The sequence below is a fragment of the Micromonospora sp. NPDC047753 genome (assembly GCF_040642735.1).
Lineage (GTDB): Bacteria > Actinomycetota > Actinomycetes > Mycobacteriales > Micromonosporaceae > Micromonospora.
In genome coordinates this window covers 1-44,774 of the sequence record NZ_JBEYSL010000004.1, presented here as the reverse complement: position 1 = coordinate 44,774, position 44,774 = coordinate 1, and the positions used below count along the sequence as shown (strand labels likewise).

36 protein-coding genes are annotated in these 44,774 nt (G+C 70.7%); 19 read left to right on the top strand and 17 right to left on the bottom strand.

Annotation, left to right across the window (positions count from 1 at the left end):
- Positions 1-2,056, bottom strand: a 2,056-nt coding sequence (locus tag ABZ749_RS00860; protein ID WP_357221305.1) for a discoidin domain-containing protein, incomplete at its 3' end; no start/stop codon positions are given.
- Positions 2,057-2,671: 615 nt separating this feature from the next.
- A complete protein-coding gene (gene nhaA, locus ABZ749_RS00855; protein ID WP_357221301.1) occupies positions 2,672-4,606 on the bottom strand; it encodes a Na+/H+ antiporter NhaA in 1,935 nt (644 codons plus the stop codon).
- A 216-nt stretch (positions 4,607-4,822) separates the two neighbouring features.
- Here nhaA and ABZ749_RS00850 point away from each other — a divergent pair, with 216 nt between their 5' ends.
- The 4 genes from ABZ749_RS00850 to ABZ749_RS00835 are packed head-to-tail and all read left to right on the top strand — an operon-like array spanning position 4,823 to position 6,992.
- Positions 4,823-5,323 carry a YbaB/EbfC family DNA-binding protein gene (locus ABZ749_RS00850; protein ID WP_357221298.1) on the top strand — a complete coding sequence of 167 codons (501 nt, stop codon included), beginning with the start codon at positions 4,823-4,825 and terminating at the stop codon, positions 5,321-5,323.
- Entirely contained in the window at positions 5,310-5,630 is a 321-nt protein-coding gene (locus ABZ749_RS00845) for a type VII secretion target (protein WP_357221296.1), read from the top strand. The genes ABZ749_RS00850 and ABZ749_RS00845 overlap by 14 nt, the downstream gene beginning before the upstream one ends.
- Complete coding sequence (locus tag ABZ749_RS00840) at positions 5,627-6,787, top strand: WXG100 family type VII secretion target (protein ID WP_357221293.1); 1,161 nt, start codon at positions 5,627-5,629, stop codon at positions 6,785-6,787. The genes ABZ749_RS00845 and ABZ749_RS00840 overlap by 4 nt, the downstream gene beginning before the upstream one ends.
- Position 6,788: 1 nt before the next feature.
- Positions 6,789-6,992 carry a DUF4926 domain-containing protein gene (locus tag ABZ749_RS00835; RefSeq protein ID WP_357221291.1) on the top strand — a complete coding sequence of 68 codons (204 nt, stop codon included), beginning with the start codon at positions 6,789-6,791 and terminating at the stop codon, positions 6,990-6,992.
- A 422-nt stretch (positions 6,993-7,414) separates the two neighbouring features.
- Here ABZ749_RS00835 and ABZ749_RS00830 read toward each other — a convergent pair whose 3' ends face one another.
- Positions 7,415-13,387, bottom strand: coding sequence for a DUF4011 domain-containing protein (locus ABZ749_RS00830; protein ID WP_357221288.1), 5,973 nt, complete (start codon positions 13,385-13,387; stop codon positions 7,415-7,417).
- A 114-nt stretch (positions 13,388-13,501) separates the two neighbouring features.
- On the opposite strand from ABZ749_RS00830, the gene ABZ749_RS00825 reads away from it, so the two are divergent.
- Entirely contained in the window at positions 13,502-14,272 is a 771-nt protein-coding gene (locus ABZ749_RS00825) for a class I SAM-dependent methyltransferase (RefSeq protein WP_357221285.1), read from the top strand.
- A gap of 39 nt (positions 14,273-14,311) precedes the next feature.
- Here the strand turns inward: ABZ749_RS00825 and ABZ749_RS00820 are convergent, their stop codons facing one another.
- Together ABZ749_RS00820 and ABZ749_RS00815 are read right to left on the bottom strand one after the other, a co-directional pair.
- Positions 14,312-14,569 carry a hypothetical protein gene (locus tag ABZ749_RS00820; RefSeq protein WP_357221282.1) on the bottom strand — a complete coding sequence of 86 codons (258 nt, stop codon included), beginning with the start codon at positions 14,567-14,569 and terminating at the stop codon, positions 14,312-14,314.
- Positions 14,566-14,868 (bottom strand): DivIVA domain-containing protein, encoded by a 303-nt coding sequence (locus ABZ749_RS00815; protein WP_357221279.1) that lies wholly within the window; start codon positions 14,866-14,868, stop codon positions 14,566-14,568. Before ABZ749_RS00815 ends, ABZ749_RS00820 begins: the two co-directional genes overlap by 4 nt.
- 181 nt (positions 14,869-15,049) lie before the next feature.
- Between ABZ749_RS00815 and ABZ749_RS00810 the strand changes: the two genes are divergently transcribed.
- The 7 genes from ABZ749_RS00810 (at position 15,050) to ABZ749_RS00780 (ending at position 22,014) form a co-directional block, all read left to right on the top strand.
- Entirely contained in the window at positions 15,050-15,988 is a 939-nt protein-coding gene (locus ABZ749_RS00810) for a helix-turn-helix transcriptional regulator (RefSeq protein WP_357221276.1), read from the top strand.
- The gene (locus ABZ749_RS00805; protein ID WP_357221273.1) at positions 15,981-16,187 is read left to right on the top strand and encodes a DUF397 domain-containing protein; all 207 of its coding nucleotides are present in this window, start codon (positions 15,981-15,983) and stop codon (positions 16,185-16,187) included. The genes ABZ749_RS00810 and ABZ749_RS00805 overlap by 8 nt, the downstream gene beginning before the upstream one ends.
- A 43-nt stretch (positions 16,188-16,230) precedes the next feature.
- Positions 16,231-16,566: a nucleotide pyrophosphohydrolase gene (locus tag ABZ749_RS00800; RefSeq protein WP_357221270.1), complete on the top strand. Its 336-nt coding sequence runs from the start codon at positions 16,231-16,233 to the stop codon at positions 16,564-16,566.
- A gap of 140 nt (positions 16,567-16,706) precedes the next feature.
- Entirely contained in the window at positions 16,707-18,614 is a 1,908-nt protein-coding gene (locus tag ABZ749_RS00795; protein WP_357221267.1) for a DUF2075 domain-containing protein, read from the top strand.
- Positions 18,615-18,831: 217 nt separating this feature from the next.
- A complete protein-coding gene (locus tag ABZ749_RS00790) occupies positions 18,832-19,308 on the top strand; it encodes a hypothetical protein (protein ID WP_357197147.1) in 477 nt (158 codons plus the stop codon).
- Positions 19,309-19,378: 70 nt separating this feature from the next.
- On the top strand, positions 19,379-21,181 hold the full coding sequence (locus tag ABZ749_RS00785; protein WP_357221264.1) for a glycoside hydrolase family 15 protein: 1,803 nt from the start codon (positions 19,379-19,381) through the stop codon (positions 21,179-21,181).
- Positions 21,178-22,014, top strand: coding sequence for an aldo/keto reductase (locus tag ABZ749_RS00780; protein WP_357221261.1), 837 nt, complete (start codon positions 21,178-21,180; stop codon positions 22,012-22,014). The genes ABZ749_RS00785 and ABZ749_RS00780 overlap by 4 nt, the downstream gene beginning before the upstream one ends.
- A 524-nt stretch (positions 22,015-22,538) precedes the next feature.
- Here the strand turns inward: ABZ749_RS00780 and ABZ749_RS00775 are convergent.
- Entirely contained in the window at positions 22,539-23,465 is a 927-nt protein-coding gene (locus ABZ749_RS00775) for an AraC family transcriptional regulator (RefSeq protein WP_357221258.1), read from the bottom strand.
- Positions 23,466-23,568: 103 nt separating this feature from the next.
- Between ABZ749_RS00775 and ABZ749_RS00770 the strand changes: the two genes are divergently transcribed.
- The 5 genes from ABZ749_RS00770 to ABZ749_RS00750 all read left to right on the top strand — a co-directional run bounded on the left by ABZ749_RS00770 (position 23,569) and on the right by ABZ749_RS00750 (position 27,602).
- Positions 23,569-24,399, top strand: coding sequence for an NAD(P)H-binding protein (locus ABZ749_RS00770; RefSeq protein WP_357221255.1), 831 nt, complete (start codon positions 23,569-23,571; stop codon positions 24,397-24,399).
- Positions 24,400-24,479: 80 nt separating this feature from the next.
- Entirely contained in the window at positions 24,480-25,523 is a 1,044-nt protein-coding gene (locus ABZ749_RS00765) for an SEC-C metal-binding domain-containing protein (RefSeq protein WP_357221253.1), read from the top strand.
- A gap of 88 nt (positions 25,524-25,611) precedes the next feature.
- On the top strand, positions 25,612-26,358 hold the full coding sequence (locus tag ABZ749_RS00760) for a metallophosphoesterase (RefSeq protein WP_357221250.1): 747 nt from the start codon (positions 25,612-25,614) through the stop codon (positions 26,356-26,358).
- A 2-nt stretch (positions 26,359-26,360) separates the two neighbouring features.
- Complete coding sequence (locus ABZ749_RS00755; RefSeq protein WP_357221247.1) at positions 26,361-26,996, top strand: LysE family translocator; 636 nt, start codon at positions 26,361-26,363, stop codon at positions 26,994-26,996.
- A 90-nt stretch (positions 26,997-27,086) separates the two neighbouring features.
- Positions 27,087-27,602 (top strand): DUF2231 domain-containing protein, encoded by a 516-nt coding sequence (locus tag ABZ749_RS00750; protein WP_357221244.1) that lies wholly within the window; start codon positions 27,087-27,089, stop codon positions 27,600-27,602.
- Between the two features lie 111 nt (positions 27,603-27,713).
- On the opposite strand, the gene ABZ749_RS00745 is transcribed toward ABZ749_RS00750, so the two are convergent.
- From ABZ749_RS00745 to ABZ749_RS00695, 11 genes are all read right to left on the bottom strand, one after another.
- Positions 27,714-31,049: a S8 family peptidase gene (locus ABZ749_RS00745; protein WP_357221241.1), complete on the bottom strand. Its 3,336-nt coding sequence runs from the start codon at positions 31,047-31,049 to the stop codon at positions 27,714-27,716.
- Between the two features lie 102 nt (positions 31,050-31,151).
- The gene (locus ABZ749_RS00740; RefSeq protein WP_357221238.1) at positions 31,152-32,144 is read right to left on the bottom strand and encodes an LLM class flavin-dependent oxidoreductase; all 993 of its coding nucleotides are present in this window, start codon (positions 32,142-32,144) and stop codon (positions 31,152-31,154) included.
- Entirely contained in the window at positions 32,141-32,467 is a 327-nt protein-coding gene (locus ABZ749_RS00735; RefSeq protein ID WP_357205994.1) for a TIGR04076 family protein, read from the bottom strand. Before ABZ749_RS00735 ends, ABZ749_RS00740 begins: the two co-directional genes overlap by 4 nt.
- The gene (locus tag ABZ749_RS00730) at positions 32,464-32,835 is read right to left on the bottom strand and encodes a nuclear transport factor 2 family protein (protein ID WP_357221235.1); all 372 of its coding nucleotides are present in this window, start codon (positions 32,833-32,835) and stop codon (positions 32,464-32,466) included. Before ABZ749_RS00730 ends, ABZ749_RS00735 begins: the two co-directional genes overlap by 4 nt.
- Positions 32,836-32,874: 39 nt before the next feature.
- Positions 32,875-34,518 carry a DUF885 domain-containing protein gene (locus ABZ749_RS00725; protein WP_357221232.1) on the bottom strand — a complete coding sequence of 548 codons (1,644 nt, stop codon included), beginning with the start codon at positions 34,516-34,518 and terminating at the stop codon, positions 32,875-32,877.
- On the bottom strand, positions 34,515-35,753 hold the full coding sequence (locus ABZ749_RS00720) for an amidohydrolase family protein (protein ID WP_357221229.1): 1,239 nt from the start codon (positions 35,751-35,753) through the stop codon (positions 34,515-34,517). The genes ABZ749_RS00725 and ABZ749_RS00720 overlap by 4 nt, the downstream gene beginning before the upstream one ends.
- Positions 35,754-35,762: 9 nt before the next feature.
- Positions 35,763-36,740: an ABC transporter ATP-binding protein gene (locus ABZ749_RS00715; protein ID WP_357221226.1), complete on the bottom strand. Its 978-nt coding sequence runs from the start codon at positions 36,738-36,740 to the stop codon at positions 35,763-35,765.
- Positions 36,737-37,714: an ABC transporter ATP-binding protein gene (locus ABZ749_RS00710; protein ID WP_357221223.1), complete on the bottom strand. Its 978-nt coding sequence runs from the start codon at positions 37,712-37,714 to the stop codon at positions 36,737-36,739. The genes ABZ749_RS00715 and ABZ749_RS00710 overlap by 4 nt, the downstream gene beginning before the upstream one ends.
- Position 37,715: 1 nt before the next feature.
- Positions 37,716-38,615: an ABC transporter permease gene (locus tag ABZ749_RS00705; protein ID WP_357221220.1), complete on the bottom strand. Its 900-nt coding sequence runs from the start codon at positions 38,613-38,615 to the stop codon at positions 37,716-37,718.
- Positions 38,612-39,697 (bottom strand): ABC transporter permease, encoded by a 1,086-nt coding sequence (locus ABZ749_RS00700; RefSeq protein ID WP_196926229.1) that lies wholly within the window; start codon positions 39,695-39,697, stop codon positions 38,612-38,614. The genes ABZ749_RS00705 and ABZ749_RS00700 overlap by 4 nt, the downstream gene beginning before the upstream one ends.
- A gap of 10 nt (positions 39,698-39,707) precedes the next feature.
- Entirely contained in the window at positions 39,708-41,312 is a 1,605-nt protein-coding gene (locus tag ABZ749_RS00695) for an ABC transporter substrate-binding protein (protein WP_357221217.1), read from the bottom strand.
- 290 nt (positions 41,313-41,602) lie between these two features.
- On the opposite strand from ABZ749_RS00695, the gene ABZ749_RS00690 reads away from it, so the two are divergent.
- Together ABZ749_RS00690 and ABZ749_RS00685 are read left to right on the top strand one after the other, a co-directional pair.
- Complete coding sequence (locus ABZ749_RS00690; protein WP_357208222.1) at positions 41,603-42,139, top strand: helix-turn-helix domain-containing protein; 537 nt, start codon at positions 41,603-41,605, stop codon at positions 42,137-42,139.
- A gap of 124 nt (positions 42,140-42,263) precedes the next feature.
- Positions 42,264-44,147, top strand: a complete 1,884-nt coding sequence (locus ABZ749_RS00685) for a Xaa-Pro dipeptidyl-peptidase (protein WP_357221214.1) — start codon at positions 42,264-42,266, stop codon at positions 44,145-44,147.
- Positions 44,148-44,774: the final 627 nt, after the last annotated feature.

Below are 44,774 nucleotides of genomic sequence, written 5' to 3'. Positions count from 1 at the left end.
CCTGCTCCCACACGATGGTGACCCGGTCGAAGTCGACCGCCGCGCCGAGGTCGACCTGGATCCACTGGTCGTCCTCGGCCTGCGAGGCCCAGCGGGTCGCCGCGTCGCCGTCGACGGCCTTGCCGGGACCGTTGCCGTCGTTCTCCGAGGACGACGCGGTGGCGTCGCGGCGCAGGGCGAGATCCGGGCCGGTGCCGTCGGCCACCGACAGCGAGAACATCGAGATGCCCCAGCCGGTGGCGCGCTGGCCGGCCTGGATACGCACGTGCCGAGCGTGCTGCCGGTCGAACGTGACCGTCTGGGTCGCCGCGCCGTCGACGAACTCCAGGGCGGGCTTGCCGGGCGGCGAGATGACGATCGGCTGGTGCCAGTCGTAGGCGAACTCGCGGACACCGAAGCGGAGCGCACGCCGGTCGCTGACCGAGCGCTTTACGGTGGCGGTGAGCGTGAGGTCGTACAGGTGGGGGTCGCCGTAGCCGTTGGGCCACCAGAGTCGGGGGTTGCGCAGCCGCAGCGCGCGGAAGCGCTCCGGCGCGAAGGTGACTGTGGTGCTCCCGCCGGCGGGGACGGTCACCGTGGACTCGACGCGTACCTTGTCGAACTCGGCGCGGACGGTGACGGTGGTGGCGCTGGTCGCCGCGTTGCGGACCGGCACCCGGATGGTGACCTCGGCGGTGTCGGTCTTCGGCAGGTCCGGCAGCGTGGTCTGCACGTGTGGGTCACCGATGAGCACCGCGCCGGTGCTGCGCAGGCGGACGTGGTCCCAGAGGCCGGTGACCCGGTCGCGCACGGCCGGCATCCAGTCCCACCCGGACACCGCCAGGTAGGTCGGCGCGTCAAGGTAGTGGTGGGCCGACTGGAGGAAGGTACGACCGTCGGGGCCCTTGTCGCCGGGGGTGCCCGGGTGCGGCATCGGGGTGACCCGGACGGCGAGGACGTGCTCGCCGCGGTGACCGGCCAACGCGTCGGTGATGTCGAAGGCGGCCCGCGCGAACGGGTGCTTGACGCTGCCGACCTGCACGCCGTTGACCCAGGCGGTCGCCTCGTGGTTGATCCCGTCGAACTCCAGCCAGATCCGTCGGCCGGCCGAGGTGTCGAGGTCGCGCGGCAGCCGCAGCGCGCGCCGGTACCACCACGTGTGCCGGGACAGCGCCTCCGGGATGCGCATGTTGTTGAAGCCGGACACCGGGTCGGGCAGGTGGCCCTGCTCGACCAGCGTGCCCAGCACGGTGCCGGGCACCGTCGCCGGCAGCCAGGACCGGACGTCGACGCCGACGCGGGAGAGCTCGGCGCCGTCGGCGGTGCCGGCGAAGTCGTCCATCGTCAACGACCAGCCCGACTCCAACGGCACCGTGCCGTCGGCGGCGACGGTCAGTTCGGGTGCCGGGCCGGTGTTGCCGCCCTCCCAACTGGTCCAGCCCTCGGCCTTCGGCCGGCCGGCCAGCGGGACGCCGTAGACCTGGAAGCCGTTGAGGCCGACCGGGTTGCTGTTCGAGCGCTTCGTGGCGGTCATCCGGATCCACCTGGCGGTGACCGGCTCGGGCAGCTTGATGGTCTGCGCGCCGCCCCGGCCCTCGCTAGTCTCGTACACCGACCGCCAGGCACGGCCGTCGGTGGAGACCTCGATCCGGTACGCGGTCGCCGCGCTGGAGAGGATCTCGTCACCGTCGGTGTCGGTGTAGTTGCCGTCGAACGGCCCGTCGTCGAGCGTGGCCTCGAAGACCAGGGCGACCGCCTCGATCCGGCACAGCGCCTGGAGGTCCACCGAGATCCACTGTGGATCGCCGTTGGCGGCGCGCCATCCACTCCCCCGGACGCCGACCTGCGGCAGGCCGTCCACCGCGAAGGTGGCCGGCGTCGGCGCGTAGTCGGTCGAGGAGACCGCCACCGGGCGGTACCGGGCCAGGTCGGTGGCAGCGGGGGTGGCGGTCGGCGGCGGCACGGCGGCGGCGGACGCGGGGGCGTTCGGGAGTGCCGCGGTCACCCCGACCGACGCCAGCAGCGTCGCGCCGGCGGAGAGGAAGGTACGCCGGGAAATCGGCGATGGCTCGGACATCTTGCCTCCAGACATGACAACGTTGTCAGGTAGCGGGGGGTCTGTGACAACGTTGTCAGATGGTGGCCCGATGTTTCCCCGGAGTCAAGGGTTCGAGTCGATCGTGATTCCCCGAACACGTTCCGCAGCCGTTCCACTTCGGACATCGACAGGTGGCCGCTGACCCTCCTGGTGATCAGAATCGGCCAGGCGGTCGCCATCATCCTGACGACCCGGAACGGCGTCGCGTCCGGTCTCGTCAACGTCGCCCCACAACTCGGTACGGGAGGTGCGGGCTATCGGTGCTGCCTTTGGAGCTGATGCCGTAAACGATTCAGATCCTGTGTCCCCACGGTGATGTCGCAAACGATCAGACCCCTGGGTGCCACGGTGATGCCACAAACGATTCAGCTCGAAAGGCGCCGACCAACCCCTCCCCACCCCGCGACGCTCCCCGCAGGGCGGGGGCGGATCGGAGTTCACGGCGGCAGATCCCATTGATGCGGCGACGCCGCGACTCCCGGAAGGTCAGCGAGGCGTCACCCGTACCCGGGATCGTTGCGGCACCGCCGACGGCCGGGAGGTGACCACGGCACCCGTCGACCACCTGGCCCGGGACGACCGCGCGCCCGACGGTCAGCTCGCCGGGCCGGTCTCCCGGCGGTCGGGGTCCCGAGGGTGGTACTCGGGGCGGAGCTTCGCGCTCGCGAACGCCGACTTCACCGCCGCCGAGAGCGCGGCCATGTCGTACGCGCCGTGGTGCCGCCGGCCGTTGATGAAGAAGGTCGGGGTGCCGGTGACACCGCTGAGATCGGCCGAGTCGACGTCCTCGGCGATCCGGTCCACGCCCATCCGCTTCACCATGTGCTCCCGGAACCCGTCCAGGTCCAGACCGAGCTGTTCGGCGTAACCGAGCACCTCCACAGGATCGAGAGCGTCCTGGTGGGCGAGCAGCAGATCGTGCATCTCCCAGAACGCGCCCTGCTCCCCCGCCGCCTCGGCGGCCTCGGCGGCGAGTTGGGCATGCGGGTGGACGTCGGTGAGCGGCAGGTGCCGCCAGACGTACCGGACGTTGGCGAAGTCCGCCAACAGTTCCCGGACCACCGGCTCGGCCTGCCCGCAGTAGGGGCACTCGAAGTCGCCGTACTCCACCACCGTCACCGGCGCGTCGAGCGCCCCCCGCATGTGGTCACGGTCCTCATCGACCGGCAGCATCAGGTCGATGATCCCCTCGGCGACGCCCAGCAGCGCGCGGGTCCGCCGCGCCGGCGAGAGTCGTCCGACGGACCGGAACACCAGCCAGGTGACGACTGACGCGCCGAGCGTCGCCACGAGGATGCCGAACTTCGCCTCGTCCAGGGCCGGGCCGCTCAGGGCGTGGGTGGCGATCAGGAGGGCGACGGTGAACCCGATGCCGGAGATCGTGCCGACCCCCGCGACCGCGACCCACCCGACGGGTGGCCGGAACCGGTTGCCGCTGAGCCGGGTCACCAACCACGCGGTGGTCACGATCCCGGCCGGCTTGCCGACGACGTACGCGACCACGACCCCCAGCGTGACAGGGGAGGTCACCGCCCTGGCCAGCAGGTCGCCGTCGATCACGATGCCGGCGTTGGCGAGCGCGAACAGTGGCACCACCAGGTAGCTCGCCAACGGGTGGTAGAGCGTCTGCAACCGCTCGTTTGGCGACAGCGCCGAGATGAGCCCGGCCCGGGCCACCCGGGCCAGTTGCGGGGTGGGCTGTTCCCGAAAGAGGCGGAACTGGTCGCTGGCCCGCTGCAGGTCGCCGCGGCCGGGATCGTAGGCGTAGGTCAGCAGCCCCATCACCAGGCCCACAGCGACCGGGTCGACACCGGACATCGAGACGGCGAGCCAGGCCGCCACCCCGAGCAGCGCGTAGACCGGCCCGAACCGCACCCCGCAGCCCCGGACGAGCAGCACCACGCCGAAGATCGCCGCCGCGACGATGAGCGCCGTCAGCGAGGGGTGATGCGGGTACGCGATGGCCAGCACCGCGATCGCCACCACATCGTCGACGACGGCGACGGTCAGCAGGAAACCCCGCAGCCGTTCCGAGAAGCGTGGCCCGAAGACGGCCAGGGCGCCGAGCGCGAGCGCCGTGTCGGTGGCCATCACCGCACCCCAGCCCGCCGCGGTGGTGTGCCCGGCGTTGATGGCGAGGTAGATGGCGATCGGCACGAGCATGCCGCCGACCCCGGCCAGAATCGGCAACGCCAGGCGACGCCGTTCCCGCAGCTCACCGATGTCGAACTCGCGGCGCAGCTCCAACCCCGCGACCAGGAAGAAGAACGTCATCAGGCCGCTGTTGATCCAGGTGCGCATGTCATGCGCCACCTGCCAGTCGCCGAGCCGGACCGAGAAGGGGGTGTTCCAGACCGACTCGTACGACGATGCGCTGAGATTCGCCCAGGCGAGAGCCGCCACTGCGGCGATCAACACCACCCGCGCGCCGCCGGTCTCGGTACGCAGGAACGAGCGCAGCGGCGCGTCGAACCGCCGGTCCCAGATCGTTCGGGCGGACCACCCCCGCTGCGTGTTGTCGCTCGTCACGGAAACAATCTTCGTCGCCCTGACCGTCACGTGGTCCGGATTGCCACTCCTCCTCCGCGAACACGACAGCCCGGCGGCACCCCCTGCTGCGTCGATCTTGCAGTTTCGGTCGTCGAGATGTGGACTTCTGCACCATTTGTCGCGACAGAAACTGCAAGATCGCGCCCCGGCTCGGTCGATCATGGAGTTGTGGTGCGCTCGCCTAGCGTGACGTCCTTGGCGTTCGATCCGGTGGGCATGCACGCAGCGCCACTGGTTGGTAGCGTGCCGGTGATGTCGCCGGTTGTCGCCGGCAGCGGTCCCCTGGGGAGGGTCGACGTGTGGGCGGATGACGCTGCGCTCGACGCGGCGGAGCGCCGGCTCGACGAGTGGGAGACGTCGCTCGCCGAGCGGGCGGCACGGGCCAAGACGATGTCGGCGACGATGCGGGATCTGACCGGCACCGCCCACAACACCGACCGGACTGTCGACGTCACAGTTGACTCAGTCGGCCTGCTGATCGACCTACGGCTCGACGAACGCGTCCGGCAACACCCCGCGGCGCACACCGCTCGGCAGATCCTGGACACCACCGCTGCCGCCCGCGCCGACCTGCTTCGACAGGTCAGCGACGCAGCCACGGAGTCATTTGGCGACGACGCGAGCGCCCAGGCCATCATCGACTCGTACCGTAGCCGGCTCCTCCCCGACCAGGGATCGAACGATGCCCGCCGGTGACGGCATCCAGGTCGACCCGGACGACCTGACCGCCCACGCGGCCCGCCTCGACCGCTGCGCCAGCAGCCTCGACACCGCCCAGCAGGCAGGCCAGCACGTCCGATTGGGCGCCGACGCCTACGGGCAGCTCTGCGCGATGATGCCGGTGCTGCTCGACGGCCTCCAACGCACCCTGCTCGACAGCATCGGCGCCGCCGCCGCATCGGTACGGGACACCGCCGGCAAGCTGCGCGTCGGAGCCGACCGCTACCGAAGCTCCGACGCCCACGCCAAGCAGCTACTCGACGGGGTGCGGCGACACAGGTGACGTCGAACCCGCTCGTCGCCGCCGCTGCGGACACCCCACCCAGCGCCTGGGCGGGCGTGTGGATCTGCGAGGACATCGAACTCATCGCCCAGGGCGTCCGCACCGGCAGTTGGATCGACGGCAGCCTCGGCGTCGTGAGCGCCGGCCTGGACGCCCTCGCCCTCGTCTCCGACCCGGTCGGCGCTCTGCTCCAGTACGGGGTCGCCTGGCTCATCGAACACGTCAAGCCACTCAGCGAGGCACTGGACTGGCTCGCCGGCGACCCGGCGCAGATCACCGCACACGCGCAGACCTGGCGCAACGTCGCCGGGTCACTCCGCGACGACGCCGCCGAACTGGCACGCGCCGTACGCACCGACGTCGCCGGCTGGGGCGGCAGCGCCGGCCCCGCCTACCGGGCCTGGACCGCCGAACAGCAACAGGCCATCACCGGCCTCGCCCAGGGCGCCGACACCATGGCCGCGATCACCGAAGGCGCCGCCGGCCTGGTGGCCGCCGTCCGACTCCTCGTCCGCGACGCCATCGCCGCCTGCGTGTCCCGCATCATCGTGTACGCGGGCGAACTCCTCATCACCGGCGGACTGGCCGCGCCACTGGTCGTGGAGCAGGTCACGACCTTGGTGGCGTCGTGGGGTGCGCGGATAGCGCGGTTGTTGCGCGGGTTGCTGGCCAGCCTGCGACGGCTGATTCCGGAGATGCGCCGGCTCGGCGACCTCATCGAAAAACTCAAGCAGTCACTGGGGCGACTCACGAAACAGCCGCCGGAACCGCAGAGACCCGACGGACCGGAGCCGACAAAGATTCCGGGTGATCCCACCGGACCAGACTTCACCATGGCCGAGATCGACTCGCGGAAGATCGCCGCCTACGCCATGAACCCGGACCACCCTGTCGGGGGGCACAAGTATCGCGTCATCAACTCCGCCACCGGCCTCGGCCCGGATGACGCCGACGCGGTCTTGCAGCAGATCCGCGAAGGCGTACTCGCCGGCAAACCTCTGCTCGGCAAGACCGACGAATTCGGCCAGCGGTGGAACGTGGACCTACCTCTCACCGGGCCGGATGGCACGATCATCGTGCGCACAGCCTGGATATTGAAGAATGAGGCATCTGCACCCCGGATGGTGACGATCTCGTTCCCGCCCAAGGGAGGATGACATGCTAGAGCTGTACGACGTGGTTGAGCTCCGAGAAGCCATACCCGGAGAAGACCTGCCCGCGGGGGCAGTGGGAGCTATCATCGATGTCTTCGACGGCCCCCCGCCTATGTACGAAGTCGAGTTCACCGACACCGATGGCCGCACCGTCGCCATGGTCACGCTCCGGGCCGACCAGGTGTCGCGGCGCGATGGCCACCTTTGACGAGTGGCAGACGGCGTACGAAGTCGTCTACCGTGCGCTGCCGGCGGCGTCAGGTCTTGCCTGCCCGAACTGCGGGCGGCGGACCCTACGGATCGTCTTCACAGCACGGCCCGCAGCCAATGCCGGGTACGTCTCGTTCTGGTGCGACACCTGCATGGAAGGGATCCACGTGTGTCGGGCGCCTATTCCGGACGGAGTCGACGTCCGACCAATGGACAAGCCGCCTGAGGAACGCAACCCTCGCGTTCCTAACTACCGCCTCGTGACGTGACGACGGATTGAGGGCGGGGAGCCAGCGATTCCCGGCCGGGGCTGACTAAGGACGCCGACACTCGAAGGAGATCGGCAGAAGGTCAACGGCATCCGCCACGACCAACCCGGTACTCACCGCGGTCCTGTTGCCGATCCGAGGCAGGATGTCGTCAGCCGCTGGTGAGGCGGCCCTCCTGGTCGTACCGGAGACGACCGCTGGTCAGGGCGACGTGCAGCCCGTACCGGAGCAGTTTGTCGATCTTTTCGGTTCGTCGGCGGTAGCCGAGCCGCTCCAGGCCGGCGCGCAACAGCCGCTCCTCGTCCATGCTCGCTACGCCCTGCAGCGCGTGCACGAGGGCGTTGGCCACCTCCTCGGGTGGCACCTCCTCGAACGCGCGGTCGTTGCTCGCCTGCGTGACCCGGAACCCGCGGTAGGTCTGCGGGTCGACGCCGTCGGGCCAGGCGTACCGGCTCACGGTCGGGTGCGTGTAGAGGCGGCGGGAGTCGACGAGGGAAAGTACGGCAGTGCGACGGTCTTCCCGGGTCCGGAGGAAGCCGAACCGAGCGAGAGCGAGGCGTGCCAGCCGGTGCTGCTCGATGGGCCCTTCCGCCTCGATGATGTCGCGGAGCGCGTTCCGCATCAGATCACGTATCCGCTGGTCAGTGGCCAGGAGGTCGAGGTCGGCCTGGTCTCCGAGTGAGGTTGGGGCGTACGGGATGAAGGGGCTCGCCGTGATGGTGTCGGCGGCCGACGCCACCGTGACCGGCACGGCGGCGAGTGCGGAGTCGGGTGGTGCCGACGCACTCCGAAGGGGCTCTTCGTCCAGCGCGAGACGCGGCTGCGGCAACTCGGCGGCCGGTGCCGGGCGTGGCTGCTCCACGTCCGTTGCGGGGCGCGGCTGCGGCAACTCGACGCTCTCTGCGACCGCCGACAACTCGGATTCGGGTTCGGCGGTCGTGGGGGTCTCGGCTCGGGTGACCGCTTCGTCGACCCGGTCGAGCAGCGCCGACCGGTCGTGGATCCACGCCGGCAGCCAGAACCGCACGACCTCCGGCCAGCCCATGATCGAGCGGAGAAGCGCGGGTGCGGAGTCCCGGTCGGCCACGGTCGGGCGGGCGCTCCAGTCCGGGCCGTCGAGCATGACGGCCACCTGCCACCGTGGTGAGCCTGGTCTGCGTACGGCGATGTCGACTGTGAAGTCGGAGAGGCCGTGTGAGGTACGGACCTCGTGACCGCGGTCGCGCAGCGCCGCGGCCACCTCTTCGCGGATCCGGCTGCGCCGCTCGGTGCGGTCGGTGGCAAGGTCGCCCAGGCGCTCCGCGCCGGCGGCGGCCATCTCGCAGTACGCCCGCAGGTGCTGTGTGCCCAGCGCTGACGTACGGGACAGGTCGATGTCGGACGGGTCGAAGGACGAGTAGAGGGCGACCTGGCGGCGGGCGCGGGTGATGGCGACGTTGAGCCGCCGCTCGCCGCCGGCTTGGCTGAGCGGGCCGAAGTTCAGCGGGAGCTGACCTGTTTCCAGGTTGGTGGAGAAGGCCAGGGAGAACAGGACGACGTCCCGCTCGTCGCCCTGCACGTTCTCCAGGTTCTTCACGAAGATCGGCTCCGCGACCGCGCCGGAGAGGTGCTCGCGGATGATCGGGTCGGTGCTCTCCTCCAGCAGGTTGAGGATGAGGTCCCGCTGCTGGATGTTGAAGGTGACCACGCCGACGGACTGGGTGGCGGTCGCCGGGTCGTGCAACCGCCTGGTGATGTCCGCGAGGATCGCCCGTGCCTCGACCTCGTTGGTGCGGGAGCCGCCCCGGTCGTACCGGCCCTCGACGCGCCGCCAGCTGACGCCCGCCGAGCTGGCGGCACCGGGCGACGGGAGGCTGGAGAGCTTGTTGTCGTAGTAGTAGCGGTTGGAGAAGGCGATGAGGGACTCGTCGTGGCTGCGGTAGTGCCAGGACAACCATCGTTGCGGCAGTCCCGACTCGACGGCCTCGCTGAGGATGCTCTCCAGGTCCTCCGGCACCGGGCCGTTGCCCTCGTCGACGTCGTCCACGCTGTGGCTGGCCTGCATGATGCTGCTCGGCGGCATCTGCCGGGAGTCGCCGACGACCACCACGGCGCTGCCCCGGCCCATCGCGCCGATCGCTTCCGCGACGCGGATCTGTGAGGCCTCGTCGAAGATGACCAGGTCGAATCGTTGGCTCCCCGGCGCCAGGAAGTTCGCCGCGGACGCGGGGCTGACCAGCACGCACGGGGTCAACGCCAGCACGGCGTCCGGGTACTGCTCGAACAGTTCCCGGAAGGACCGCCCGCCCCGCTTACGGCGCAGCTCCGCCGCGAAGTCGGCGAAGCGGCCACGCCGGTCGGCCGGGCTGAAGGGGCGGCGCCGGACCAGCACCGACGGCAGCTGCGTCGGCAGCGCGGACCGCAGCTCACCGGCGGCTGCCTCGAACTGGCTGATCTCGTCGTCGTGCAGTTCCGGGTCGAAGTACTGCAGGCCGCCGGCCCGTACCCGCTCGGCGAGGGACGCCGTCGCGACCCCCCTCCGGTAGACCTCCTCGGCGAGATGCGCGGGCACCTCGGCGCGCAGCAGTTGGTCACGGTAGTCGGTGAGGCCGGCCGAGGCGAGCACGTCGGCGTGGGCCAGGACGGTCGCCCATCGGCGCAGTGGGAACAACTCCTCGCTCTGCAGCTCGTGCAGCCAGGCCGCGCCGTCGCGCTGCCAGGCGTCGATCCAGTGCGAACCGCCCGCCCACAGGGTCAGCTCCGGCCCGCCCGAGCGCAACACCCCACGCCAGGCCCGCCATCGCGAGGCACATCGGTCGAGCATTGCCGCGTCGGCATCGGTGAACCCGCTCTGGAACAGCTCCCAGGCCTGCGGGTGCTGGCTCAGCAGCGTCCGGCCAACCCGGGTCGCCTCGACCGCTTCCGTCAGCCGCTCCTGCGCGTTCGGGTCCGTGGGCAACCACTGCGACAGCCGCAGCCCACCGAGCCCCAGCAGGTGTTGGTGGAGCGCGGCGGCCTGCGCCCGGGCGGCGACCAACCGACCGGTGAGCACCTCCACCTGTTCCACGTCGAGCGTGGCACCGGCCACCAGATGCACCGCCAACCGGTCCGCGATGGCCTGGCGGCGCTTGCCCTTGCCGAACAACCGCTTCGCCGCCTCCTGGGCCTCACCGTGCCAGTCGGTCAGCTCCGGTCGGGCGAACACGTCCGGCCGGAAGGTGGCCAGCTCACCGGCGAAGCCCTGCTGGAAGGCCGCCAGGTTCGCCTGGAACCGGGCCACCGCCTCGTCCCACCGCCGGTCGCTGGCGTGCACTGTGGTCGCCCGGTCCGGCAGCAGTCCGCGTACGGCGAGCCAGGCGCCCGCCTGCAACTCGCTGACGGTCTCCGGGGCGGGCAGGGTCCGCAGCAACTCGACCAGACCGGGGTACGCGGCGAGGTCGGCGCGGAGGCGTTCCAGCTCACCGGCGATCTCGGTGACCGCCGCGCCGTGCAGCCCGTCGAGGGTGCGGCAGCCGCTGAGCGCCCACGGATGCGCGGCCCGGAGTCGGGCCGATCGTGCGGCGGCCGGGAACTCCCGCAGTGTCGTCTCGACCTGCGTGCGCGCCGGGGCGGGTGCGTGCAGGTAGGCCACCGGGATCGGGGCGACCGGGCCGTCGGAGTACGCCAAGGTCTGCTCGTAGGCCGACCAGAGTGACATCCCGACGGGGTTGGTGGTGTGCACCTGGGCCGGGTACTCGGTCAGTGGGGCGAGCCGCGTCCGGTAGGCCGTCTCGACTGCCGTCCAGGTGCCGTCGCCGCCCTGGTCGTACTGGTCGAGGGCGTCCCGCAGCTGCTGGCGGATCGCGTTGAGGGACTGCTTGCGCCCGTGCAGGTCCAGCGCGAACGGCCCGAGGCCGATCTGCTTGAGGCGGCGCTTGACCACCTCCAGGGCGGCCTGCTTCTCGGCGACGAACAGCACCGACCGGCCCGAGCTGACCGCGCGGGCGATCATGTTGGTGATGGTCTGGGACTTGCCGGTGCCCGGCGGGCCTTCCAGGACGAAGGAGTGTCCGCGCTCGGCGCGCACGATGGCCTGCATCTGCGACCCGTCGGCGGGGATCGGCAGGTGCAGGTCCGCCTCGTCGACCATGACCTCGGCGTCGTCGGGGCGGGCGGGGTCGTCGAACGTGGCGCCGGACGACTCGACCAGGTGCCGGACGACGGGGTTCTCCATGAACCGGGGCCAGTGGTCGGTGAGGTCACGCCACATCTGGAAGGTGGAGAACTGCAGCAGTCGAAGACTGGCGGTCTCGTCGATGCGGTAGTTGAGCCGGTTGTCGAGCAGCCCCGTGTTGATCGCCGCGAGGGTCTTGGCGATGTCGATGCCGTGCTCGTCGAGGACCGGCCGCTCCAGCTCCGGGATCCGCACACTGTGCTTCACCCGCAACCACTCGATCAGGCAGTAGTTCGGGCTGGCGACCTCGGCGCCGTCGATGACCATCGCGTACGGGCGACGGCCGCTGCCACCCTCGATGCGCACCGGTAGGAGGAACAGCGGCGCGTACGCCTCTCCCCCGGTCACCTTCGTGTGGACCAGGGTGCCGATGGTCAGGTAGAGGTAGTTGCTGCCGGTCTCCTGCTCCATCGTGCGCGCCTCACGCTGCAAGGCGCGCATCGCCGTCTTGTAGCGGGCGTCGGTGACCGCGCCGTAGACCCGCCGGTCGGTACGCAGCTCCCGGGTCAGGATCTCGGCGTCAAGGTCCTGCGCCCGACGTGACCCGGCCAGCTCGTGGACCTGGCTGATGTCGTCCTGCGGAATGACCTGCACCTGACGACCGTCGTGAATGAGGTCGTCGAGCAGGGCCAGCGCACCCGCCGGCACGTGCAGATCCAGCCCACGGCCACGTTTGGGCAGGTTGAGCAGCGGGTTACGCAGGCTCAGATCGAGCAGCGACTTCTTCCACTGCTGAACGCGCGCCGGTGACCCGTCCGACTGCTGCGGCGCCTCCTCGCCCTCGTCGGCGAACTGGCGCAGCTTCGCGGCGGCGACGCCGGGCGGAAGGTCCAGGGACGCTGTTGTCTCCGGCGTCGCCTCGGCGTCGACCGCGGCGGGCGTGATCAGTTCGTCGGGCGACGGAAGCGGCTGAATGCCGGAGCGATGGGCCAGGTGGACATCGACGACGCCCTGCATCCGATCACCATCACCGCGGAAGTGGCCGAGCCCGACGCCTACCGCCTCGGTGAAGGTCGCCGACTGCGCCCCCGGCCCGATGCGGGTCAGCTCGACCGGCACGGCCCGGCCGGAGTCGACCATCGAGATCAGCAGGTTGGTCTCGGTCACCGCGGCCGAGCCCAGCCGTTCCTCCTCCAGCAGGAAGCCGCCGAAGGCGTGCCCCGCGCTGATGAAGACGAGCGGGTGCAGCCCCGCCGCCTCCAGACACGCGGCGTACGTGACGGACAGGTCGAGGCAGTTGCCCAGTCGCCCGTCGAGGACGGCCGCTGTCGTCCGTACCTTCTGGCCGGTGTTCTCGAACGACGCCGGCAGGGTCTGGTAGGTGATCTCGAGTTGGCGCAACGCCTCGTACACCGCGCCGGCGATCAGCGCCGCCCGCTCCGAACCCTCCTGATAGCCCTGCAGCGAGCCGGAACCCGTCCGCGCGAGCAGGAGCTGGGCGGCTGCCCGCAGAACCGCCTCCACCGCCCGGGTGTTCGGCTGCACGAAAGCCGCCAGGCTGTCGTACAGGGCAGGGCTGTTGAACCACTCGTTGTGCGCCAAAACTCGTGACGGCGCGACCAGCCGCAGTGTCTCGTCCCCTGCCTGCACCCGGAGGATGTAGTCGACAGGGAACGCCTCGTCGGTGCGGTACAGCAGCACGCGGTCGGGCGTGAGGTCGCGGAAGTCGTCCCAACTCGTGCTGGCCCCGGGCCGCAACGGCGTGGCGAGGGTACGCGTCCACGGCTCGGTCAGCGCCCCGTCCGGACCGCGCAGTTCCAGCGTCAACGTGACCTCGGTCAGCGGCACCGCTCCCCGGTTCACGAGGGTGAGGTGACGGACCAGCGGCACCCGGTTGTGCACCAGGGCGGCGTTGATCGCCGGCTGCACGATCAGCCCAACTTCGAGCTGCTCGTCGTCGGCGGTGAACTGCGCGAAGACGCTGTCGGACATGGCGTTTCTCCAGGTGGGAAGACCGTGGGGGGCCAGCCTAGCGGTCAACCGACCGGTGGAAAGGGCCCCGGCGTTGAGTGCCTGCCGTAGGAGCGGCACCCATACTCTCCCTGGATGAGCGACAGCAATGACTACGTGAGGCTGCGAGAAACCTTCAACGAGGACGCTGAACGGTATGACCGTGCGCGGCCTCGGTACCCGGCACAGATGTTCGATGATCTCGCTGCGGCCGGAGTAGCGCCCGGTGCAAGGGTGTTGGAAATCGGCTGTGGCACTGGGCAGGCGACCGTGCCGCTGGCCCAACGGGGCTACCAGATCGTGGCCGTCGAATTGGGCGCAGACATGGCTGCTGTAGCTCGGCGAAACCTTGCCGGCTCCGACTCGGTGGAAGTCGTGACGGCAGCGTTCGAGGAGTGGCCCCTGCCTGCGGAACTGTTCGACGTGGTCTTCTCCGCGACGGCGTTTCACTGGATCGATCCGGCCGTGCGGGTGTCGAAGTCTGCTGACGCCTTGCGTCTCGGTGGTCTGCTGGCCACCGTGGGAACCCACCACATCGCTGGTGGCACCTGGACCGACGCGTTCTTCGTCGAGATTCAGAAGCTCTACGAGCGCTTCGATCCGTCGACCCCACCGGGCCTGCGTCTTGAGGGTGCTCAAGATATTCCGGAGGACGATCGGGAGCTGACCGCGTCGGAGCGGTTCGGGCCTGCGAGCTTCTACCGATACGAGTGGGAATTGCCGTACTCGACAGCGGATTACCTGGATCTGCTGTTGACCTACTCCGGCCACCGTACCTTGCCGGACGCGCAGCAGAGCGGATTGCTGACCTCCATCGCGCGGCTCATTGACGTCGACCACGGGGCCAGGTCGTCAAGCGCTACCTGACTGAGCTGAGGCTCGCCGAACGTGTCCGATGAATCGCTTCTATCGGTAGCGGCGTAAGCGACGGGTGCAGTCGCCGTCGTGGCCGTCCCGCAGGAGGCAGCGCCGGCCGCCTGGCATCCTCAGGTCGCAGAAGACCCGGTGCCGGAGAAACTGCCGGTCCTCTTCGGAGACAGTGGTCTCCCCCGGGTCCGTCGTCGGCAGCACCAGCATCCACCGGCCGATGACCCGCGCCAGACGTTGCGCGGCGGGCAGGTCGTTGGCGACGACGGGCAGGTGGATGACGTACCGCTGGCTCATCGGGCGTCGCCGCGCTCATTGCGGGCGCGGGCCTGATCGGTCTGCCAGCGACGCAGCCCGGCCTTGATCCGGGCGGTCTCGCGGCGGCTCTCGGCGAGAGCGGCGTAGACGGCGGCCATGTCGACGGCGACCCGGTCGAGGAAGGCGTACACGTCGTCGGGGTTCAGACCGCGACGTCCGAACCCGACCGGCGGGAAGCGGCGCTCACGGACCTGCCACGGCAACAGACTGGTGTACGCGGCGGAGCGGTAGGTCGCACCACCGCTCGCCGGCCCTGGCCGCTGGTGTCTGGCGTTCATGTCTGCCTGCCTTCCTGATGCGGAGGGGCGAGGGGTGTTCGGGGAAGCACGGCGGCCGTTCGGGGGGACCGGACGGCCGCCGTGCTGTGATCAGCCTGCGACAGTCCGGAGTGGAAACGCAACGTTCTAAACCGCAATTTCGCTGTTGTGCATTGACTTTCTTTGCTGAAACCCGTAGGAGTTGCAGGAGCAGGTCACGCAGTGTTGCGTGTTGGAGCCAGGGAGTGTGCGGATGCCCGAAGACATCGGATCGACAGTGCCGCGCCGGCAACTCGGCCGGCTGCTGCGACAGTTCCGCAACGAGGCCGGGGTGACGCTCGACGCCGCCGCCGAGGCCCTGGAGTACAGCCGGCAGAAGATCTGGCGCCTCGAATGCGGCCAGGGCTCGGTCCGGGTGCTCGACGTCAAGGCGATGTGCGAGCTGTACGGGGTGTCGCCCGAGATGACCGAGGCGATGCGCGGGCTGGCCGTGGAGACGAAGTCGAAGGGCTGGTGGCACGCGTACGGCGACGCGGTGCCGAGCTGGTTCGAGCTGTACGTCGGCCTGGAATCCGCCGCCGCCCACTTGCGCGAGTACGGCGAGAACCTCATCCCCGGGCTGCTACAGACCCGCGCCTACGCATTGGGTTTGTTCCGACCCACAAGCCGGCTGAGCATCGAGGAGCGCGAGCGGGCTGTCGAGGTGCGGCTGAAGCGTCAGAGTCTGCTCACTCGTCGGCTTCCACAGCCGCCGCACCTGGACGCCATCCTCTCCGAAGCGGTGCTGCGCCGTGTTGTGGCCGGCCCTACGGTGATGACTGGGCAGCTTGCTCGTCTGCTCAAAGCATCGGAGCTGCCGAACGTCTCGGTTCGCATTGCGCCACTCGCGGCAGGGCCACATCCCGGTGCGGTCGCAGGCTCCTTTGTTCTTCTGGACTTCCCGGCCACGAAGGGCGGCCGGGCCGTCCCGGAACCGTCGGTCGTCTACAGCGAGTCGCTGACCGGGGCGCTCTACCTCGACAAGCCGGACGAGATTCGGGCCTATGAAGACGTCTGGAAGGGTCTGGATGCCCTCGCACTCGATCAGGCAGACTCAAGAGACATGATCAAGCGAATCGCCGGGGAGATGCGGCATGACTGACCTGACCGGCGCCGTCTGGCGCAAAAGCACCCGCAGCGGCGACAACGGCGGCAACTGCGTCGAGGTCGCCACCAACGTCCCCGGCGTTGTCGCCGTACGCGATTCCAAGCATATTGACGGGCCAACTCTTTGCTTCGAGCACCGTGCCTGGCTCACGTTCATAGCCGCCGTGAACTCGGTCGACCTCTCCGACAAGTAAGAGCAGCGCAGGTTGCTAACTGAGATCTGGGATGCTCCCACCCATGGATGACCTGACGGGCCGCGTACGGGCGTTTGCCGAGGAGCGGGACTGGCAGCAGTTCCACACGCCAAAAAACCTGGCCATGGCTCTCGCCGGTGAGGTCGGCGAGCTGATCGCCGAATTCCAGTGGCTCACACCTGAGCAGGCCACAGCCGTCATGTCCGACCGAGAGGCCGGCGACCGGGTCAAGGCCGAGATCGGCGACGTGATGATCTATCTCACCCGGCTCGCTGATGTCCTCGGCATCGATTTGGCCGAAGCAGCATCGACCAAACTCGAGGAGGTGGCTCGTCGCTACCCGGTCGACCAGGCTCGCGGGTCGGCGGCCAAGCGATAGCCGGTGGCAGCGTCAACATGGCGCTGAGTTGATCTCTTCGCTACAGTCCATCACGTAGGAGCGCGTCACGACGGGCTTCCGGCGGCTGCCGGACACGCCCCCCATGCGCACGATCACTTCGTGCTGCCCGGGGGCAAGTGTTGTCAGCGTTCCGTACGTCCGCCAACGGTCTGCTGCGTCTGGTTGCCAGCGGCACGCTCGCAGACCGGATCGTGGAGCAAATTGGCCGCAACGTGAGCCCGGCCGAACGCCGTGCCTGGTCGCGGAGCCTTGAGGTGCTGGGGCAGGATCTCGCCGACGCAGGGCTGGACCAAATCGAGATGCTTGTCGAGTACCAGCTACCGCTGACCAGCAAGCGGGTCGACGTGGTGCTAGCCGGTCTGCACCCGAGGACGTTTGACGACTCCTACGTGGTCGTAGAGCTGAAGCAGTGGTCCTACGCCGAGTCCTACGAGGGCTCTGACACGCTCGTGGCGATCGAGCACACGAGTGGCCCGCGGCTGCATCCCGGCGTCCAGGTCGAGCAGTACTGCGAGTACATGACAGACTTCCTCGGCGTCCTCGCCGGGCATCAGCACCCTGTGCGTGGGGTCGCGTACCTGCACAACGCGGTCGACCGCGACATCAGTGACCTGTTCGAGCGCCCGGCAACCGAGCAGAGCCGGATCTTCACGAAGCAGCGGCGTGGCCAGTTCCTCGACTACCTTCGCAGCCACCTAGCCCCGGCCTCAGGAGCAGGCGCCGCCGACCGTTTCCTGACCAGCTCTGTCCGGCCCAGCCGCCATCTACTCAGGTACGCCGCACAGGAACTGAAGGACCGTTCGCACTTCACGCTGCTGGACCAGCAGCGTGTGGCGTACGAGTTGGTGCTACACGCCGTCGAGCGGGCGCGATTGGCCGATCGTAAGTCTGTCGTGGTCGTTTCCGGTGGACCTGGCAGTGGCAAGAGCGTGATCGCGCTGTCGGTGCTCGGTGAGTTGGCGCGCCAGAACCGCTCCGTCATGCACGCGACGGGCTCGCGGTCGTTCACCCAGACGTTGCGTCGGTACGCCGGCAAGGGGTCGACCCGGCTGAAGAATCTCTTTGGTTACTTCAACAGCTTCATGTCCGCCGAACGCAACGGGCTAGACGTCCTGATCTGCGACGAGGCCCACCGCATCCGGGAGACCTCCGTCAACCGGTTCACGCCGAAAGCCAAGCGGGAGAAGTCTCGTCGCCAGATCGACGAACTTATCGCCGCGGCCCGGGTGCCGGTTTTCCTGCTCGACGAGCACCAGGTGGTCAAGCCGGGAGAGTTGGGCAATGTCGAGGTCATCTCGTCTCACGCGAGGCAGCTCAACCTGGAGATCGAGGTCGTCTCACTGCACAGCCAGTTCCGCTGCGGAGGCAGTGAGACGTACGAGCAATGGGTCGTGGAACTGCTCAATCTCGACGGGGGTGAGCCGTCGGTCTGGACCGGCGACGGCAGGGTCGACCTACGTCTCGCGGAGTCGCCAGAGGAGATGGAAGCGTTCCTCGCCAACAAGCAGGCGCCTGACGTGAACGCCAGAATGTCCGCCGGGTACTGCTGGCCGTGGAGCGATCCGCGTCCGGATGACAGTCTGGTGTCGGACGTGCAGGTCGGCGGGTGGTCGCGACCCTGGAACGTCAAGAGCGACCGCAGCGTCGGAGACGCACCAGGCAGCGCGTTCTGGGCCACTGACCCGAACGGTTTCGGCCAGGTGGGCTGCGTCTACACGGCACAGGGCTTCGAGTACGACTGGTCGGGCGTCATCGTCGGGCCAGACCTGGTCGCCCGGGACGGCCGGCTGGTGACGCGGCGCGAGGAGTCGAAGGATCCGGCGTTCCGCAGTCGCAAGTCGGTCAGCGACGCGGAAGCGGATCTGCTGATTCGTAACACCTACAAGGTCCTGCTGACCCGCGGGATGAAGGGCACGATCGCCTACTCGACTGATGCTGAGACGCGGGAGTACCTCGCCTCGATGGTCAAGGTGATCCGGCCGGTCGAGACGGTCTACGAGAGGGCCATCTCAGGCCACCTCGGCTGACGACGGGTTGAGCTCGGCGGCCGGCTACCGCTCGCCACCTGCTGCCAACTCGTCGCGGGACGTCTGGGCGAGCAGGTCAGCGCGACAGCTCCGGTGGCTTATGGTGAGAAACCGGACACCCGGTGGGCGGGCGTCCGGTCCGGGCCGTGGGATTCACGCTGTTCAGCCGGAGGGTGACCGATGACCGCGAACGCCCGCGACGTCGACGACTGCTGAGATGGACTGGGCCGGATGGGCGTTGTTCGGGTTGGTCGCCACCGCGGCGCTCACCGCGGCGATGATCACCGCTCAACTGGCCGGTCTCACCCGGCTCGACATCCCCCTGGTGCTCGGGGCCTTCGTCACCGAGGACCCCGACCGGGCCCGGGTCGTCGGGTTCTTCCTTCATCTCTGCACCGGTCAGGGTTTCGCCCTGGGTTATGCGGCCACGTTCGCGCTGTTGCACCGGGCGGACTGGTGGATCGGGGCGCTGCTGGGGATTGTGCACGTCGGGATCGCGCTGACGGTGATCCTGCCGCTGCTTCCTGGTGTCCATCCGCGCATGGCCTCGCAACGGGCGGGGCCGGCCAGCACGGCGGTGTTGGAGCCGCCCGGACTGTTCGCCCTCAACTACGGCATCCAGACCCCGCTGGTCACGGCTGTCGTCCACGTCGTCTACGGGGTTTGTCTCGGGCTGCTCCTGCAGGCCAGGTGACCGGCGCCCGACTGCCGTGCCAGCTTGACACGGGCTGCTCCCCGGCGTGGCGCATCGAGGAGCGATCTCCATGACCGGTGGGCCACCGATCAGCGACTACGGTCTGCTGGGCGACACGCGCGCCGCCGCCCTGGTCGCGAGTGACGGCGCGATGGACTGGTTCTGCGTTCCACGCTTCGACGGTGATCCCCTGTTCGGCCGACTGGTCGGGGGCCCGGACGCCGGAACGTTCCGGGTGGGCCCGGCCCGGCCGGCCACCGTCGTTGAACGCCGTTACCGGCAGCACACCGCCACCCTGGAGACAACCTGGGCGGCGGGCAGCGGGCGGCTCCGCCTCACGGAGGCGATGGTGGCCGAGGTCAGCGGTCGCCTGCTGCCCACGACACTGATCGTGCGACGGCTGTCGGCCGAGCAGGCGGCGGTCGAGGCGGTGGTGGAGTTCGACCCCCGCCTTGGCGCGCGGCACCACCGGCCCCGAGCACAGCACCGGCGCCAAGGGCTCGTCTGTGAGTGGGGGTCGTTGGCGGTCGCGCTGGACAGCACACCCACGTTCAGAATCGAACCGGGTCGGCCCACCTTGATCACGGTCACGCCGGGACATCCGGTCACAGTCGTGCTGGCCGTGGCCCACCGCGAACCGATGATCCACGTCGATCCGACGGCCGCCTGGGAGCTGCTTGTCGAGGACGAGGGCCGATGGCGGGCCTGGACCGCGGAGATCGATGAGCGGTTGCCGTTCCGGGAACACGTCGTACGCAGTCTGCTCACCTTGCGGCTGCTGACCTACTCGCCCTCGGGAGCGCCGGTGGCCGCACCCACCACGTCACTGCCCGAGGATCCCGGCGGTGTACGGAACTGGGACTACCGCTATGTCTGGCCCCGTGACGCGAGCATCGGTGTCGGCGCCTTCCTCAGCGTCGGCAAGACCGACGAGGCGCGCGGTTTCCTCGCCTGGCTGTTGCACGCCACCCGGTTGCAACGGCCACGCCTGCCGGCGCTGCTCACCCTGCACGGCCGGCGCGTTCCCGCGGAACGTGAACTGGCCGGTTGGCCCGGCTACCTCAACAGCGTTCCGGTACGGATGGGCAACGGCGCCGCAGGTCAACACCAGCTCGACGGCTACGGGTGGGTGATCGACGCCGCCTGGGTGTTCGCTCAGGCCGGGCACCGCCTCCCCGCCGAGACGTGGCGGGCGGTTCGCGGTTTCGCCGACGTGGTCGCCGGTCGCTGGCGGGAGCCCGATGCCGGTATCTGGGAGGTACGGGAGGCGGCCCACCATGTCCATTCCAAGCTCATGGGCTGGCTCGCGCTGGACCGTGCCCTGGCCATCGCCGGCACACATCCCCTGCCGGAGCGGCAACGTCGACGCTGGCAGGAGGCCCGGGACGCCATCGCCGCCGAAGTCCGCACGCGCGGCTTCGACCCGACAGCGGGCAGCTACGTCCGCAATTACGACTCCCGGGATCTCGACGCGGCCCTGCTCGTCCTGCCGCTGCTCGACATGGACCGGACCGGGTCACCTCGGGTCCAGGGCACCATCGACGCCATCCGGAACAGGCTCTCCGCCGGCGGTCCGCTGCTCTACCGCTACCCGCCCGGGCGGGACGGCCTGCCCGGCACCGAGGGCGCGTTCCTGCCCTGCTCGTTCTGGCTCGTTCAGGCCCTCGCCCGCACCGGGCGTCGCCGCGAGGCCGTCGAGCTGTTCGAGGCCATGCTCGCTCACGCCAGCCCACTCGGCCTCTACCCGGAAGAGGTGGACCCGGCGACGGATGCCCACCTCGGCAACTATCCCCAGACGCTGACCCACGCCGCGCTCATCCAGGCCGCACTCGCCATCCGGGACGCCCCCACGCGGGTAGGGTTCCGATCATGACGATTCCGCACCTGACGGCCGCTGACGGCACGACTCTGCCGGCGATCGGGCTGGGTACGTACAAGCTGAACGGCTCGGCGGGTGTCGACGCGATCGGTCAGGCGATCCGGACGGGCTACCGGTTGATCGACTCGGCGGTGAACTACGAGAACGAGGGCGCTGTCGGCCGGGCCGCCCGGTCGGCCGGTGACGTGCGGGACGAGCTGGTCGTCACCTCGAAGCTGCCGGGTCGGCACCACCGCTACGACGAGGCGCTGACCACCATCGAGGAGAGTGTGTTCCGCACCGGCCTCGACCGGGTCGACCTGTACCTGATCCACTGGCCGAACCCCAAGGAAAACCTGTACGTGCAGGCGTGGCGGGCGCTGATCGAGGCGCGTGAGCGTGGCCTGGTGCGGCACATCGGGCTCTCCAACTTCCTGCCCGAGCACATCGAGCGGCTGGTGGCCGAGACCGGGGTCGCCCCGGTCGTCAACCAGATCGAGGTGCACCCGTACTTTCCGCAGCAGGAGGCGCTCGACTACCACCGGGAGCACGGCATCCTGGTGCAGGGGTGGAGCCCGCTCGGCCACGGCAACGACCTTCAGCAGCACCCCGTCGTCGTGGAGATCGCGACCGCGCACGGCGTCAGCCCGGCGCAGACGATCCTCGCCTGGCACGTGGCCCGTCAGGTAATTCCGCTGCCCAAGGCCGCGTCCCCGCAGCGGCAGGCCGAGAACCTGGACGTCTTCGGTATCACGCTCACCGACGCGCAGGTCGAGGCCATCACCGCGCTGGGCCGCCCGGACGGGCGCCTCTCGGACCAGGACCCCGCGGTGTACGAGGAGTTCTGACCGAGCGGACGTGCGAGCGCTGTGACGAGCGTGATGACTGTGCGGCATCAATATGTCTGTGAGTCATCACGCTCATCCGCAAATCCGCCGCCGATCGCGGTGCCGAGCCGCGTCACCCGGGCCGGCGGCGGCCCGGGTGACGCGGTGTCGCTCAGACGAGCCCGCCGAGGGCCGGGTCGCTGATGCTGTCCTTGCCGTTCTCGACATGACCCGCGCAGCGGTACGCGACAGCGTGACCGGTCGGGCGTGGTACCCGTCGCGGACGGTCACCTCGACCCGCTTCGACCTGCGGTTGGTGAGCGTGAGGGCGAGTTTATAGCCGTGCTCGTCGTAGGCGGGGGTGACGTCGAGGTGGGACCGACCAGGTGTCGCTCAGGGTGTACGGGATCGGCCGCGCCGGGCGTGCGCCGTGCTCCTGCTTGGGCAGCCACTGGTCCGCCGGCGACGGGCTGACGGCAGATGACCGTAGTTCGTTGGGTTCTGCGAGCACTCGTCGACCGGCTCTGGGCCTCGGTGAGTGCTGCTCACGCCGCCGTGGCGTCGACCCGGGTGAGCCGTCGATGCCCGCTCGGGCTCAGGCCGTGCACGCGTTTGAAGGCCGCGCTGAAGCCGAACGCGTCCGCGTACCCGAGGCGACGCGCCACGGCGGCGACCGTCGCTGTCGATTCGGAGAGCAGGTCGGCGGCCACCGCCATGCGCCAGTCGGTCAGGTAGGTGAGCGGCGGTTCACCCACCAACGCGGTGAACCGTTTCGCCAGTGTGGACCGGGAGACCCCGGCATGGGCGGCCAGGCTGGCCAGGGTCCACGGCCGGCCCGGGGCGTCGTGCATGGCGCGCAGCACCGGACCGACAGTGTCGTCGCTCAGCGCGCGGTACCAGCCGGGCGCCTCGGCCTCCGGCTGGTCGAACCAGTCCCGAACCGTGCACACCAACAGCCAGTCCAGCAGGCGGTCCAGCACGACCTGCCGTCCGGGCCGACCCGCGTCGAGCTGGGCGTCCAGGTAGTCGCGCAGCGCGGCGCAGTCCTGGTCTTCCGGCACGACGAGGACCGGCGGCAGCGCGCCCAGCAACCGCTGAGGCACCCGACCCCGGACGTGGTACACCCCGACCAGCAGCACGAGTCGGTCGGTGTGATCCGCGCCCGCCGGGTCGAGGACCCCGGTCTGGCCGCGCCGGACGTCGCGCAGTTCCCCGGGCTCGAAGCTCGACCGGGGCTCGGCGGAGAAGACGAACGGCGCCGGTCCGCGCACGATGGCCGCCTCGCCGACCCGGACCAGACGAGGCTTGTCGCTGTCCGGATGCGAGATCCAGCCCTCGCCCCGCATCGGGACGCAGAGCGTCAGCGGGGCACCGTCGGTGAACCGCAGCGCCCACGGCGGGGTCAGCACCGACCGGCCGAAAGCCGCGCCGTCGGCGTGCAGACCGCGCAGCAGATTGTCGAACGGGTCCATGTCACCGACGATAGATCGCGGAGGATGAACCGCGGACGATCGGACATGCCCGGCGTACGACAGGACATGTCCCGCCCACGACCGGGCGCGTTGACTCGTGGTCATGACGACGAACGCACCTTCGACACTCGTGATGGCCGGCACCGGCAAGACCGGTCGCCGGCTGGTCCAGACGTTGCGGGCGGCGGGTCACCACGCCCGGGCCGCCTCTCGCTCCGGTGAGGTGCGCTTCGACTGGTCGCGGCGGGACACCTGGCGGCCGGCCGTGGCGGGTGCCTCTGCCGTCTATCTGCTCGCTCCGGAGGACCCGGCGTTGGCCAGCGACTTCGTGACGCAGGCAGTCGACTCCGGCGTCGGCCGGATCGTGGCGCTCTCCGGGCGTGGGATCGACCGGGTCAGTGACTTCTCCCCCGGCATGCTCGCCGCGGAAGAGGCGGTGCGGAAGTCCGGCATCGAGTGGACGATCATCCGGGCGAACAACTTCAGTCAGAACTTCAGCGAGGACCTGTTTCGCCAGCCACTGCTCGACGGTCGGCTGGCTCTGCCGATGGGCGCCATGCCCGAGCCGTTCGTCGACGCCCAGGACGTCGCCGACGTGGCGGCGACGCTGTTGACCTCGCCGGGTCACCACGAACAGGTGTACGACCTGTCCGGCCCCCGTGCGCTCACCTTCGCCGCAGCGGTGGCGACGATCGCGCGGGTGACCGGCCGCTCGATCCGCTACGTCGAGCTCACCCCGGAGCAGTACCACGCCGAACTGCTCGCCGAGGGCTTTCCGGCGGAGGCGGCCACGGCGCTGAACGCCCTGTTCGCCGGGATGCGGGCGGGCCATCTCGCCGAACCGACCGACGGGGTGCGTCGGGTTCTCGGACGGGACCCGCTCGACTTCGACACCTACGCCACGGGGGCCGCTGCGGCCGGCGCGTGGTCGTAGTCCGCCCGGCGGGCGGCATGAGAGCGGGGTAACAGGTGATCTGCCCGCATACCGCGAGCACCCCGACGTACCGTGAGATCGTGCCGACGAGAGAGACACTCACCAAGGCTGACCTCGCCGAACTTCGCCGCTCGGCGCTCGGGACGGCGAATCCGCTCGGTGTCGCCGCCGACCTCGCGGAGGCCGTCGAGCAGGGCCGGTTGGAGGACCCGGACGACGCCGGGGACGCGCTGACACTGGCCGCCGAGATCGCGGAGATCCGGGCCAGGCCCGAGGCCGCGCTGCGGTACGCGGAGCAGGCCCTGGCGGCGTACCCGTCCGGCGATGATCCTCGGGCCGGGTTCGCCCGCGCGCTGCGGGCCCGCGCGCTGTTCCGGGCCGGCGGTCACGACGACGAGGCGATGGCGGAGTTGACCGCGTTGCGCCCGTTGCTGCTCGTGCAGCCCGACGCCCCCGCCTACGTCAGTGCCGCGCTGGACGCCGGTGGGCGTTCGGCGACCGCCGAGACGTGGCTGAGCGAGGCGGTCGACACGCTCCTCAAGGAGCATGCGACAGCCGCGTCCGGGCCGGCCAGCACCGCCATCGACCCGGTGGTCGATCTCGGTCCGCCGGACGCGCCAGGTGTCGCCTTCTTCCTGTTGCAACAGCGCCATCGGGTACGACGCAACCTGAACCTGCCGCACGACCGGCAGGACGACCTGGCGGACCGGCTGGAGACCCAGCTCGTCCGTCGGGCCGGTGAGCGCAGGGACGCCGAGTCGGATCTGCTCTTCTGGCCGCGGGCCGAGTTCGATCGCCTGCTCGCCGAGCATCCCGCCCTCGCCGAGGTCTACGGGCCGGACTGGGACGCGCACCGGGGCCGGCTGGAAACGGAGCTGGTGCGGCTTAGGAGTGCCGGTCAGGCCGGTTTGGGCGTGTTCGGCGCGACAGTGGCCGGGTTGACCGCGTTCGCCGGTCGACGTGACGGCGATCCGGCCGACGCGGCGGTCCGCGCGGGCTACGCGGCCGAGGTGTCGGCGCGGCCCAGCGCGCGGATCGCCTGGCCGCCGGAGCGCAACGACGCCTGCTGGTGCGGGTCGGGCCTCAAGTACAAGAAGGACTGCCTGCCGCGCTCGCGGAGCTGACCGCGGCGGTCATCGCGCTGCCCTGGCCGACCTGGCCCGGAGTAGCGTCACTGACGGCTTTCACGTTGATAGCCGTTAGGAGAGCCTCGTGCTGGTCATCGCGCACCTCAGTGACACCCACCTCGACAACCATCCCCGGTCGGCCGAGCGGACCGACCGGGTCATGGACTACCTGCACGGCCTGCCACGACAGGTCGACGCGATCCTGATCACCGGGGACATCGCCGACCACGGCGAGGTGGCCGAGTACGAGACCGCCGCGAAGCTCTTCGAATCCCCGCTGCCGGTCATGGTCTGCCCCGGCAACCACGATGTACGCGACGCGTACCGCAAGGGTCTGCTCGGTGACGACGACGGCGGCACCGGCCCGATCAACGCCCGTCACGACGTGGCCGGGGCGGTCTTCCTCCTGGCCGACTCCTCCGTGCCCGGTGCCGACGACGGCCACCTGGACGAGGAGACGATGGCCTGGCTCGCCGACGAGTTGGGTTCGGTGCCGGCCGGGACACCCACGTTCATCGCCCTGCATCACCCGCCGGTCGTGTTGCACCACCCGGTCATCGACCCGATGCGGCTGCTGCCGGCCGACCCCCTGGCCGAGCTCGTCGCCGCCCACCCGCAGGTCGTCGCCGTACTGACCGGGCATTTCCACACCGCTGCCGCGAGCACCTTCGCGGGCCGTCCACTGCGGATCGCCCCGGGTGTGGTCTCCACGCTGCGGATGCCCTGGGAGGGCGACGGCCCGTTGACCACCCAGACCCAGCCGCCCGGCGTCGCGTTCCACGTCTACGACGACGCCGGCCTGCTCACCACCCACTACCGGGTGGTGGTCTGAGGATGCACGGGGTCGCGGTGCTCGGCTTCCTGGTCGCCGTCGCGCCGATCACCGCCACGCCGGGCGCGAGCCTGACCCTGGTCGTCTCGCGGGTCGCCACCGGCGGGCGGCGGCAGGGCTGGTGGGTGATCCTGGGTACGGTGACCGGGCTCTACGTGCACGCCACGCTGGCCGCTGTCGGCCTGGCCGCGCTGGTGCTCCGCTCGTCGCAGGCGTTCTGGGTGGTCAAGCTGGTCGGGGCCGGTTATCTGGTCGGGCTCGGGCTCTGGATGCTCTGGTCCGCGTCGCGCCGTCGCCCGGAGGCGGGACGGCGACCCACGGTTTCCGCCCGGAGGTTGCCCTGGCGCGTGGACCACCCGTACCTGCAAGGGTTGCTCGGCAACGTGCTGAACCCCAAGGCCGCCGCCATCTACCTCACCTTGGCGCCGCAGTTCCTCGAACCGGGCCGACCGGTGCTGCTGCCGATGGTGCTGCTCGCCACGGCGCACGCCGCGCTGCACACCTGTTGGCTCGCCGGGTGGACCGTCGTCTCCGGTGCCGCCGCCCGGTTGCTCCGCACGGCATCGGTGCGACGAATGCTCGATCGGCTGACCGGCGTGATCCTGGTCGGCCTCGGCGTCCGCGCGGCGACGACCTGAGTCACGTCGCGAGAGGTGATCGATCGGCGAGGATGACACGCCCGCTCGGTACCGATAGCGTCCCGGTGTGGACGATCACCGTCCAGGCCGATGCCACCGGAGGAGACGCCGATGTTCGAGGAGATCATGGGCATCCCGGCCCACCCTCTGCTGCTGCACGCCGCTGTCGTGTTCGTGCCGCTGCTGGCCCTGCTGACTGTCGGTTACGCGTTCGTCCCGCCGATCCGGCCGCACACCCGGTGGGTGCTGGGTCTGCTGGCGGTGGGTGCGCCGGTCGCCGCCCTGCTGACCAAGCTCTCCGGCGACGCCTTCCTCGAGCGGATGCGCGCCGCCAACCGGGTCACGCCTGAGTTCCTGCCGAAGCTGGAGGCGCACCAGGAGTTCGGTGACATCACGCTCTACGCCAGCATCGGGTTGGGGGTGGTGGCCCTGGCGCTGGTCCGGCTCGTCCCGCCGAGGGCCACCGACGCCAGCGCGGACGGACGACCCGCTCGGCCGCTGACCCTGGCGTTGCAGGTGCTGTCGCTGGTGGCCGCCGCCATCACCGTGTATTACGTGGTGCGCACCGGCGACTCCGGGGCGAAGGCGGTCTGGGAGGGCCAGTGACGGTCAGGCGACCTCGTCGCGTGTCATGGGTGTGCCTCTCGTTGTCGCACAGACCGGCGGGGTGCTGGTGCGGCCCGGTCGGGGGCCCGGGCCGCACCAGCGGGGTGACCATCAGCCGGCGTGGTACGCCCGGATGATGGTCTGGTCGATTCCGCTACCGCCGTTGGCGGCGGCCTTCACCCGCAGCGAGACCGCCTGCCCGGAGGTGGCCTTCGGCAGCTCGACCCGGTAACTGTCACCGCTGCCGGTGACCCGGGCCGACTTCCAGGTGGCCCCGTCGTCGGTCGACGTCCAGACCTGGAACGACGTCACCTTCTGCGTCTTCACACCGTGCGCCTGCCGGACGGCCAGCTCGGCCGTTCCGTCGACCGGGTGGTTGTTGTGGTCCATCGGCAGGGCGTAGTCGACCGCGAGCAGCGGCAACGGCACGCTCCCGGTGCCGTCCGGTCCGGCCGACCGGAACGTCCACGACGTGTTGACCTTGGTGGAGATCGGCAGGATCAGGCTCGTGTCGACGTCGAGAGTCACCCGGTAGTCGGCCATCGACTGCGGAACGCTGAAGTCGCCGTACGGGCCGGACCGCTCGTCGACCAGCTTGCCGTCGCGGTACAGCGACAGCTTGCGCTTCACACCGATCGCCTCGCCCTGGAGGCAGTCGGCCCGCTGGTGCTGGTCGGTCAGCGTCACCATGTCCAGGTGCAGGTTGCCCCGGGACCGCGACGGCGGGGTGGCACAACTCCAGTCGGCGCCGGCCGGGTCGTCGTACCAGTCGGAGTGCAGCGGCTGCCGCGCCCAGACCTTGGACTGCCGGCTGCCCGGCAGGTACCGGCGCGGCGCCTCCAGGGCCGCCAGCCCGCCGTAGACGCCCTCGTCGGCCCAGACGATCTCCGGCGAGAGGTACGACGTCCGGCTCGGCGGCATGATGCCCTCGTAGGTCTGGGTCACCGCCACCCCGTCAGGAGTGGAGCCCGTGCGGACAAACGTGGTGTACATCTCCGGTGAGTCGGTCTGGTGGAACCGCTCGTCGATGCGGGCCAGTCGGGCCTGTTCGGCCCTGGTCACCCGGAACGACGGGTCGGCCGGCACGCCGTTGGCGTACTCGTGCACGATGTTGTAGCGGTACGGCTGCGCGGTGCCGGCCGGCGAGTCCATGTTGACGGCCGCCCAGGTGCGCCGCGATCCGATGGTGGGCTTCGGGATCGCCACGCTGCGGACCGCCGTGGCCACGCCGAAACCGCTGATCTGGTGCCACCACGGCAGGCCGTTCACCGCGGTCTGGAAGGTGGTGACGTCGGTCCGGGTGGTCGTGGTGGCCGCCCCGTCGACGGTCGCCGTGACCGGCCGGGCCTGCGCCGGGTCGAGGGTCACGCTCCGAGCGGCGTGCACGTCCAGGTCACCCGCCGCGGTGAGGGTGCTCTCCTGCACGTCGCTGTCGACGTAGTAGGCGATCGACGCGCCGAGCACCGAGTACCGGCCTGCCGGCACCCGCAGGGTGAAGGTCTCCCCGGGCGTGCCGCCGCCCCCGCCGTAGAACAGCAGGGGGTCGGTGAGGTTGGCGACCATGAGGTTGATCCAGGTGTCCGCGCCGTCCCGCAGACCGGGCATCGGCTTGGTGTGGATCGTCAGGTCGTAGCTGGGCGGCTCGACGTAGAAACTCACCGGGGTCGTCGCGACCAGCTTGCGGCCGGTGCGGGCGGTGACGGTGGCCAGGTAGAAGCCCGGCCGGCTGCCCAGCGCCGCGCGGTTGATCCGCAGAGTCGCCGCGGCGGTGACGCCGCGCTTGAGGGTCACCCGGCTCGTCGACAGCGACGCCGCGCCGCGCGGCACCGGCTGACCGTCGTGGTTGATGATCGACACGTCGAGGTCGAGAACGGCAGTCGACTCGCCGGTCCAGCTCAGCTTCGTCTCGTTGGTCCCGGACTGCGGGTACGCGAACGTGCCGAGGTTGACCACCGGCTGGTCGCTGGTCGGGCCGCCGAGGGCCCGGGCCGCGTTGAGCCGGCCGGCGCCGACGGCGTACGGGTCGATGCCGGTGAGCGGGTCGGCGGCACCGACGAGGGCGGCCTTGAGCCGCTCTCCGGTCCAGTCCGGGTGGCGCTGGGCGAGCAGCGCGGCGGCGCCCGCCACGTGCGGGCTCGCCATCGAGGTGCCGCTGATCGCCTCGTAGTACCTGTCGATCGGGTCCTGGAGGTTGGTGCCGGCGGCCCGGGCGGCGACGATGTCGACACCGGGTGCGACGAGCTCCGGCTTGGCCACATTGCTGGTGACGAGCGGTCCCCGGCTGGAGAAGTCGGCGAGCTTGTCGTCGCGGTCGACGGCCCCGACGGTGAGCGCGGTGGCGGCCGACCCGGGCGAGGAGATCTGCGCGCCGCTGTTGCCCGCGGCGATGACGAACAGGGCGCCGGTGGACCTGCTCAGACCGTCGACGGCGAGCGAGAGCGGGTCGGTGCCGTCGTCCGCTGCGCTGCCACCGAGGCTCATGTTGATGACGTCGGCCCGGGTGGCGGCCCACTCCATGCCGGCGATGATGCCGGAGTCCTCGCCGGAGCCGTGGTCGTCGAGAACCTTGCCGATCACCAGCTTGGCGTCCGGTGCCACGCCGCGACGCTGACCGTGTGCGGCAGCGCCGGTGCCGGCGATTGTCGAGGCGACGTGCGTACCGTGCCCGTTGTGGTCGACGGCGTCACCACCCTCGGCGGTGAAGTCGGCCCGCTCGGCGACCCGGCCGACCAGGTCCGGGTGGGTGAAGTCGGCGCCGGTGTCGAGCACCGCGACCCGGACGCCCTTGCCGGTGTAGCCGGCCTTCCAGGCGTCCGGCGCGGCGATCTGGCCGAGGTTGCGGTCCAGGCCGGCGGGTCGCCCACCGCCGGTCAGGGCGGTGGCGTGCACCTTGCGGTCGAGCCAGACCTTCTTCGCGCCGGCGAGCAGCGAGTTGGTGGCGAGCTTCGCGGTGGCGGGGCTCTTCTTGGGTACGCGGCCGGCTACCGCGCCGATGCTGGGCAGCGGGAGCACGTCACCGAGCGCGGCCACCCGGGCGGACGCGGTGGCGGGCTGCACGATCAGCGGCAGCTCGGCGGAGTTGTCGTCGTCGTAGCCGTCGGTGATCAGGGTGGTGACGTCGAACAGGTCGGGGTCGAGGACCGGGCCGACCTGGGACGCGACGCGGGCGGGGATGACGTGCAGGTGACCGTCGGGGCCGCAGCTCTGGTGGATCACCGCGTTCTCGTCGACCGGCCGGATCGTGGCCTGCGGGCATCCCGGGCCGTTGCTGCGGACGGTCACCACGTCGCCGGTCAGCAGGGTGACGGTGTGGGTCCTGCCGTCGACCGAGGCGGCGGGTGCGCCGGGTCGGTCGATGCCGCCGGCTGTGGCTGCGCCGCCCGGTAGGGCGGTCAGCGTCGTGGCCGTGACGGCAACCGCCAACAGCCACCGCGTTTTCCTGAGCATGGTGCTCCTCGTCTAATGTGGACGAAAGTGCCTCTTCGGGCAACTTCCCGCAAGATCATATGCAGGTCAACGATCTTCGGGGAGCCCTCGACGAGGAGGTTTTCACGCTCTTAACAGTGGGAGCACCCGCCGGCCGAGCAGGTCGATGCCGCCGTGCGGCGTCAACCCGTGCGGGGTGCCGAACTCCACCCGACCCGCCCCGGCGTCGAACACCGCCGCCGCCTGCCCCGCGACGTGCTCGGGCGTGCCGGAGAAAGCGAACAGATCGAGCAGGTCGTCGCCGATCAGCGCGCCGGCGAGGTCGTCCTCCCGACGGCCGACGTGCTGCTGGATCCGGGCCAGCAGCTCCGGGTCCACCTCGATCGTCGGGTCGAGGGCGGCGACCACCGCCAGGTACATGGCCACCTCCCGGCGGGCAACCCGCCGTGCCAGCGCACCGTCCTCGTCGACGACGGTGACCGCGCCGAGCACGACACCCGTGCCGTCCCGGTCCGCGACCGCCGCGTCATCCAGCCAGGCGCGCATCATCCGGGCCATCGCCGGGTTGGCCGACCCGCCGACCTTGACCTCGCCGGCGAACCCGGCCGCCGCCCGCGCGGTCTGCCGCCCCCAGGTGCCGACGAGGACCGGTACGTCGGCACGGGCCGGCGTGTACCGCAGCGACGTGCCCGCCGCGACGGTGAACTCCCCACCCTGGAAACCGCTGTCGTCGCCGGCGAGCAGCAGCCGCACGACGGCGACCGTCTCGACGATGCGCCGGATCGGACGGACCTGCGGCACACCGATCTCGTTGAGCCAGGTGCCCCGGGCCAGGCCCAGGTAGGCCCGACCCCGCGAGGCCAGGTCCAGCGCGGCCACCTGACCGGCGACCTCGACCGGGTGCATGGTGAACGGGTTGAGGCACGCCGCGCCCAGGCGGATCCGCCGGGTGTGCCGGGCCGCCACCAGCAACGGGAAGATCGGCGGTTGGTACATCAGATCACCGAAGACCGACAGCACGTCGAAGCCGTGCCGCTCGGTCAACTCGGCAAGCTCCGCGTACTCGTCGGCGGACTTGTCGGACTGAAGGCCGATGCCGACCAGCCCAGCGCTCACGTCAGCTCCTCGGTGGGGATGCGCTGAAGGCCGGTCCGTTCGATGCGCATGATGAGCCGCTCGTCCGGGTCCGGACAGGCGACGTGGCTGTCCCGGGCCATCCAGTCGCCCTCGGCCAGCGCCCGCTGCTTCGCCGGCAGCAACGGCAGACACGCCGCCAGGGCGTAGAGGCAGAAGTGCCCCCCGGCCGGGATGGTCACCCGATTCGACTCCGTCACGTCGAAATGGTCGCCCGGCTTGAGGCCGCACACCGAGCGGCCCTCGATCCGCTCCACCACGACCCGCAGGTCGTACAGGTCGGTGGTGGGTTCCTCGGCGCTCATCGGACGGCCTCCGCGTGGTGGTGCACGATGCGCCAGCAGCCGTCCTCGCGGCGCAGGACGTCGGTGACCCGGAAACACTCGTCCGGCCGGCTGTCGGCGAAGCGGGCCCGCAGCACGTACCGGACCAGACCGGTGTCGCCCCAGGCGTCGGCACGCAGGTGTTCCGGCGCGACCGAGACCGGCGCCGACCCCGTCGCCCGGGTCGCCCGCCGGTCCCGCAGGTCGTCCAGCGCGGGCAGGCCGGACAGCAGGCCGTCGGCGTCGGACTCCCAGAACGTCAGGTCGGGATGCAGGTGCGCGTCGAAGGCCGGCCGGTCGCCGAGGGACCGGTACAGGTCGGTGATGGTGGTGGTGAGCTCATCGCTCATCGGCTGTCACTTCCGATCGGGTACGGCGCTGCGGGGGGGTCAGGGCAGGTCGGCCAGGCGGGCGCGGAGCGGGTCCAGTCCCATGGGTCCGAGCGCCAACGCGGTGTGGTGGAAGCGTTTCCGGTCGAAGGCCGTACCCTCGCGCCGCTCGGCGTCCCGGCGGGCCTGCTGCCACAGCCGCGCGCCGACCTTGAAGGCCAGGGCCTGCGCCGGCCAGCCGAGATACCTGTCGACCTCGAAGCGCGCGGTCTCGGCGTCCAGACCGACGACACGGGTGAGGACGTCCACCGCGAGAGAAGGCGTCCAACGGCGTTCCTCGGTGAACCCGTTGCCGGCCGGGATCGGCAGCCCGAGGTGCAGACCCAGGTCGATGACCACGCGGGCGGCCCGCCACAGCTGACCGTCGAGCATGCCGAGCCGCTCGGCCGGGTCGGCGTACAGGCCGATCTCGTCGGCGAGACGCTCGGCGTAGTGCGCCCACCCCTCGGCGTACCCGTGCACCTGGCAGAGGGTGCGCTGCCACGGGTGCAGGGCGCCGGTGGTGAGGGTGACGGCGTGCTGGAGGTGGTGGCCGGGCAGCCCCTCGTGGCAGAGCGTCCCGACGTGCCGCCACACCGGCACCGTCGACTCGCCGGTGGGCACCGACCACCAGATCGCGCCGGGACGCGTCAACGCCGGATCGGGGGGCGTGTAGTACATGACCCCGGAGGTGGCGGGGCTGATCCGGCACACCACCCGGCGGGTGGCGGACGGGATGTCGAAGTGGGTGCCGTCGAGCGCGTCGGTCAGCTGCTCGGTGCGCTGGCGCAACCACTCCTCCAGGGCAGGCCCGGCCGCCACCCGACCGGACGGGTCGGCGTCCAGGGCCGCCCGCGCGGCAGCCACCCGCGAATGGCCCAGCTCACCCGCGACGGTCCGCAGCTCGGCGGCGGTGCCTGCCAACTCCGCCCAGCCGTACTCGTACACCTCGTCGAGGTCGACAGTCGCGCCGAGGAAACTGCGGGCGGTGACCCGGTACAGGTCGCCGCCCACACCGTCCACCTCGGACGCGGCGGGTGCCAGCTCGGCACGGAGGAACGCGGCGAAACCGGCGGTGGCGGCGGTCGCCAGCCGCGCGCCCCGGTGCAGCCGAGCGGCGACCGGGCCGTCGGGGCAGCCGTCGACCAACCGCCCGTAGAAGTCGGCGGTGGCCCAGGAGGCGCACTGGTCGGCGACCACGAGCACCTGGCGGCGGGCGACCAGTTGCCCCTGCCGCGCCGACCGGCGCAGCGTCGCGGCGTACCGGTCGAGGGCGTCGGGCACCTGGTGCAGGTGGTCGGCGACCACCGCCCAGTCGTCCTCGGTGTGCCGGGGCAGATTGTCGAAGAGCTGCCGGAGCAGGTGCACCGGCGTGGCCAGTGGGGCGAGCAGTCGGGTGGTGAAGCCCGCGTCGTACAGGTCGACCTCACTGGCCAGCCGGTCCAGCAGAGCGTCGGCCAGGGACCGCTCACCGGGGTCGTGCGTGGTCGCCGCGGCGGCGGCCGTCGCGGTACGTCGGGCCAGCTCGGCGCGGGCGTCGAACCCCTCCGGGGAGAGATCCGGGACATGCGACCCGGGGGTACGCCCCACCGCCTCGGCCGCCTGCGGGTCCAGCTCGGCGAGCGCGTCGAGGTACCCGTCGGCGACCTGGGTGATGCTGCTCATCGCGGCACGCCGAACCGGCCGTTGTCGTCGCGGTACGCCACCCCGCCCTTCATCACCGCGTGCAGGGTGCGCAACGCGGAGACCGAGCGGGTCGGGTCGTCGCGCAGCACCAGCAGGTCGGCGTGCCTGCCCGCCTCGACGGTGCCGAGGGTGTCGGCACGACCCAGCCACTGCGCGGGGCGGGTGGTGGCGGCCTTGAGCGCGTCCGCGACCGGCATCCCCGCGTCCACCATGAACTCCAGTTCACGGACGGTCGCGGTGGTCTCGTCGTAGCCGGCGTGCGGGGGCATGTCGCTGCCCAGCGCGATCGGCACACCGTTGCGGATGGCGTGCTGGAGGCTCTCCCAGTGTCGTGGGCCGGCCGCGAGGGCACGGTCCATCAGCCAGCCGGGCACCCCCGAGTCGCGGAAGAACTGCTCGCAGCGGCTCACCACGATCGTCGGCACGTACCAGACACCCCGCTCGGCCATCAGCCGGGTGACGTCGTCGGTCAGCTCGTACCCGTGCTCGACGCAGTCGAGGCCCAGCTCGACGGCGCGGCGGACCGAGTCTGCCGGGCCGGCGTGCGCGGTGACCTTGCGCCCCCAGTCGTGTGCGACGCGGATGACCGCGGCCATCTCGTCGTCGAGCAGCTGCGGGGTGTCGATCGCCTCGTGCTGCCCGGCGATCCCGCCGGAGATGCAGACCTTGATCAGATCGGCGCCGGCGCGGAGCTGTTCGCGGGTGGCCCGCCGGAACCCGTCCGCGCCGTCGGCCTCCAGGGCGTCGGCGTCCCAGCCGTGCCCGCCCGTGCAGCAGAGCGCGTGCCCCGCGGTGAAGATGCGCGGGCCGTCGACCGCGCCGGCCTCGATCCCCCTGCGCAGGGCGAAGTCGGCGTACCGGCTCTCCCCGACCAGGCGGGCGGTGGTGACACCGGAGTGCAGGGTGCGCCGGGCCGAGTCGGCCATCAGCAGCACCAGCTCGGCCAGGTTCGCGCCGTGCACCGTGTCGGCGAGGTGGCCGGGCAACCCCAGCGAGAGGTGGACGTGCATGTTGGTCAGACCCGGCATGACGTGCTCGCCGCCCAGGTCGATCACCCGGGCCGCGCCGGCCTCGGCGAGGACGTCGTCGACCTGACCGACGGCACGGATCACGCCGTCGGCGTCGATCCAGATGCCGCGATCCGGTTGGAGGGCGTCCTGGACACCGTCGTAGAGGGCGAGGTTGACCAGGACCTGTTCGGTGGGCATGCGCATGGGGCGTCCTCAGAGTGAGCGCGCGACGGTCGGGGCCGTGGCAGGGTCGGTGAGCCAGCAGGCGACGCTGCGGCCGCCCAGGTCGACGGTGGGCGGCTGCTCGCCGCAGGGAGCGAACGCGTGCGGGCAGCGTGGCCGGAAACGGCACCCGGTGGGCGCGTTGGCCGGGTCGGGCACCTCCCCGGCGAGGATGGCGGGCAGGCGCGGGGTGGGCCCGATCTGCGGCACCGCGTCGATCAACGCCCGGGTGTACGGGTGTCGGGGCTCGCGCCACAGCTCACGGGTGGGTGCGGCCTCGACGATCCGGCCCAGGTACATCACGGCGGTCACGTCGGCGATCTCGTGCACCAGTGCCAGGTCGTGGGAGATGAAGAGCATGCCCATGTCGAGGTCGCGGACCAGCCCGACGAGCAGGTTGACCACCTGCGCCTGGGACGAGGCGTCCAGCGCGGTGACCGGCTCGTCCGCGATGATCATGCGAGGTTCCGGGGCGAGCGCGCGGGCGATCGCCAGGCGCTGCCGTTGACCGCCGGAGAACTGGTGCGGATACCGCTGGGCGGCACTGGTCGGCATGGCCACCCGTTCGAGCAGCTCGTGCACCCGGGCTCGGCGGGCCGACCCGGTGACCGTGGCCGGCACGCCGTCGAGGAGTTGAGAGCCGATGGTGCGCCGGGGGTTCAGCGAGGCGTACGGGTTCTGGAAGACCATCTGCAGGCCGACCTCGGCACCGGAGCGGGGCCGCCAGCCGAGCGGGGTGACCGGTCGGCCGGCGTACTCGACGGTGCCGGCGCTCGGCGCGCTGAGCCCGACCGCGACGCGGGCGAGTGTGGACTTTCCGCACCCGGACTCGCCGACCAGGCCGACGATCTGGCCGGGCGACACCTCCAGGCTGACCCCGGCGACGGCACGCACACGGCCCCGCCCTCGGGAGCGGTACTCGACCTCCACGTCGGTGAAGGACAGTCGCGCGGGCCCTGTGGTGTTCACGCGGCCACCTCCAGGTGCGGACGGACCACGCAGGCCACCGACCGGTCGACTCCGGCGGGGGTGAGCGGAGGCGGGACCTCACCGCAGGACGGTTCGGCGTACCCGCAGCGGGGTTGGTACGGGCACCCCGGCGGCGCCTCGCCGGGTGCCGGCGGGGCACCCGGGATGGGCCGCAACGTCCCGCCGTTCTGGGTGCCGTGCGGTCGGGCGCCGAGCAGCGCGGCAGTGTACGGGTGGGTGGGGGCGGTGAGCAGGCTGCCCGTCGGGCCGGTCTCGACGACCCGCCCGGCGTAGAAGATGTAGCCACGGGTGGTGAGGGCGCTGAGCACCCCGAGGTCGTGGGTGATGAACGCGACGGCCAGCCCGGTCTCGGCGCGCAGGCGTTCCAGCAGGGCGAGGATGCCGGCCTGCACCGTGACGTCGAGGGCGGTCGTCGGTTCGTCGGCGATCAGCAGTCGGGGCCGGGCGGCCAGCGCGATGGCGATGGCCACCCGCTGACGCATGCCGCCGGAGAACTGGTGCGGGTACGCGCGCAGCGCCCGCTCCGGGTCCGGGATGCGGACCTGGTCGAGCAGCTCCACCGCGCGGCGACCGGCAGCTCGACGGTCCATTCGCAGGTGCACCCGCATGTGCTCGGTGAGCTGCCGGCCGACCGTGAGCATCGGGTGCAGGGCCGCGCTCGGGTCCTGGAACACCATGGCGATGCCCGCGCCACGGACCCGCTGCCAGCCCCGGGCGTCCAGGCCGAGCAGTTCGGTTCCGGCGTACCGGGCCGAGCCGGTGACCGCCGCCCCCGGGGGCAGCAGCCCGAGCAGGGTCTGCGCGGTGAGGCTCTTGCCGCAGCCGCTCTCCCCCGCGATGCCCACCAGCTCACCCTCGTCGACGGTCAACGACACGTCGTGCAGGATCGGCAGCGGGCCACGCGGTGAGGGCAGGGTGACGGCCAGGGAGTCGACGTCGAGCAGCGGTGCCACCTCAGCGTCCCTTCGTGTAGCGGGGGTCCAGCCGGTCGCGCAGCGCGTCGCCGAGCACGTTGAAGGCCATCACCACGGTGAGGATGGCGAGGCCGGGGAACACGCTGACCCACCACATCGACAGGTCCTGCGCGCCGAGGGCCACCATCGAGCCCCACTCGGCGGCCGGCGGGCGCGGGCCCAGACCGAGGAACGACAGGGCGGCGAGCAGCAGCACCGCGTTGCCCAGCTCCAGGGTGGCCAGCACGATCGCCGGGCCGATGCTGTTGGGCAGCACGTCGCGGCGCAACGCCCGGATCGGCCCGACACCGAGCAGGCGGGCGGCGTTGAGATAGTCGTCGCCGCGCATGCTCAACACGGCGCTGCGAATGACCCGGGCGTAGACCGGCCAGGAGACGATCACCAGGGCCAGCACGGCGTTGCGGGTGTTCGGGCCGAACGCCGCCGTCACCGCCATGGCCAGGATGATCTGCGGGAACGCGAACACCAGGTCGGTCAGGCGCATCAGCGCCTCGTCGACGAACCGACCGACGTATCCGGCGACCAGCCCGAGCAGCCCGCCGACCAGCAGGGCCAGCGAGACGATGGCCAGGGCCAGCGGGATGGACAGTCGGGCGCCGTGGATGACCCGGCTGAGGATGTCGCGGCCGAGCGAGTCGGTGCCGAACCAGTGCGCCCCGGACGGCGACGCGTACGTGTCGGGGCTCTGCGCCAGCGGGTCGTACGGTGCGAGGACGTCGGCGAGCAACGCCAGCAGCAACCATCCGCCGAGGATGGTCAACGCCGCCACGGTGATCGGTTGACGCCAGACCGGTCGGCTGGTCGAGCCGCCGCGCAGTCGGCCGAGCCAGCGGCGTCGGCCCAGGGCCCGCTCCGCCTTCGGGTCTGCAAGTGTCGTCATGACAACCGGATCCTCGGATCGATGAGCCCGTACAGCAGGTCGACGGTCAGGTTGACAAGCGTGTAGACCAGCGCCACGAAGAGGCTGACGCCGAGGATCGCGGGCAGGTCCAGCGCCGTGGCGCTGCGGTACGCGTACTGGCCGACGCCGGGCCAGCCGAAGATGCTCTCGACAAGCACCGTCCCGGAGAGCAGCGAGGCGAACGCGAGGCCGGAGACGGTGACCACCGGGACGAGGCCGGCGCGCAGCAGATGCCGGCGCAGCACCACCCGGGTCGGCAGGCCCTTGGCGTACGCGGCCCGGATGTAGTCCTGCTGGAGCACCTCCAGCATCGCCGAGCGGACGAAGCGGACCAGCATCGCCACCGTCAGCGAGGTCAGCACGAGCACCGGCAGGGACAGGTGCTGGGCGGCGTCCCAGGCGACGTCCCACTGCCCGGCGAGCGCCCCGTCGACCGTGTACATGCCGGTGACCGTGGGAGGTGGGCTGAAGTCGGTGGACAGTCGCCCGCCGCTGGGGGCCAGGCCGAGTTGGTAGAAGAAGACGTACAGCACGACCAGGGACAGCCAGAACGGCGGGGTGGAGAGCCCGAGCAGGGCGCCGACCCGAACGAGCTGGTCGGTGAGCCGGCCGTTGCGGACCGCCGCGAGCATGCCGACCCCGGTGCCGATGAGCAGCGCCAGCACCATGCTCGGGAGGGCCAGCTCCAGGGTCGCCGGCACGTAGTGCAGCAGGTCGTCCAGGACGGCCCGCCCGGTCTGCTGGGAGTGGCCCAGGTCGCCGTGCAGCAGGTTGCCCAGGTAGTGCAGGTACTGGGCCCAGAGCGGCTGGTCCAGACCCCACTTCTCGCGGAAGGCGGCCACCGCGGCGGGGTCGTTGAGGGCCTGGTCGGAGAGGTTGGCGGTGACCGGGTCACCGGGGACCACGTTGACCAGACCGAACGTCACCACGGTGACGCCGAGCAGCAGGCCGGCGGTGACCGCCACCCGCTTGGCCAGGAAGGTCAGCAGCGGGTGGGCACCCCGGGGCCGGGACGCGGTCGTGGCGACCGCGCCCGGCTCACCGTCGTGGACTGTCGTCATGTCGTCGGGACTACTTGCGCCCGACCGCGGCGACGTCCACCTGCCAACCGGCGGCGGTGTAGTCCGCCCCGGTCAGATCCGTGGTCGCCACGACGGTGGAGGAGTTGCTGGCCAGTACGAGGTACGGCGAGGACGCGTTCATCAGCCGCTGCCACTCCTGCATGGCGGTGGCCCGGCCGGCCAGGTCGAGGGTCTCGGTGACCTTCCTGCCGGCGGCCACCACGGCCGGGTCGGCCCGCTCGACCGTCCAGCCGGAGCGCAGCGCGGTCGCCTGACCCGGTGCCATGTTGTTGATCAGTGAGTCGGCGACCGGGTAGTTCAGGCTCTGCGGGGTGAACCCGAGCGGAGACTTCCCGCCGCGCATCTCGTCGAGGAACGTGGTCAGCGGCTGCGGGTTCAGCTCCAGCTTGATGCCGGCCTCGGCGGCGTCGCCCTGCACCTTGGTGGCCACCGTGCCGAGGTCCACGCCCTTGTAGGTGATGGCCGGGTAGGTGAACTTGACCGTCGGATTCGTCAGGCCGGCCTCGGTGAGCAGGGCCTTGGCCTTGGCCACGTCCCGCTTGGACTCCTCGCCGGCCGGCAGCGCGCCCGGGAAGGCGGGCGCGACCAGCCCGGCGCCGGGGGCGGCGCCCTTGCCGTACAGGGCGGCGATCCCCTGGTAGTCGATGGCGGCGCGCAGGGCCTGGTTGAACTTCGGGTTCGAGGTGACCGCCGAGACGGCCGGGTCGGCGTTGAGGAAGAGGAAGTAGACGGTGTCCTGCACGCCGGAGGTCTGCAGGCTGCCCGGCAGGCCGTCGAGGAGCTTGCCGGAGATATCCAGTGATATCTCGGCGGCCTCGGCGCGTTGCATGGTCAGCTTCTGGGTCTGCACATCCATGTTGCGCAGCACCACCCGGGAGAACTGCGGCTTCGTGCCCCAGTACTTCGGGTTGGCCTCCAGCACCACCTGCGACGAGGGGTCGTAGGACTTCAGCACGTAGGGGCCGCTGCCGACGGAGTTGGTGTCCAGGTACTGCTGCGCGGTGTCGCCCTGGGCGGCGTCGGCGCCGTCGCGGGCGCCGTGCTCCTTGGCGACCTTGGCGTTGAGCACCGCTGTCGACGGCATCGACAGCACCACCGGGATGTTCGGGTCGGGGGTGGCCGAGGCGACAACGACCGTGCTGTCGTCGGTCTTGGTCACGGTCAGACCGCTGACGGTGACCGCGGGGCTGGCCTTGATGTTCTTCAGCCGATTCAGCGAGAAGACGACGTCGTCGGCGGTGAGCGGGCTGCCGTCGGCGAACGTCACACCCTGCCGCAGCTTGAAGGTGAACGTTGTGGCGTCCGGCGACGCCTGGTACGACTCGGCCAGCGCGGGGACCGGCTTACTCACATCCGAACCCTTGAAGGTGAGCAGGGTGTCGTAGAGGGCGTGCACGGCGGTCAGACCGGTTGCCTCGTAGACCCGGCCGGGGTCGAGGGTCTTGAGCACGAACGAGGTGTTCACGGTGAGGGTCTTGGCCGTGCCGTTCGCGTTTCCACCACTGCCGCCGGCGCTACAGGCGCTGACGGAGAGGACGGCCAGCGTCGCCAGAGCGGACGCTCCGGCGAGGAGCCGGCGGGGAGACACCGACATGCTGTTCCTACCTTCGTATCGCGCGGCCCGCCGTGCGGATCCGCGGGGCGTCGACGCCCGGCGGGCGACACCGTGCATCGGCCGGGCCGATGGGATGACGGCGTCGCGGGCTTCTCGGGGGCGTCGTCTCGGGGTTGGATGTAGGCCGGACTGGGACGTCGTCCGGTTCGTCTTGACGCGGCCTTGTCTAGTGGTGTCGAACGTTGCCGCCTGTTGTTCAGCGATACTAAACAGGGCCGTATAGTCCGGTCAATCAAGATTCAGCCACACTGTATTTGGAACGAGGACACATGCTCGGTGACCGACTCCGCGACCTGCGTCAGCAGCACTCCCTCACGCTGCGTCAGCTCGCCACAGCCGCCGACGTGTCCCCCGCCCTGCTCAGCCAGATCGAGAACGGCGCGACCGACCCCAGCCTCTCCACCCTGCGCAAGCTCGCCCAGGTCTTCGACACCTCGATCGCCGAACTGTTCTCCGAGCCCGAGGCGCCACCGGTGCACGTCAGCCGCGTCGGCGCCCGGACCAGGCTGGCCGCGCCACCCGGCCAGATCACCTACGAACGACTCACCCCCGGCCGCGGCGACCTGGAAGTGCTCCAGGCCCACCTCGCACCCGGCGACGCCAGCTCCGCCGAGCCGTGGGCGCACCCGTCGACCGAATGCGCGATCGTCATCAGCGGCGCTGTCGTCGCCGAGATCGGCGGTGAGTCGTACACCCTCACCGCGGGCGAGTCGGTCACCTTCGACTCGCGCCTCGCCCACCTCTACCGCAACGCCAGCGACCAGCGCGCCCACCTGATCATCGCGGTGACGCCACCGACTCCCTGACCGACCACGGTGGACGGCCGACGGGATCGACGGGACGCCGCGGCGGACCTAGCATGACCACGAATGGATCTTCGAGATTGGCCCCTGCCGACCCGGCAACCAGCCCAACCGAAGGGAGACGCGCATGCGTCGACCCCGTCATCTGGCACTCCTGAGCCTCGGCGTGTCCGGCGCTCTGGTTCTCAGCGCAGCCCCACCCGCGGCTGCGGCTCCGCCCACGCCCACCACGCCCACCGGCATCGTGGTCAGCGACGGCATGACCCAACCGGTGTTCTCGCTCGCCGACGCGATCGAGGAGCGGGTGTTCGTCCAGACCCCGGTGGACACCGACCACGACGGTCGGCCCGACCGGGTGGCGATCGACATCTCCCGGCCGCGGGAGACCGCCACGCAGGGCTTCAAGGTGCCTGTCATCTTCGAGCACAGCCCGTACCGCAAGGGCACCTGGGGTGACGTGCCGTACCCGAGCGTGCTGGTCGACGACCTGCCGCAGAACGGCCTGACCGACCGCAACGGGCGTCGCGCCCTCGACGCAGGCGTACAACGGGCCCAGGCGAAGGCCAACCTGCCCGGCTCGCTGGACGACTACTACGTGCCCCGCGGGTACGCGGTGGTGCTCGGCCAGAGCGTCGGCACCGGCGACTCCGACGGCTGCCCGACCAGCGGGGACCAGGCCGAGACGCTCGGCACCAAGGCGGTCATCGACTGGCTCAACGGCCGGGCCAAGGGGTACGACGCCAACGGCGCCCCGGTCACCGCCGGCTGGACCACCGGCGCGGTCGGCATGACCGGTGTCTCCTACAACGGGACACTGCCCAACCAGGTGGCCACCACCGGCGTCAAGGGACTCAAGACCATCGTGCCGGTCTCCGCGATCAGCAGCTGGTACGACTACTACCGGGCCAACGGCCTGGTGGTCGCGCCCGGAACGTTCCAGGGCGAGGACCTCGACATCCTGGCCCAGTACACCGCCGGGCAGGCGCGCGCCGAAGGGCCCTGCGCCGACGAGCTCGCGGACATCACCGCCAAGCAGGACCGGATCACCGGCGACTACTCGAAGTTCTGGCAGGATCGCGACTACCTCGACGCCCGCGACGTCAAGGCCAGCGTCTTCGTCGTGCACGGCCTCAACGACTGGAACGTGAAGACCGAGCACTTCGCCGGCTGGTGGGACCAGCTCGCCAAGCGCTACGTCCCCCGCAAGATCTGGCTGCACCAGGGCGGCCACGGTGGTCCGGGCAGCAGCGCGTCGGTGACCCTGCCCAGCGGCCAGACGTGGACGTACAAGCAGACCGAGAACCGCTGGTTCGACTTCTGGCTGTGGAACGTGCGCAACGGCATCATGGACGAGCCGACGGCGGTGCTCCAGCGCGAGGACCGCGCCTACACCACGTACGCCAACTGGCCGGACCCGGCCGCGCGGGAGGTCGGCCTGCGGTTCGCCGCCACCGACGCCACCGCGCCCGGCGCGCTCACCACCGGCAAGCCGCCGAAGGCCAAAATCGAGCAGAGTTTCGTCGACGAGGGCCGGACCATCCACCCGGACACTTTGGTGTCCAACCCGGACACCGCGAGCGCCAACCGCCTCGCCTACCGCTCCCCCGAGCTGACGCAGAGCGTGCGCATCTCGGGGCGTCCCGAGATGCGGCTGCGGATGGCGATCGACAACAAGCCGGACGCGAACCTCACCGCGTACCTGGTCGACTACGGCCCGGCCGGGTCGACCGCAGCCCCGACAGTGGTGACGCGAGGCTGGATGGACCCGCAGAACCGCAAGAGCGCGGCCCGGACGTCGCCGGTGCGGCAGGGCAAGCTGTACGACTACCGGTGGACCATGGAGCCGAAGGACTACATCTTCCCGGCGGGACACCGGATCGGCGTGGTCGTCTTCTCCAGCGACCAGGAGTACACCCTCCTACCGTTGGGCGGCACCGAACTGCGGGTCGCGCCGAACGACAGCGAACTGCGACTGCCGGTTGTCGGCGGGCGGAGCGTCCTCGGCTTCTGATTTCATCTTCGCGCTTCCGGGTGGGGCAGTCCGACACGTTCGGGCTGCCCCAGCCGCACGTCCGAACCACCCCGCCCGTGCCGCCCCGCGCGTGCTGTCCCGCCCGTGCTGTCCCGCCCGTGCTGTCCGCGCCCGTACTGTCCCTGCCCCGGGCGAGGCGGTGCACGCAGGCATGATCCACTCGGATTCTGTGAAGTCGGGGCATCCTGGGCAGCGGGACACCGCGACTTCCGTGAACCCGAGTGGATCATGTTGGCTTGGCCGTCGTGTCGGATTCGGTGGGCCGGCGAGGTGGGTGGTTTGTCGGGTTCGGTATAGCGTGTCGGGTGGTCGGGGCCACCCCGGCGGCGGAATCGCGGGCCGGGCCGGGTCGTTATACCTGGCAGACCACCGCAACAGCCCAGGTCACCGCGGGTCGGCCGCCGGGAACACCCGGCAGGCCGCCACGGTTACATCCCCCGCACGGCCGAGCACCACAACGGCCCGGGGCCGCCGCCGGGAACACCCGCAATGCCGCCCCGGTTACATCCCCCGCACGGCCGAGCACCACAACGGCCGGGCCGCCGCCGGGAACACCCGGCAGGCCGCCCCGGTTACATCCCCGGAACGGCCGAGCACCACAACGGC

Excerpts from the sequence above, each read along its gene's own strand:
- ABZ749_RS00845 (WP_357221296.1), top strand. The coding sequence starts at position 5,310 with ATGCCCGCCGGTGACGGCATCCAGGTCGACCCGGACGACCTGACCGCC.
- ABZ749_RS00835 (WP_357221291.1), top strand. The coding sequence starts at position 6,789 with ATGCTAGAGCTGTACGACGTGGTTGAGCTCCGAGAAGCCATACCCGGA.
- ABZ749_RS00830 (WP_357221288.1), bottom strand. The coding sequence starts at position 13,387 with ATGTCCGACAGCGTCTTCGCGCAGTTCACCGCCGACGACGAGCAGCTC.
- ABZ749_RS00825 (WP_357221285.1), top strand. The coding sequence starts at position 13,502 with ATGAGCGACAGCAATGACTACGTGAGGCTGCGAGAAACCTTCAACGAG.
- ABZ749_RS00820 (WP_357221282.1), bottom strand. The coding sequence starts at position 14,569 with ATGAGCCAGCGGTACGTCATCCACCTGCCCGTCGTCGCCAACGACCTG.
- ABZ749_RS00815 (WP_357221279.1), bottom strand. The coding sequence starts at position 14,868 with ATGAACGCCAGACACCAGCGGCCAGGGCCGGCGAGCGGTGGTGCGACC.
- ABZ749_RS00805 (WP_357221273.1), top strand. The coding sequence starts at position 15,981 with ATGACTGACCTGACCGGCGCCGTCTGGCGCAAAAGCACCCGCAGCGGC.
- ABZ749_RS00800 (WP_357221270.1), top strand. The coding sequence starts at position 16,231 with ATGGATGACCTGACGGGCCGCGTACGGGCGTTTGCCGAGGAGCGGGAC.
- ABZ749_RS00790 (WP_357197147.1), top strand. The coding sequence starts at position 18,832 with ATGGACTGGGCCGGATGGGCGTTGTTCGGGTTGGTCGCCACCGCGGCG.
- ABZ749_RS00785 (WP_357221264.1), top strand. The coding sequence starts at position 19,379 with ATGACCGGTGGGCCACCGATCAGCGACTACGGTCTGCTGGGCGACACG.
- ABZ749_RS00780 (WP_357221261.1), top strand. The coding sequence starts at position 21,178 with ATGACGATTCCGCACCTGACGGCCGCTGACGGCACGACTCTGCCGGCG.
- ABZ749_RS00775 (WP_357221258.1), bottom strand. The coding sequence starts at position 23,465 with ATGGACCCGTTCGACAATCTGCTGCGCGGTCTGCACGCCGACGGCGCG.
- ABZ749_RS00770 (WP_357221255.1), top strand. The coding sequence starts at position 23,569 with ATGACGACGAACGCACCTTCGACACTCGTGATGGCCGGCACCGGCAAG.
- ABZ749_RS00755 (WP_357221247.1), top strand. The coding sequence starts at position 26,361 with ATGCACGGGGTCGCGGTGCTCGGCTTCCTGGTCGCCGTCGCGCCGATC.
- ABZ749_RS00750 (WP_357221244.1), top strand. The coding sequence starts at position 27,087 with ATGCCACCGGAGGAGACGCCGATGTTCGAGGAGATCATGGGCATCCCG.
- ABZ749_RS00745 (WP_357221241.1), bottom strand. The coding sequence starts at position 31,049 with ATGCTCAGGAAAACGCGGTGGCTGTTGGCGGTTGCCGTCACGGCCACG.
- ABZ749_RS00735 (WP_357205994.1), bottom strand. The coding sequence starts at position 32,467 with ATGAGCGCCGAGGAACCCACCACCGACCTGTACGACCTGCGGGTCGTG.
- ABZ749_RS00730 (WP_357221235.1), bottom strand. The coding sequence starts at position 32,835 with ATGAGCGATGAGCTCACCACCACCATCACCGACCTGTACCGGTCCCTC.
- ABZ749_RS00725 (WP_357221232.1), bottom strand. The coding sequence starts at position 34,518 with ATGAGCAGCATCACCCAGGTCGCCGACGGGTACCTCGACGCGCTCGCC.
- ABZ749_RS00720 (WP_357221229.1), bottom strand. The coding sequence starts at position 35,753 with ATGCGCATGCCCACCGAACAGGTCCTGGTCAACCTCGCCCTCTACGAC.
- ABZ749_RS00705 (WP_357221220.1), bottom strand. The coding sequence starts at position 38,615 with ATGACGACACTTGCAGACCCGAAGGCGGAGCGGGCCCTGGGCCGACGC.
- ABZ749_RS00700 (WP_196926229.1), bottom strand. The coding sequence starts at position 39,697 with ATGACGACAGTCCACGACGGTGAGCCGGGCGCGGTCGCCACGACCGCG.
- ABZ749_RS00695 (WP_357221217.1), bottom strand. The coding sequence starts at position 41,312 with ATGTCGGTGTCTCCCCGCCGGCTCCTCGCCGGAGCGTCCGCTCTGGCG.
- ABZ749_RS00690 (WP_357208222.1), top strand. The coding sequence starts at position 41,603 with ATGCTCGGTGACCGACTCCGCGACCTGCGTCAGCAGCACTCCCTCACG.
- ABZ749_RS00685 (WP_357221214.1), top strand. The coding sequence starts at position 42,264 with ATGCGTCGACCCCGTCATCTGGCACTCCTGAGCCTCGGCGTGTCCGGC.